General features: G+C 39.6%; 51 protein-coding genes (1 of these 51 running past the window's edge). All 51 read right to left on the reverse strand.

Features of this window, described 5'->3' with window-relative positions:
• Window positions 1–186 precede the first annotated feature (186 nt).
• Window positions 187–432: a DUF3243 domain-containing protein gene (locus BFU02S_RS00005; RefSeq protein ID WP_066364877.1), complete on the reverse strand. Its 246-nt coding sequence runs from the start codon at window positions 430–432 to the stop codon at window positions 187–189.
• Between the two features lie 78 nt (window positions 433–510).
• The gene (ymfI, locus tag BFU02S_RS00010) at window positions 511–1,233 is read right to left on the reverse strand and encodes an elongation factor P 5-aminopentanone reductase (protein ID WP_066364885.1); all 723 of its coding nucleotides are present in this window, start codon (window positions 1,231–1,233) and stop codon (window positions 511–513) included.
• Window positions 1,234–1,301: 68 nt separating this feature from the next.
• Window positions 1,302–2,591: an EF-P 5-aminopentanol modification-associated protein YfmH gene (yfmH, locus tag BFU02S_RS00015; RefSeq protein WP_066364886.1), complete on the reverse strand. Its 1,290-nt coding sequence runs from the start codon at window positions 2,589–2,591 to the stop codon at window positions 1,302–1,304.
• Window positions 2,591–3,871, reverse strand: a complete 1,281-nt coding sequence (yfmF, locus tag BFU02S_RS00020; RefSeq protein ID WP_066364887.1) for an EF-P 5-aminopentanol modification-associated protein YfmF — start codon at window positions 3,869–3,871, stop codon at window positions 2,591–2,593. The genes yfmH and yfmF overlap by 1 nt, the downstream gene beginning before the upstream one ends.
• A 167-nt stretch (window positions 3,872–4,038) precedes the next feature.
• Entirely contained in the window at window positions 4,039–4,998 is a 960-nt protein-coding gene (locus BFU02S_RS00025) for an ABC transporter permease (protein WP_066364888.1), read from the reverse strand.
• On the reverse strand, window positions 4,999–6,045 hold the full coding sequence (locus BFU02S_RS00030) for an ABC transporter permease (protein WP_066364896.1): 1,047 nt from the start codon (window positions 6,043–6,045) through the stop codon (window positions 4,999–5,001).
• Window positions 6,038–7,573, reverse strand: coding sequence for an ABC transporter ATP-binding protein (locus BFU02S_RS00035; protein ID WP_066364898.1), 1,536 nt, complete (start codon window positions 7,571–7,573; stop codon window positions 6,038–6,040). The genes BFU02S_RS00030 and BFU02S_RS00035 overlap by 8 nt, the downstream gene beginning before the upstream one ends.
• A 194-nt stretch (window positions 7,574–7,767) precedes the next feature.
• Window positions 7,768–8,871 (reverse strand): BMP family lipoprotein, encoded by a 1,104-nt coding sequence (locus tag BFU02S_RS00040; protein ID WP_066364900.1) that lies wholly within the window; start codon window positions 8,869–8,871, stop codon window positions 7,768–7,770.
• A 92-nt stretch (window positions 8,872–8,963) separates the two neighbouring features.
• On the reverse strand, window positions 8,964–9,689 hold the full coding sequence (locus BFU02S_RS00045; RefSeq protein ID WP_066364907.1) for a GntR family transcriptional regulator: 726 nt from the start codon (window positions 9,687–9,689) through the stop codon (window positions 8,964–8,966).
• A 297-nt stretch (window positions 9,690–9,986) separates the two neighbouring features.
• The gene (locus BFU02S_RS00055) at window positions 9,987–12,323 is read right to left on the reverse strand and encodes a DNA translocase FtsK (RefSeq protein ID WP_066364913.1); all 2,337 of its coding nucleotides are present in this window, start codon (window positions 12,321–12,323) and stop codon (window positions 9,987–9,989) included.
• Window positions 12,324–12,433: 110 nt separating this feature from the next.
• Complete coding sequence (locus BFU02S_RS00060; RefSeq protein WP_066364915.1) at window positions 12,434–12,670, reverse strand: YlzJ-like family protein; 237 nt, start codon at window positions 12,668–12,670, stop codon at window positions 12,434–12,436.
• Window positions 12,667–13,422, reverse strand: coding sequence for a ClpP family protease (locus BFU02S_RS00065; RefSeq protein ID WP_066364917.1), 756 nt, complete (start codon window positions 13,420–13,422; stop codon window positions 12,667–12,669). Before BFU02S_RS00065 ends, BFU02S_RS00060 begins: the two co-directional genes overlap by 4 nt.
• Before the next feature lie 250 nt (window positions 13,423–13,672).
• Window positions 13,673–15,340 carry a ribonuclease J gene (locus BFU02S_RS00070; RefSeq protein WP_066364919.1) on the reverse strand — a complete coding sequence of 556 codons (1,668 nt, stop codon included), beginning with the start codon at window positions 15,338–15,340 and terminating at the stop codon, window positions 13,673–13,675.
• Between the two features lie 241 nt (window positions 15,341–15,581).
• A complete protein-coding gene (dapA, locus tag BFU02S_RS00075; RefSeq protein ID WP_066364921.1) occupies window positions 15,582–16,451 on the reverse strand; it encodes a 4-hydroxy-tetrahydrodipicolinate synthase in 870 nt (289 codons plus the stop codon).
• A gap of 77 nt (window positions 16,452–16,528) precedes the next feature.
• Complete coding sequence (dapG, locus tag BFU02S_RS00080) at window positions 16,529–17,773, reverse strand: aspartate kinase (protein WP_066364922.1); 1,245 nt, start codon at window positions 17,771–17,773, stop codon at window positions 16,529–16,531.
• Window positions 17,774–17,804: 31 nt separating this feature from the next.
• Window positions 17,805–18,854, reverse strand: coding sequence for an aspartate-semialdehyde dehydrogenase (gene asd, locus BFU02S_RS00085; RefSeq protein ID WP_066364923.1), 1,050 nt, complete (start codon window positions 18,852–18,854; stop codon window positions 17,805–17,807).
• A gap of 205 nt (window positions 18,855–19,059) precedes the next feature.
• Window positions 19,060–19,659: a dipicolinate synthase subunit B gene (locus tag BFU02S_RS00090; RefSeq protein WP_066364924.1), complete on the reverse strand. Its 600-nt coding sequence runs from the start codon at window positions 19,657–19,659 to the stop codon at window positions 19,060–19,062.
• Window positions 19,656–20,558: a dipicolinic acid synthetase subunit A gene (dpaA, locus tag BFU02S_RS00095; RefSeq protein WP_066364926.1), complete on the reverse strand. Its 903-nt coding sequence runs from the start codon at window positions 20,556–20,558 to the stop codon at window positions 19,656–19,658. The genes BFU02S_RS00090 and dpaA overlap by 4 nt, the downstream gene beginning before the upstream one ends.
• A gap of 333 nt (window positions 20,559–20,891) precedes the next feature.
• The gene (locus tag BFU02S_RS00105; protein ID WP_066364931.1) at window positions 20,892–21,146 is read right to left on the reverse strand and encodes a YlmC/YmxH family sporulation protein; all 255 of its coding nucleotides are present in this window, start codon (window positions 21,144–21,146) and stop codon (window positions 20,892–20,894) included.
• Between the two features lie 93 nt (window positions 21,147–21,239).
• Window positions 21,240–22,478: a M16 family metallopeptidase gene (locus BFU02S_RS00110; protein ID WP_066364933.1), complete on the reverse strand. Its 1,239-nt coding sequence runs from the start codon at window positions 22,476–22,478 to the stop codon at window positions 21,240–21,242.
• 86 nt (window positions 22,479–22,564) lie between these two features.
• Complete coding sequence (locus BFU02S_RS00115; protein WP_066364935.1) at window positions 22,565–23,512, reverse strand: polysaccharide deacetylase family protein; 948 nt, start codon at window positions 23,510–23,512, stop codon at window positions 22,565–22,567.
• A 133-nt stretch (window positions 23,513–23,645) separates the two neighbouring features.
• Window positions 23,646–25,766: a polyribonucleotide nucleotidyltransferase gene (gene pnp / locus BFU02S_RS00120; protein WP_066364938.1), complete on the reverse strand. Its 2,121-nt coding sequence runs from the start codon at window positions 25,764–25,766 to the stop codon at window positions 23,646–23,648.
• Between the two features lie 246 nt (window positions 25,767–26,012).
• Window positions 26,013–26,282, reverse strand: a complete 270-nt coding sequence (rpsO, locus tag BFU02S_RS00125; RefSeq protein WP_066364939.1) for a 30S ribosomal protein S15 — start codon at window positions 26,280–26,282, stop codon at window positions 26,013–26,015.
• Window positions 26,283–26,443: 161 nt separating this feature from the next.
• The gene (gene ribF, locus BFU02S_RS00130) at window positions 26,444–27,400 is read right to left on the reverse strand and encodes a bifunctional riboflavin kinase/FAD synthetase (RefSeq protein ID WP_066364940.1); all 957 of its coding nucleotides are present in this window, start codon (window positions 27,398–27,400) and stop codon (window positions 26,444–26,446) included.
• Between the two features lie 29 nt (window positions 27,401–27,429).
• Window positions 27,430–28,350: a tRNA pseudouridine(55) synthase TruB gene (truB, locus tag BFU02S_RS00135; RefSeq protein WP_066364942.1), complete on the reverse strand. Its 921-nt coding sequence runs from the start codon at window positions 28,348–28,350 to the stop codon at window positions 27,430–27,432.
• A 99-nt stretch (window positions 28,351–28,449) separates the two neighbouring features.
• Window positions 28,450–28,812 (reverse strand): 30S ribosome-binding factor RbfA, encoded by a 363-nt coding sequence (gene rbfA / locus BFU02S_RS00140; protein ID WP_066364945.1) that lies wholly within the window; start codon window positions 28,810–28,812, stop codon window positions 28,450–28,452.
• Between the two features lie 17 nt (window positions 28,813–28,829).
• Window positions 28,830–29,111: a DUF503 domain-containing protein gene (locus tag BFU02S_RS00145; protein ID WP_157075825.1), complete on the reverse strand. Its 282-nt coding sequence runs from the start codon at window positions 29,109–29,111 to the stop codon at window positions 28,830–28,832.
• Window positions 29,108–31,462 (reverse strand): translation initiation factor IF-2, encoded by a 2,355-nt coding sequence (gene infB / locus BFU02S_RS00150; RefSeq protein ID WP_066364949.1) that lies wholly within the window; start codon window positions 31,460–31,462, stop codon window positions 29,108–29,110. Before infB ends, BFU02S_RS00145 begins: the two co-directional genes overlap by 4 nt.
• A gap of 20 nt (window positions 31,463–31,482) precedes the next feature.
• A complete protein-coding gene (locus BFU02S_RS00155) occupies window positions 31,483–31,785 on the reverse strand; it encodes a YlxQ family RNA-binding protein (protein WP_066364953.1) in 303 nt (100 codons plus the stop codon).
• A 7-nt stretch (window positions 31,786–31,792) separates the two neighbouring features.
• Window positions 31,793–32,065: an RNase P modulator RnpM gene (gene rnpM, locus BFU02S_RS00160; RefSeq protein WP_066365156.1), complete on the reverse strand. Its 273-nt coding sequence runs from the start codon at window positions 32,063–32,065 to the stop codon at window positions 31,793–31,795.
• Window positions 32,066–32,081: 16 nt separating this feature from the next.
• On the reverse strand, window positions 32,082–33,203 hold the full coding sequence (nusA, locus tag BFU02S_RS00165) for a transcription termination factor NusA (protein ID WP_066364956.1): 1,122 nt from the start codon (window positions 33,201–33,203) through the stop codon (window positions 32,082–32,084).
• Between the two features lie 49 nt (window positions 33,204–33,252).
• The gene (gene rimP, locus BFU02S_RS00170) at window positions 33,253–33,723 is read right to left on the reverse strand and encodes a ribosome maturation factor RimP (protein WP_066364959.1); all 471 of its coding nucleotides are present in this window, start codon (window positions 33,721–33,723) and stop codon (window positions 33,253–33,255) included.
• A 224-nt stretch (window positions 33,724–33,947) separates the two neighbouring features.
• Window positions 33,948–38,273: a PolC-type DNA polymerase III gene (locus BFU02S_RS00175; protein ID WP_066364963.1), complete on the reverse strand. Its 4,326-nt coding sequence runs from the start codon at window positions 38,271–38,273 to the stop codon at window positions 33,948–33,950.
• A gap of 144 nt (window positions 38,274–38,417) precedes the next feature.
• Window positions 38,418–39,680, reverse strand: a complete 1,263-nt coding sequence (gene rseP / locus BFU02S_RS00180) for an RIP metalloprotease RseP (protein ID WP_066364965.1) — start codon at window positions 39,678–39,680, stop codon at window positions 38,418–38,420.
• Between the two features lie 18 nt (window positions 39,681–39,698).
• Window positions 39,699–40,841, reverse strand: coding sequence for a 1-deoxy-D-xylulose-5-phosphate reductoisomerase (gene dxr, locus BFU02S_RS00185; protein ID WP_066364967.1), 1,143 nt, complete (start codon window positions 40,839–40,841; stop codon window positions 39,699–39,701).
• 28 nt (window positions 40,842–40,869) lie between these two features.
• Window positions 40,870–41,655, reverse strand: a complete 786-nt coding sequence (locus BFU02S_RS00190; protein ID WP_066364970.1) for a phosphatidate cytidylyltransferase — start codon at window positions 41,653–41,655, stop codon at window positions 40,870–40,872.
• 71 nt (window positions 41,656–41,726) lie between these two features.
• A complete protein-coding gene (gene uppS / locus BFU02S_RS00195) occupies window positions 41,727–42,503 on the reverse strand; it encodes an undecaprenyl pyrophosphate synthase (RefSeq protein ID WP_066364973.1) in 777 nt (258 codons plus the stop codon).
• 227 nt (window positions 42,504–42,730) lie between these two features.
• Window positions 42,731–43,288 (reverse strand): ribosome recycling factor, encoded by a 558-nt coding sequence (frr, locus tag BFU02S_RS00200; RefSeq protein WP_066364975.1) that lies wholly within the window; start codon window positions 43,286–43,288, stop codon window positions 42,731–42,733.
• Entirely contained in the window at window positions 43,288–44,013 is a 726-nt protein-coding gene (gene pyrH / locus BFU02S_RS00205) for a UMP kinase (RefSeq protein WP_066364983.1), read from the reverse strand. Before pyrH ends, frr begins: the two co-directional genes overlap by 1 nt.
• 111 nt (window positions 44,014–44,124) lie before the next feature.
• The gene (tsf, locus tag BFU02S_RS00210; protein WP_066364987.1) at window positions 44,125–45,009 is read right to left on the reverse strand and encodes a translation elongation factor Ts; all 885 of its coding nucleotides are present in this window, start codon (window positions 45,007–45,009) and stop codon (window positions 44,125–44,127) included.
• Window positions 45,010–45,165: 156 nt separating this feature from the next.
• Window positions 45,166–45,873, reverse strand: coding sequence for a 30S ribosomal protein S2 (gene rpsB, locus BFU02S_RS00215; protein WP_066364990.1), 708 nt, complete (start codon window positions 45,871–45,873; stop codon window positions 45,166–45,168).
• A 197-nt stretch (window positions 45,874–46,070) separates the two neighbouring features.
• Window positions 46,071–46,850, reverse strand: coding sequence for a GTP-sensing pleiotropic transcriptional regulator CodY (codY, locus tag BFU02S_RS00220; protein ID WP_066364993.1), 780 nt, complete (start codon window positions 46,848–46,850; stop codon window positions 46,071–46,073).
• 103 nt (window positions 46,851–46,953) lie between these two features.
• Window positions 46,954–48,357 (reverse strand): ATP-dependent protease ATPase subunit HslU, encoded by a 1,404-nt coding sequence (hslU, locus tag BFU02S_RS00225; RefSeq protein ID WP_066364996.1) that lies wholly within the window; start codon window positions 48,355–48,357, stop codon window positions 46,954–46,956.
• Between the two features lie 17 nt (window positions 48,358–48,374).
• The gene (gene hslV, locus BFU02S_RS00230; RefSeq protein WP_066364999.1) at window positions 48,375–48,917 is read right to left on the reverse strand and encodes an ATP-dependent protease subunit HslV; all 543 of its coding nucleotides are present in this window, start codon (window positions 48,915–48,917) and stop codon (window positions 48,375–48,377) included.
• Window positions 48,918–49,273: 356 nt separating this feature from the next.
• Entirely contained in the window at window positions 49,274–50,581 is a 1,308-nt protein-coding gene (gene trmFO, locus BFU02S_RS00235; RefSeq protein ID WP_066365002.1) for an FADH(2)-oxidizing methylenetetrahydrofolate--tRNA-(uracil(54)-C(5))-methyltransferase TrmFO, read from the reverse strand.
• Window positions 50,582–50,775: 194 nt separating this feature from the next.
• Complete coding sequence (gene topA / locus BFU02S_RS00240) at window positions 50,776–52,857, reverse strand: type I DNA topoisomerase (protein ID WP_066365003.1); 2,082 nt, start codon at window positions 52,855–52,857, stop codon at window positions 50,776–50,778.
• A 304-nt stretch (window positions 52,858–53,161) separates the two neighbouring features.
• On the reverse strand, window positions 53,162–54,055 hold the full coding sequence (gene dprA, locus BFU02S_RS00245; protein ID WP_066365005.1) for a DNA-processing protein DprA: 894 nt from the start codon (window positions 54,053–54,055) through the stop codon (window positions 53,162–53,164).
• Between the two features lie 98 nt (window positions 54,056–54,153).
• Window positions 54,154–55,056 (reverse strand): succinate--CoA ligase subunit alpha, encoded by a 903-nt coding sequence (sucD, locus tag BFU02S_RS00250; RefSeq protein WP_066365012.1) that lies wholly within the window; start codon window positions 55,054–55,056, stop codon window positions 54,154–54,156.
• Between the two features lie 22 nt (window positions 55,057–55,078).
• The gene (sucC, locus tag BFU02S_RS00255) at window positions 55,079–56,239 is read right to left on the reverse strand and encodes an ADP-forming succinate--CoA ligase subunit beta (RefSeq protein WP_066365014.1); all 1,161 of its coding nucleotides are present in this window, start codon (window positions 56,237–56,239) and stop codon (window positions 55,079–55,081) included.
• Between the two features lie 234 nt (window positions 56,240–56,473).
• On the reverse strand, window positions 56,474–57,238 hold the full coding sequence (gene rnhB / locus BFU02S_RS00260; protein WP_066365015.1) for a ribonuclease HII: 765 nt from the start codon (window positions 57,236–57,238) through the stop codon (window positions 56,474–56,476).
• Window positions 57,239–57,289: 51 nt separating this feature from the next.
• Window positions 57,290–57,671, reverse strand: partial view of a ribosome biogenesis GTPase YlqF gene (gene ylqF, locus BFU02S_RS00265; RefSeq protein WP_066365016.1) — the final stretch only. 491 nt of this gene lie beyond the right edge of the window; only the last 382 of its 873 coding nucleotides appear in the window; the start codon falls outside the window, past its right edge — the gene reads right to left on this strand; it ends in the stop codon at window positions 57,290–57,292.

Below are 57,671 nucleotides of genomic sequence, written 5' to 3' on the forward strand. Positions count from 1 at the left end.
ACACTACCGAAGTTTCGACAATTTTTTTACAGTTTTATTTCTAAAATTTATCATAAATGATTTTTGCGGAAGATGAAAGAAAAAACACGGAAAAACATTTATTGTTAATGTAATAGCGATTTTGGAATTAAATACCTATTATTATATACGAAAAAAGAGAGGAGAAAAGCCTCCTCTCTTTGCTTATTATTGTTTTACAAGCTTTACCATTATACTGGCAATGGCCTGTTGCTCCTGTGGTGATGCAACTGACCACATGTCAGCAAGTACGCGCTCCTGCTCATTTTTAGGATCGACGTTTTTAGCTAAATAGTCGCCAATTTGAACTGCAAGGCTGTTGATCGCACCTTCACTCATGCCTTGACTTTGTGCATGCTGGAGACGATCCCCCAAGAAATCTTGCCATTGATGCCAATTATCTAAAACAGACATATGATTACCTCCTTTAGAATTGTACATGAATTATTTTGCGATGAAAGCACAGGAATTATACAAAGACTTATGAATTTTTTAGGTGTACCAACCGCCATTTACAGCCAGTACTTGTCCAGTAATATAGCTGGAATCATCAGATAATAAAAAGGCAGCAGCCTTGGCGATTTCTTCAGGCATCGCCAGTCTGCCCATAGGAATTTCATAAGCAATCTGAGCTATTTCTTCCTTGGTAAACCCCTCCATCATCCTCGTTTCGACTGCACCGGGGGCAATCGCATTAACCCGGATTCCATTTAGCGCCACTTCTTTGCTGAGAGCTTTTACAAAGGCAATTTGCGCACCTTTGGCAGCCGAGTATGCAACTTCGCAGGCAGCACCGGTTTGTCCCCAAATGGATGAAATGATTATAATATTACCTGATTTCTTAGCAAAAAATTTAGGCAGCAGCTCTTTTGTCAGCATTAAAGGACTTAATACATGAAGCTGCATTAATTCTTCTGCTTCTTCTTGTTTAAGATCCATTAACAAACCATATTGACTATTTCCACTTGCATAAACAAGTGCGTCTAGTGATAAAATTTGTGTACTGATTGTTTTATACCCTTCTGGCTGTGCCAAGTCGGCTTTGATTGGTATGTACTCTCCGCCAAAAGGCATAAGTGTTTGCATTAATTTTTGAATAGATTGTTCATTTTTATTGTAATGTAAATATAAAGAATATCCTTTTTCCGCCAGGTAACACGCCACCGCTTGCCCGATTCCGCCGCTTGCTCCCGTTATTAAGATAAATTTCTCCATATCTTCACTCTTTCTAAAAAAATGGTAAAAAGCGCCGATTTTCTGCGGCGCATTTATCTTCTTTATTATTACTTTTTAGGAACTACTTGACAAACAGAAAAGCGCTCTTCTGAGATCACTTCTTTTGCCAATGTTTGTACATCCGTTAACGTGAGCTTCTCAAGCATAGGGACGACATCAAACAAACTCATTTCATTAAATGCATAACGGGTAAATTGGTTTGCAATATATTCCGGAGAATTTATCGCTCGCAAAAAGGCACCAATTTTCTTCTTCTTCGCTCGATTTAATTGTTCTTCTGTAAAGACATTTCCATTTTTAGCCACCATAAGCATCTTTAGAAGCCTTTCTGCCAACTGGTCAGGGTCGTTCGTGTCACCGCCGATCATTGCAAAGCCAAAACCCTGCTCCTGTGTATAGTCAAAGGAAAAGGTTTCATCCACCAAGCCGGCATTATATAGTTCGTCATAGTTTTTCGAACTTCTGCCAAACAATAAATCCAAAAGAACATTCATTGATAATTCATTTTTTAGCATTTCCTCTCCTGTTTGATCTACATGAAGGGCTTTTATGCCAAACAGACATTTGGATGTTTGAACGTTCATTTGCAGCACCTGTTTCTTTTTAGCTGCATGAGACGGTTCATCAGCAAATTGCCGTTTTATTTCCGGCATATCTTTGTAGTCTTTTTTTGCTTGGTTTTCCTTGACTTGACTCATGATTTTTTCAGGGTCAACAGGGCCGACAATAAACAGCAGCATATTGCTCGGATGATAGAAGGTATGGTAACACTCATAAAGTAAATCCTTTGTAATATGCGAGATGGACTCGATTGTTCCGGCGATATCAATTTTAACTGGATGATTTTGATATAAATTTTGAATTAAGCCGAAATAAAGCCGCCAATCAGGATTATCATCGTACATTGTAATTTCCTGGCCAATAATCCCTTTTTCTTTTTCCACTGTTTTTTCGGAAAAATAAGGATCTTGAACAAAGTCAATCAATGTTTCGAGATTTTTCTCTACATCTGAAGTACTTGAAAACAAATAAGCTGTTCTGGTAAACGAAGTAAAGGCGTTTGCAGAAGCTCCTTGCCTAGAGAACTGCTGAAAGACATCTCCGTCTTCTTTCTCAAATAATTTATGCTCCAAAAAGTGAGCAATGCCATCCGGCACTTTAACATATTCGTTTTTTCCAAGTGGAACAAAGGTATTATCGACCGAACCATATTTCGTCGTAAACGTGGCATATGTTTTATTAAAGCCCTTTTTCGGTAAAATATAGACATTAAGTCCATTGGGGAGTTTTTCATGATAAAGTTCTTCTTGAAGTTGGTCAAAAAGAATTCTCTCCATTATTTGCCCGCCTCCATTCCCGTTAAGAAATAAATCGTATCCAGTTCTATTTTTTTGGCAACGTCGACAATTTCTTCTTTTGTTGCTTTTTGCATTGCCGTCAGCCAGGTTTCCAATTTAACATCTGTATGCGCCACGACATTATGATAAAGAAGTTCAATTAGTCCTTTCGCCGTATCAAGTGTTTCGAGAATTTGATTTTGAATGACCGCTTTGGTTTGCTCCAATTCCTGTTCGGTAAAATCCCCTTTTTTCATTGCCTCCATTTGTTCATGAATAATTCCAACAGCTTTGTCATAATTTTTGCTGTCTATTCCTGACATTACCATCATTAGACCTTTATGGCTTTCAAGCCGGCTGGCTGCATAATATGCAAGACTTGCTTTTTCTCGAACACTAATGAACAGCTTGGAATGGGAGAAACCTCCAAATATGCCATTGAACACTTGTAATGTAAAATAATCAGCATCTCCATAACAGACATTTGTTCTGTAGCCGATATTTAATTTTCCTTGTTTAATATCCTGTTCTTCTTTTACTTCATTGACATTTGATCTTTTTTGCACATCGACTGTTTCAGCCTTTTTCGGTGTTCGAGCGTTAAAATGAAGTAAGTCATGCGCAAGTTTTTTTACCTCTTCTTCGTTTACATCACCAACCACGTAAAGGTCCATTTCATCTTCTCGAAAAGCCTTTTGATAATACTCATATAAATTCTGAGGTGTAATCTGATCAACTTCCGTTGCCACGCCGTTTACCTGCAAGGCATAAGGCTCGCCTTTACACATTTCTTCGATTAAGCGGACATTGGAATAACGCATTTTGTCATCATAAATAGACTGAATTCTCTGCTTTTGTGTCCGTTTCTCTTTCTCAACTGTTTCTTGATCAAATGCATTTTTCGATACATTTGGTTTTGTTAAAATTTCCGCTAATAGTTCAAATCCTTTTTTCAACAATGGACTTGGGTCATTTAAAAACTTTTCATTCGCAATTTCGAGTAAAAAGCTCATAATATGATATTCGCCTTTTTTCGCTAAATCAACATATAAAGTTGCACCATAGAGATCATCCAAGTAAGAGCGGAGTGCCGTTGTCGTTGGATGGGCTGCTGAACTTGCCTGAAGTACATGAGGAAGCAGTGCTCTTTTGGTAACATCCTCTTTCGTTAATGGTGCTTTCATTCTCCAAACAATTTGGTTCGTTTTGTATTTATCCGTTTCCACCAAATGGAGTTTATACCCTTGCATTTGTGTAATTTTTTCCTCTGGAGCGGTCATTATCGTTCCTCCTTAATAAAAAGACCTTTTCTTATCATATGTAAGTAATTTTCTATTTATTTTTTTCCTTTCTAAAATAAACCTATACTTATTACTATAATTTTCCTTGCAGTTATAAATCAAGAAAAAAAGAACCCCCAAATTTTCTTTGAGAGTTCTTCCGCTGTTTAACGGCTTCCCTTAATATAATGAACACCATCTGCCTTCGGTGCTTCGGCGCGGCCAATAAATCCCGCTAGTGCCAATATGGTCAATACATATGGTGCAATTAGCAAATATACGCTTGGAATAGACTTTAAGAACGGCAGACTTGAGCCAATGATACTCAAACTTTGAGCAAAACCAAAGAAAATCGCCGCTCCCATGGCGCCAAGCGGATGCCACTTCCCGAAGATCATCGCGGCTAGCGCCATAAAACCTTGTCCACTGATGGTGGCATGGCTGAAGTTAGAAGAGATCGCTTCTGCATATACACCGCCGCCGATTCCGCCTAATGCTCCTGATAAAATAACACCAATATAACGCATTTTTGTAACATTAATTCCCATCGTATCTGCTGCCATCGGATGTTCACCAACAGAACGAAGCCTTAAACCAAATGGGGTTTTATAAATAATATACCAAGCAATTATTGCTACGATAATCGCTAGAAAGGAAACCCAATAAGTGTTTTGAAAAAAGATCTTTCCGATAATTGGTATATCTTTTAAGACTGGGATATCAATTTTATTAAAGCCTTTTTGAATAATATCAGTTTCACCTTTATTGTAGATGAATTTTACTAAAAATAGTGTTAATCCCGTTGCTAATAAGTTAATCGCTACACCTGATACAGTATGATCCGCTCTGAAAGTAATAGCAGCAACGGCATGAAGAAGTGAAAATACTGCCCCGGCCAGCATCGCTACAAGCAAAGCAATCCATGGTGTGGCATTTCCAAATACATGAACAAATGTCAGATTAAAAACAATGGAAGTAAATGCACCAACCCACATCAAACCTTCAAGACCAATATTGATAACCCCGGATCGTTCTGAGAAAACTCCGCCTAAAGCAGTAAAAACAAGCGGAGCAGCCCAAAGCAATGTAGAAGGAACGATGATCATTAATATCTGCATGAAGCTCATTTACTTCGCCTCCTTTTTACTAATCCGTTCAAGAAATACTCTGATGATATAACTTGCTGCAACGAAGAATACAATTAGGGCGATGATAATATCCACAAGCTCATTTGGCACACCTGCCGCAAGAGGCATATTTAACGCTCCAACTTCTAATGCTCCAAATAGACATGCTGCGAAAAATACGCCTAACGCCGTATTACCACCTAATAGAGCAACTGCAATTCCATTAAAACCGACTCCGGTAAACGAGCTTTTCATTGCAATATAGCCAAAGGTGCCCAAACCTTCCATTGCTCCTGCTAACCCTGCAAAAATTCCAGAAATAACCATAGACAAAATAATATTTTTATTAACACTCATTCCGGCATAATGCGCTGCATCCTGGTTAAAGCCAACTGCTCGCAGTTCAAACCCTCTTGTTGTTTTCTCCAACAAAAACCACATAATAAAACAGCAAATAATGGCAATCACAATCCCCCAGTGAAGCCGGGAATTCTGAGTTAAACTTTGCAGCCAAGGAGAGGCAAGCGATGCAGAATCCGGAACATTGCCTGTCCTCTCTTTCCCATTTGTCAGGACGTTTTGAATAACATAATTGCATACATAAAGTGCAATATAGTTCATCATGATTGTGACAATCACTTCATGAACCCGAAAACGGGCTTTTAAAAGGCCTGGAATAAAGGCCCACAGTGCACCCGCAACCATCGCAGAGATGATGGCAAGCGGCAGGTGAATAAATTTCGGAAGGTGGAAAGCTAGTCCAACCCAAACGGAAGCGAGCCAGCCGACAAGAAATTGGCCCTCGACACCGATATTAAATAAGCCGACACGAAAAGCAAAGGCGACAGCAAGACCAGCTAAAATATATGGAGTGATCTGCCTGATTGTTTCACCTAAATAATATGGATTACCCAATGCTCCTTCCCATAATGCCGCATAAGCATCAAGGGGATTATAGCCGGTCACAATCATGATAATGGTTCCTACTATTATTCCCAGCAATAACGCAATAATTGGTGTTAATATATTTTTCAAGCGTTTAGACATGTGTTTCTTCCCCCGCTTCTTTGCGACTCGATCCTGCCATTAACAAACCTAATTCTTGCTCATTTGTTTCTTTCGGATCCACAATCGCTACGATTTTTCCTTCATAAATAACCGCAATTCGATCGCTGACATTCATGATTTCGTCTAATTCAAAAGAAACAAGCAAAACTGCTTTTCCGCGGTCGCGCTGTTCAATCAGCCGCTTGTGAATAAATTCAATCGCCCCAACATCCAAACCGCGTGTCGGCTGTGCAGCAATTAACAGATCAGGATCACGATCTACTTCTCGCCCGATAATCGCTTTTTGCTGGTTTCCTCCGGAAAGGGCACGGGCCAATGTATATTCGCTCGGTGTCCGTACATCGTATTCAGCAATTAACTTTTTCGCTTTACTATAAATCTCCTTGAAATTTAAAATACCATTTTTCGAAAACGGTTTTTTGTAATAAGTTTGCAGCACCATATTTTCCCCGATTGGATAGTTCAATACTAACCCATGCTTATGTCTGTCTTGCGGAATATGACCGACGCCAGATTCTGTAATTTTCCGCGGCGTGAGACCGGTTAATTCTTTGCCGTTTACTTTAATGCTGCCGCTTGTCGCCTTTCTCAAACCAGTTATGGCTTCAATAAATTCTGACTGGCCATTGCCATCAACCCCGGCAATCCCGACAATTTCGCCGGATCGGATCGTCAAATTCAATCCATTTACGGCAGTTACCCCTCGGGAATCTTTCACCACCAAATCTTTCACTTCTAGTACAGGCTGTTTGGGATCGGCTTTCCTTTTTTCCGTCTTAAATACTACTTCACGTCCAACCATAAGGCTCGCAAGCTCATTTGGATTGGTTTCACTGACGTTAACTGTACCGATACCTTTCCCTTTGCGAATAACAGTGCAGCGATCTGCCACTTCCATAATTTCTCTCAATTTATGAGTAATTAGAATAATGGACTTTCCTTCTTGAATAAGCGTTTTCAAGATTTGCATTAATTCTTCAATTTCTTGCGGGGTTAACACAGCCGTCGGTTCATCGAAAATTAAAATTTCTGCACCACGATACAATGTTTTTAAAATTTCAACCCGCTGCTGCATACCGACGGAAATATCAGAAATTTTCGCCTGAGGATCGACTGCCAGACCGTATCGCTCGGAAATTTCCCGAACTGCTTGTTCAGCTTTTTTCAGATTAATCCGTCCACCCGAGGTAATTTCTCTACCAAGGATAATATTCTCCGTTACAGTAAACTTTTCCACTAACATAAAGTGCTGATGAACCATTCCAATCCCAAGATCATTAGCAATATTGGGGTTGGAAATTTTCACAGGTTTCCCATTTACGCGAATTTCCCCTTGTTCTGGCTGATATAACCCAAACAATACATTCATTAAGGTAGATTTTCCTGCGCCATTTTCCCCAAGCAAAGCATGGATTTCTCCTTTTCTAACTTGGAGAGTAATATTATCATTTGCTACAAAGTTGCCAAATTCCTTGCGAATATTCAGCATTTCGATTACATATTCCATTTTCTCACTTCCTTTTAAAGGTATAAAAAGCAAGCAAATCAGTAGTAAGAGGTCAGACCTTTATAAATTTTAAAAAAAAAAACAATTTCTAAAACCCTAAGTGAAAAACAGAAAATCTTCTGCTTTTCAATTAAGGTTTTAGTTTTAAACTGAGGATAGGGCAGAAGCTGCCCCCCTCCTCATTCAAAACAGTACTATTGTTTTGGATTGAATTTCTGTAATTCTGCACGTGTTGCTGGAACTTTTACAGCACCAGACTTAATTTTAGCTGTCCAGTCACTAACTGCTTTTTCAATTGCGGCTTTTGCTGGATCATCCGGATTAATTGGTGCAAGTCCAACACCATCTTCAGCCAGACCATAAACTGTTGTTTTACCGCCAGGGAACTGACCGTTCATTGTTTTGGTTGAAAGGTCTTTTACAGCGTTATCTACGCGTTTCATTGCCGAGGTAATGATTACGTTTGTTTGTTTACCGCCCGCAGTAACAACCCCTTCTGCGCTTTGGTCAGAGTCTACGCCAATAGCCCAGATTTGCTGGTTCGGATTTTTCGCTTTGCGGTCACGGGCTTCTTTAAATAGACCATTACCAGTGGCACCGGCAGCAGCAAAGATTACATCATCACCGGATGAATACATTCTAGAAGCAATCGCCTGACCTTTTGCTGCATCAGTGAAGCTCGATGCATATTGAATGTCAACTGTAGCTTTTGGATTGGAGGCTTTTACACCAGCAACAAATCCTGATTCAAAGCGCTCAATTACTGCACTTTGCATACCGCCAATAAAGCCTATTTTATTTGATTTCGTTGTTAAACCTGCAGCTACCCCTGCCAAGAAGGAACCTTCATTTTCTTTGAAAAGAATGCTTGCAACATTCGGTTCTTTTACTTCATCGTCAACGATTGCGAATTTAGTGTTAGGGATTTGTTTGGCAATTTTATCAACGTCTTTTGACATCATAAAACCAATACCAAACACAAGATTAAAACCTTGGTGAGCTAAATTATTTAAGTTTGTGGCATAGTCAGCGTCTGATTGAGATTGAAGATAATCATATCCGCCTGTGCCTTTTTTCATATTGTGCTCTTTACCAAATTCTTGAAGTCCTTTCCAAGCAGATTGGTTAAAGGATTTGTCATCAATACCGCCAACGTCTGTTACCATACCAACAGAAAACGCTTTTTTATTGTCCTTATTTTTTGGAGCTGCGTTATCATTTGTCTTTCCACAAGCACCTAGAAGTGTTCCCGCAGCAAGGACAAATGATAATGCTAATCCCATTTTACGTTTTTTCATGGTTTGACCCCCTATTTGGTTTGTTTGATCTAGCAGAAATGTGTTAAGAAAAGGATTGGGATTGGTATCGGTTTCATTAGTAACAAGGAACGTTATACACGTTTCCTTAAAACATGAAAACTGAATTTATCCGCCTTAAAATAGTTTACCGAATAGAGGATTGATTTATCCATTTCATCGTAATGCATTTGTTTTAACACTAACAACGCTGTTTCCGGGTCACATTCCAAAATCGGGGAAATCTTTTCATGATAGCCGATTGGCTCAATTTGAGCAACCGCATATGTAATACGACGATTTGCCTCTTGATCCAAGATGTTAAATAGAGATTCACCTTTATGTGTGAAGGTTTCAGGCAAAAGTTGTTTAGGCATTTTGTCAATACAGAAAACAACAGGTTCTCCATTTGCGGTTCTTACCCGTTCTATCACAATAATTTCCTCGTTTGCGGAGCATGAAAACCGGCGAATATCCTCTTCGGTTGGTCTTTGAATTGATGACCTTAGGAAAATGGTTCCAGGTTTCATCCCGGCTTGTATAATCATGTCAGTGACACTTTTTAATTGCTCGATACCTGAGGTAAACAATGGTTTGGCATTCACGAAAGTTCCAACACCATGTCGGCGAATAATGACATTCTCTTCCTCTAAAATTCGGAGAGCCTCACGCAGGGTTGCCCTGCTCACACCAAGTTGTTTGGCAAGATCGAATTCGGAAGGCAATTTTTCTTTCTGTTTATACACCCCCTGTTCAATATCTTGCTTCAGACGATCAATTACTTGTAAATATAAATGCCGGTTATCTGACTTAATTGACATGCTGCTTCCTCCAGCCTTTTCCCTAAGACATCAGACCTCTGATATCATTCCTGCTAATCGAAATAATCTTAACATGTTTTACTTGATAAATAAATAGTAATTCTTGATTTTTGTCGAAAAAAGACCTAAGGATAAAAGTACCCATAGATATGGAGATTTTCGCTGAAACTAATTTCACTAGAATGGAACCTGTTTCTTTCAGCAAACCAAAATAAAAAGGATTGGCATCGATCATATTTCGATTGATAAACATACAATTATATACAAAAAAAGAGCCCGTCGGCTCTTTTTTATTTGTTAAGAACTCTTTTCTTCTTGCGGTTTTGTTATTAACACAGCCCTCGGTTTGCTGCCTTCATAAGGGCCTACTACTCCGCGTGCTTCCATTTCATCAATCAGCCTTGCTGCTCTTGTATAGCCGATCCGAAAGCGACGCTGAAGCATGGATACAGACGCTGTCTGCATTTCAACAATTAAGGCAACAGCTTCCTCGTATAATTCGTCATCCACAGCCCCCGTGACTTCCGGGGTATCATCAGGAATCATTTCCGCCTGATATTGTGCCTTCTGCTGGGATATGACAAATTCAACTGTATCCTCGACTTCTTGATCTGACAGAAACGCTCCCTGTACACGAACAGGCTTGGATGCACCAACAGGCAAAAAGAGCATATCCCCCCTGCCCAGCAGTTTTTCGGCACCGCCCATATCTAAAATCGTTCGCGAGTCAGTGGCACTGGAAACAGCGAAAGCAATCCTTGACGGAATATTTGCCTTTATGACACCTGTAATAACGTCAACAGAAGGTCTTTGCGTCGCAAGAATTAAATGAATTCCTGCTGCTCGGGCCATTTGTGCCAGGCGGGTAATCGAATCCTCCACATCTGAAGAGGCTACCATCATCAAATCAGCAAGTTCGTCGACAATGACAACGATATACGGCAGCAATGGCTGCTTTTCATTTTCCTCAAGATTAAGTTTTTTTATATACTCATTATAGCCTTCAATATTACGTGTTCCAGTATGAGAGAATAATTCGTACCTTCTTTCCATTTCATTAACAACTTTCTTTAGTGCTTGAGAAGCTTTCTTTGCATCCGTTACAACAGGTGCAAGCAAATGCGGAATGCCGTTATAGATATTTAATTCAACCATTTTGGGGTCTATCATCATTAATTTTACTTCATGAGGTTTTGCCCTCATCAAAAGGCTGATAATAATCCCATTAATGCATACACTTTTACCGCTCCCTGTTGCGCCGGCAACAAGAAGATGGGGCATTTTATTTAATTCGGCCACAACAGCTTCCCCGGTTATATCTCTACCCAATCCAATCAATAGTTTCGCATCAGGCTGATCACTTTGTGTAGCTTCCAGCACTTCTCTAAGTGAAACCATTGCTACCTCAGAATTCGGTACTTCAATTCCGATAGCTGATTTACCGGGGATCGGTGCTTCAATACGGATCCCTTTCGCAGCAAGTGCCAGTGCAATATCATCACTAAGGCTGACAATTTTACTTACTTTAACACCAACATCAGGGTGAACTTCATATTTTGTTACCGCAGGCCCTAAGTGGACTTGCGTAACCCGAGCTTTTACACCAAAACTTTGAAAAGTTCGCTCAAGCTTTGCTGCATTGGCATGAATGAGTTCATATTCGCTGCTTTGGTCTGTTTTCCTAGGCAGTTTTAATAATTTTAGCGGAGGTAATTCATAATCGACGTTTTCTACTTCTGTAAAAGTAATTGGTGGTGATTGATCATCCTCCTCTTCTTTATCATTGGACTTATGATCTTTGGTTTGTTCTGACTGTTGGCTTTCTGGATGTTTTTCTTCTTCGTAAACTCTATCTGTAAAACTGGAAATAATCGGCTCATGAAAACGAGTTTCCTCCGCCTCTGGATGTTGCTGGTTATTGACAACGGGCAGTTCATTTTCAGACGAGCTTTCCCGTGTTGCACGTTTTTGTAATTTCTTTTGCTGCTGCTTTCCCCTCCAGCTGGTTAGATCATTCTTGAAGGCCTCCCATTGGTCCTTTATAAAATCAAAAATTGTTATAATAATTTTACCAACAAAATCACCAAAAGATTTTCCGGAAATTAAGATGATGCCAATTAAAATAAAAATAAAGGCAATAATTTTAGCACCGGCTTCAGAAAATAAAAAATTGGTTACTGCAAATAAAACAGCCCCAATCATTCCTCCGCCTAAATCCGTTGTGCTTGTCCGATTGAATAATTCGTCTTTAAATAAATTGAATGTGCTGCCAATCACACTGGACGATTTAAATTGTCCATTTTTTGAAAGGGAATGAAATAATAAAATATGATTATACAAAAGAATGGATCCAACGATCGAATAAATCCCCAGTAATCTGCTATGAAAGAAAAAAGGCATTTCACGCATCCAGATTAAATAAATGCTCAATATCACTAACCCTAGTAAACTGATCATATACCATTCGCCCATCCAAAAACGAAAAAAGAAGACGGACGCATTGCCAACAGCTCCCAGTTTTGCTATAGAAATAATCGAAAGTGCTAAAATGGCTAACGCCGATAATTCATATTTGACTGTTCGTTTTAATTGATTATCTTTTCGTTTCGGTTTTCTTCGCTTTTTTTTCGTCATCTGATCACCTTGCATTTTAAAAGTTGTCTTGTTGTCAAAAACGGGATAAAGGAAGAAAGCAGCCTGATTGGCTGCTCTTGTCTGTTATCCTGATTATACCATAGTTCACTTTAGAATGAGGACATTCCATCCTGATTCATCAAAGAAATTTTCGCACCAGGATAAATTTGGTCATGAAGGTAATGCTGCGGGTCGCTGCTTAAAATTCGGAGCACATGAAAATTTTCCTCATCCACAACTTCTACAAGAAGAGGAATGCCTTGATAGGTGACCATCTTTTGTTTCCCGTAACAGTCTTCATCATATGGAAAAATAAGTTCATGGGGCATCATTGTGTATAATATCATTGAATCAGCCCCTCATTATTTCCCTTTTGTATTTCAATCATTTCATTTAATTTTTTCATTGCCTGTCCAATCCCGCCAACTTCATCAATTAAGCCATATTTGACTGCATCGGCACCAACGACATTGGTACCAATGTCCCTTGTTAAATTACCTTTAGCAAACATTAATTCTTTAAATGTTTCTTCAGGAATTTTCGAATGCTTCGTAACAAAATTAACAACCCGCTCCTGCATTTTATCCAAATATTCAAAGGTTTGTGGGACACCAATAACTAATCCGGTGAGCCTGATTGGATGAATGGTCATTGTTGCCGTTTCCGTAATAAAAGAATAATCACAAGAAACAGCAATCGGCACACCGATAGAGTGTCCGCCTCCTAAAACAATCGAAACTGTCGGCTTTGACAAGGTTGCAAGCATTTCTGAAATCGCAAGACCCGCTTCGACATCACCACCAACCGTGTTTAATATAATGAGAACACCTTCAATTTTGGGGTTCTGTTCAATTGCAACGAGTTGAGGGATAATATGTTCATATTTTGTCGTCTTATTTTGCGGGGGCAGTGCCATATGCCCTTCAATCTGGCCGACAATTGTTAAACAATGAATTCGTGAATCGGCTGCCATTTGTGGGACATTTGTCTGGCCAAGCTGCTGAATTTTGTCTATCAAATTAGAAGAAGGCTTTTCCTCTTTCTGCGGTTCGCTGCCTTCTTGATTTTCGGATTCATCGCTTAATAAATTGTACTCCATTGCCATTCTCCCTTCAAACATGATATAAAATAGTATTTACATTGGAAAAAAAAACATGCTAAGAAAAGAGCAAGCGTCTTGGTCAGCCTGCCTGCTTCTTTCGATTAATCCTCCTTGTAGGATGCGACGAGCTGAACATAAGCCTCTTCGAGTAAGCTATGGCGCAGGAGCACATAACGACTAGGCGCAGGAGCTGACAATAAAAGAAAAGTACTGGTTTTACGATCCAGTACTTTTTCTATAATTTAAGTTATACTTCCATAATAATCGGAAGAATCATTGGCCTTCTTTTCGTTTTTTCAAATAAGTATCGGTTTAATTCATCTCTAACTTCCTGTTTTAAACTTGACCATTCTAATGTATCCTTAGCGATATTTCTTTCAATTATATCCCTGACTAATTTTGTTGAATCGTCCATTAATTTTTCTGACTCGCGTACATAAACAAAGCCTCTTGAGATAATTTCCGGTCCGGCGGCAATTTTCTTTTCTTGCCTTCTTAATGTTACGACAACAATTAGAATCCCGTCCTGTGATAATAATTTCCGATCCCGTAATACAATATTTCCGACATCCCCAACACCAATGCCGTCGATCAGGACATTACCTGATGGCACTTTACCGCTTATTGATATTTTTTCATCCTTCCATTCTACAACATCGCCAAGATCCGGAATTAAAATCTGCTCATCAGTTAGACCACATTCAAGTGCAAGCTTTCGGTGTGCTTTTAACATTCTGTACTCACCATGTACAGGAATGAAAAACTTGGGCTGCATTAAATTGATCATGAATTTTAATTCTTCCTGGCTGCCATGGCTTGTACCATGAATCGTCCGTTTGCCAGAAACAACATTGGCTCCGGACTTTAACAACATATCGACAGTTTTTGACAGAAATAATTCACTTCCGCGAAGCGGTGATGCTGCAATCAATACTGTATCGCCAGGCTGTATATTTACAAGCTTATGTGTTTGCTTGGCCATTTTTTGCAATGCCTCAATTGGTTCACCCTGGCTTCCAGTCGCAAGCACAACAAGTTCATTATCTTGATATTCTTGTATTTCGTTTACAGAAATAATTAAATCATCCTTTACTTCCAGATATCCTAAATCAAGAGCAATATGATAAATTCGTTCAAGACTTCTTCCGACAACAGCCACTTTGCGATTATTTTCATATGCGGCATCAAATATATGCTGGATTCTGCTAAGGTCAGATGCAAAACAAGCTGCAATAATTCTGCCAGGAGAATTGTAAAAAGCATTTGATAATTCCCGTGCAACGATTGCTTCAGATGTTGTATAACCTGGTTTTTCCGCTTCTGTACTATCTGACAGCAGACATAATACACCTTCTTCACCGATTGCAGTCATTTTTCCGATTTCCGGTTTATAAAGCTTTGTTGCAGCCTGATCAAATTTAAAGTCCCCTGTATAGACAATGATTCCTTCAGATGTATGTACGCAGATGCCAACAGAATCCGGAATACTGTGATTCGTTCTAAAAAAACTGACATTTACAGAGTCTAATTCAACGATTGTATCCGAAGTTATTTCAACAAAGTTTGGTTTCCTGTTAAAATTTTGCTCCTTAAGGATAGCGCTGGCAAGGGCAAGGGTTAATTTAGTACCGTATACCGGGACATCCAAATTTCTTAATACATATGATAACGCTCCGATGTGATCTTCATGTCCATGTGAAAGAAAAATTGCTTTAACCCGGTCCTTATTTTCGATTATATAGGAAAAGTCGGGAATGACCATATCGATGCCAAGCATTTCTTCCTCGGGGAACATAAGCCCGGCATCTATAATCAATATACAATCATCTACTTCAACAAGATACATATTTTTTCCGATTTCTCCTATTCCACCAAGCGTTATAAACTTAATGGATTTATTTTTTTTCTTTATCACGTTTTGATTTCCTCCTATGCTTGAGCTTGACCCGACCGAAATCAGTTATGATTATTATACTTGAAACTTGAAAGGCTTTACAACAAGAAAAGCGCAATGCGCTCGAATGGGGGGATACTGGGGGAACTATTGACTGACAAGTGGAGCGAAGCCAGAAATAGTTTCCCTCGAGCCGTGAACGTCTGGAGCAAGTCAAAAAAAAGACAAGCCAACCGTCTCCGATTGGCTCGTCATTCGGTTACTATTTAATCAAAAGAGAACTTAATGCCAAACGTTCCTGTTCGGTTAATCCTACAAGCGGCAACCTTACTGAGCCGACATCAAGACCTTTTAACTGCAACGCCGTTTTCACAGGAGCCGGACTTGGCGCAGCAAACAGCCCTTGCATGATAGGCAATAGCTCTTGATGCCATTTTGCTGCCTTATGAATTTCACCGTCAAAAAATGCTTTGATCATTTCCTGCATTTCGTTTCCAATCACATGCGAAGCAACAGACACTATACCAGCCCCGCCAATAGCAAGGACAGGAAGGGTTAAACTGTCATCACCGCTATATAAAACAAAATCGTCATCGGTATTAGCAATGATTTGTGCCATTGCATTTAAATCACCGCTTGCTTCCTTGATCGCTGTAATATTCGGAATCTCAGAAAGGCGTATCACTGTTTCAGGATGAATGTTCACAACCGACCTTCCCGGAATGTTATAGATCATAACCGGTAATTCAGTGGCTTCTGCAACAGCTTTAAAATGCTGGTACAACCCTTCTTGATTGGGCTTATTATAGTACGGTGCAACGACCAAAATACCATCTACACCCAGCTGTTCTGCCTTTTTTGTTAAATCGATTGAGGCGTAAGTATTATTGCTGCCTGTACCGGCAATTACTGGAATTCTTTTTTTCACCACTTTGACAACATGATCGAATAATGCTAGCTTTTCTTCTTTCGATAATGTTGGAGACTCTCCTGTTGTACCAGCCACAACAAGCGATTCCGTTCCATTTTCTATCAAATAGTTCACTAATTTTGTGGTCTTCGCAAAATCAATATGCCCTTTCTTATCAAAAGGGGTTACCATTGCGGTGGATATCCGTCCGAACTGAACCATATTCATACTCCTTTCGCTAATGAAAAGCCCTTATGCATGCATCTCTAAGTTGTTTTCTTATACGAAAGTTATCACTTTTATAGATCCGCACTTTTAAATTCAAGAGATTCTTGTTCCAACTGAAAGGCGTCATGCAAAGCATTGACTGATTTAACTAAGTCCTCTTGCTTAACTAAAACCCAAATAGTTGTATGACTATCCGCAGACTGCAAAATACGTATACCTTGATCGGAAAGAGCCGTAACGATTTTAGACGTCACCCCTGGGACACCAGCAATCCCTGCCCCGACGACGGACACTTTGGCACAATGCCGCTCGACAACTGGGTCATAACCAAGTCCTTTCAAAAGCTCTACTGCACGATCTGTCATTTCGTCGGTAACGGTATAAACAACACCATTTAGCGAAATATTAATAAAATCAACACTGATTTTTTCATTCGCCATTGTTTTAAATACTTCTGCTTGAAGATTATAATGATCCTTTTTGGCAAAAACTTTAATCTGGGTCACATTGGAAACATGGGCAATTCCTGTTACAAGCCGCTCCTTAATATCGCTTCCCCGGTTATTTCTATTTAGCGATGTTACCAAAGTTCCAAGCGAATCAGAATATGTGGATCGAATCCGAATCGGTACTTTTGCCTGCATAGCAATTTCAACCGCTCTTGGATGAATTACTTTTGCTCCTTGGTATGCCATATTGCATACTTCCGTATAAGTTACGATAGAAAGTGGGCGAGCATTTTCTGCAATGCGCGGGTCTGCTGTCATAATTCCTTCTACATCGGTAAAGATATCAATATACTCAGCATTTAAAGCCGCACCAAGAGCGGCCGCAGAAGTATCACTACCTCCACGGCCAATCGTCGTTACATCGCCATTTTTTGCTGCACCCTGAAATCCGGCAACAACGACAACATCATGCGTTTCTAATTCTCTTAGCAACCTATCACATTTCATTTCATAGATTTTTGCATTTGTATGATCATTATTGGTTTTAAAACCTGCTTGGGCTCCGGTTAATGCAACGGCATGAATTCCGCTTTCCAGCAGCATATTCGTAAAAACAACACTGGAAATGACTTCTCCGCAGGATAATAATAGATCTTGTTCCCGCTTTGAAACTTTGCTTAAATTGCCGCCTATTAACGATAACAGTGTATCTGTAGCATAAGGATCCCCTTTGCGCCCCATTGCTGAGACTACTACTATAACCTTATAGCCTTTCGCTAATGCTTTTTCAATATGTCCTTGGGCACACTTTCTGCCGTTTTCATCCTTTACAGATGTACCGCCAAATTTCTGAACAATTATTTTCATGGTGATACCATTACCTGCCTTTTGCTGTTACTTATTTTACAAGACCTAATCGAACTAAACTTTCAGCAATTTGGACTGAGTTCCAGGCGGCGCCTTTTAGAAGGTTATCCGAAACTACCCACATATGAAAACCGCGGGGCTCATCGATATCATTACGGATGCGTCCGACAAACACTTCATTTTTCCCTACACAGTTTGCTGGCATCGGGTAGACTTGATTTTCAGGATCATCCTGCAAAATAACGCCAGGCGCATCTTTCAGCAATGCTTTAATGTCGTTTGCACTTACACCGTCAGATTCGATTTCGAAATAAACAGATTCGGAATGTCCCACAGCAACAGGCAACCGTACACAAGTTGCCGAAATATGGAGCTCTGGCAAATGCATAATTTTTTTCGTCTCATTGATCATTTTCATTTCTTCAAATGTATAGCCATTTTCTTGAAATTTATCAATTTGTGGAATGGCATTAAACGCGATTTGATAATGATTTTTATCAGATTTCACTGGCAAAATATTTGCTTTAACTGGTTCCCCATTTAAAACAGCCTTTGTTTGTTCCTTTAATTCTTCTATTGCGGCTGCACCTGCACCGGAAACAGCTTGATAAGTTGAAACAATGACTTTTCTTAGACCGTACTTTTGGCGGATTGGCTCTAGTGCCACTACCATTTGAATGGTTGAGCAGTTCGGATTGGCAATTATCCCATTATGCTTAGTTAAGTCATCTTCGTTCACCTCTGGAACGACGAGTGGTGTGTCAGGATCCATTCTGAATGCACTTGTATTATCTACAACAATCGCACCGCGCTTAACAGCTTCGGGGGCAAGTTCTTTTGAGACACTGCCGCCCGCACTGAATAAAGCAATATCTACCCCTTCAAAGCTTTCAGGTTTTGCTTCTTGAACCGTAACTTCTTCACCGCCAAAATTTACTTTCGTCCCAGCAGAACGTGCTGATGATAGTAGAGTTAGTTTTTTAATAGGAAATTTCTCTTTTACTAAAGTATTGATCATTTGTTGGCCAACCGCCCCTGTTGCTCCTACAACAGCAACGTGAAATCCATTTTGCTGATACATTGCAGTTCTCCTTTCCGATTCACAAGCTGGTTATTTCAGTTTAGATGATCATTTCCAGCATCTGTATTTAAATTTTGCCTTATCATTAGTATAAAACAAAGTACTGCTGAATGATTAATTTATTTTAACATATTCCTAAAAAGAAATAACCATTTTTGCTAAGAAGAAAGTATAAACTTCGCGGAAAGTTCATCCTTTTTTTGTCTTATTCCTCATCTTTGAATCTTTCAACAAGAACGGGCTGCAACTGTTTTCCGGTAAGTGCTGCCTCGACTGTTTCGCTTAACATGGACATTCTCGCAACTAAAGAATTAGGTTTCTTTATTGGGTCATCCTGGCCGTAAGGGATAAAATAAATATTTTTCGTCGCCATCAGTTTCATTAAGTTAACGCCATTTAAGCCAAGAGCATCATTGGTAGAGATTCCAAGCACAACAGGTTTTAAATTTCTTAAAGTGGCTTTGGCAGCCATTAGGACTGGACTGTCATTGATGGCATTGGCGAATTTACTCATCGATACTCCTGTAAGCGGAGCGATCACCATGCAGTCAAGCGGCATTTTCGGTCCGAGCGGCTCTGCATCAACAATCGTGTCAATGACTTTATTACCCGTTAAATCCTCAATTCTGGCTACCCAATCCTCCCCTTTGCCAAATCGGGTGTCTGTACTTTTTACCGTATAAGATACTACTGGAATTACTTCAGCGCCTGCTTGAACTAACTTTTCAATTTCTGGAAAAACAACATCATAGGTGCAATGTGAACCAGTTAAGCCAAAACCAATTCGTTTACTTTTTAAACTCATTTTTCTGTCTCCTTTCGATTTTTATAAGACTCCTGCAGCAATTGTGAAAGGACATTAGCCAGAATTTGACCGGCGGTTTTTGGCGCGACAATTCCGGGCAAGCTGGGAGCAAGCAATGCTTTGATTCCCCTTTTCTCAGCGTAACGGAAGTCGGTTCCCCCCGGCTTTGATGCGATATCAATAATAAGGGTGTGAGAGGGAAGCTTGGCGATGACAGCCGCACTGACGATTAAGTGGGGAATTGTATTGATTAAAATGTCTGTTCCTGCAACTGCCTTTTCGATATCGTCCAGATGAAACGGAGTTACACCCATTTCTGTAATTCGTGCTAGATGCTCACTTTTTCTTGCGCCCACTTTGACCTTTGCACCAAGAGCGTGAAAAGCTCTAGCAGTGCTCATTCCGCACCTGCCCAAACCGAGAACAGTAATATTAGAGCCGTGAATTGTAAAATCTGTATGCTGAATCGCCATCATGATGGTTCCTTCAACAGTAGGGATCGAATTATAGATGGCTACATCGTCTCTAGAAAACAGTTGAACAAGCGTACGTTTAGACTGTTTCACAATATGATTTAAATATGGGTTGCTAATTCCAGAATAAATGATGCAATGTTCAGGCGTTTTAAAGAGAATATCCTCTGACAGGATGACTTTTTCATTAGAGAAAATGGTCTCTACTTGCCCTTCTAAATTAGCACCCGTAACTGGCAAAATAATGGAATCTATATTCGTAAAGTCAACCTCTTCCAATTTTTCCTTGACTGCTCCTGTAAAGGCATGATCAAGCTGTTCAAAACCAATTAAAGATATTTTGGCATCTAATTCGGTTAACTTTCGGATAATTTCCAGCTGTCTGGCATCACCGCCAATCACGGCTATCTGCATCCCTGTCAGCATGAAATCATTCACCTTCTTTTTTTAAAATCCAACTAGGAAATTCATTGCCTTTATCACTTCACCATCTTATGTAGGAACAAGAGAATCTGTGAGTTTTCCAACTTTGATAAATGAAAACTCGCCGATCGAACGATTCTTGGGGTAGTTGAATGCTTTCTTAAAAGTAAAGAAAGCAATTTTGACTTCGAAAATTGTCCAGCTCCAGGTCACAAGCCGATTCGTCAAGAAGGCTAAAGGTGCGCCTTCTCGCTGGTTCGTCTTGTGCTTCCCTCCGCTAGGCGGGATCCTTGCGCTTTTCTTATTAGTTAAACGATAAAAAGCCCAAGCAAACATTCATTTGCTTGGGCTTTCCTCATCATTAATATCAATGATAATCATATCGGAACCGATTTTCTTAATGTGCTGCCATGGGACTCTGATTTCCTGTCCTTGTTTTCTAAGGCCAAACCATTTTAATGAAGGGATTAACAGTGCTTGTATTTGTCCGTTTGTTTCATTAATTTCCAAGTCGGTTTGACCCAGCACTCCCATCCGTTCAGCTTTTTTTACATCCACGATTTCCTTACCGCTTAATTCGCTAAGCCTCATTTATACTCCCCTCTTTTCATTGTTTCTAATATTTTATAGAGGTGCTTTAATAAATAGAATAATAAAAAAACAGTTCAATTTATGAACTGTTTTTTAGCTTAATTTATCAGGCAATTCTCCATCAGGGCTTATTAATGAAACGGAAAATTGATTCGTAAAGATCGAACGTGCCATTTCATCAACACTTTGTTTTGTCACTGCATCAATTTGTTCAATGATTTCATCAAGGGTACGGTGCCGCTTTAGAAGGAGTTCGTTTTTTCCGTTACGGCTCATGCGGCTATTGGTGCTCTCTAAACTTAACATCAAACTTCCTTTCAGCTGCTCTTTGCTGTTCGTTAACTCTTTTTCTGTAATTCCATTTTGTTTTAATTTATCTAATGTTTCTTGTATCGTTTCGTATAATACATTCAGTTGCTTTGCACCTGTTCCACCGTAGATAGTGACAATTCCTGAGTCCTGATAAGCAGAATGGTATGAAAATACAGAGTAAGCTAAACCCCTCTGCTCTCGAACCTCCTGGAACAACCTTGAGCTCATGCTGCCGCCCAAAATATTATTTAGTGTGACTAAGCTGTAAATATCATCATGTCCTACTTTTAATCCTTCAAAACCAATACATAGGTGAGCCTGTTCTGTTTCCTTTTTCCGTGAAATCCGATTTGCATGAAAAACAGGAGAATCTTCCTGAATTTCTCTATTTTCACCTTGGTAGAAACCAAAATATTTTTCCACTTCATGGATAAAGGTTTCCGGGACATTCCCGGCAATTGAAATGACAACACTTTCCGGATTATATCTTTCATTAATATATTGTTTGAGCGAAGCACCTGTAAAAGTATTCAATGTTTCCTCTGTTCCAAGAATCGGGTATCCTAGCGGATGGTCTTCATAAACCGCTCTGCTGAGTAAATCATGGACAATATCGTCCGGTGTATCTTCATACATTTTGATCTCTTCTAAAACGACATTTTTTTCTTTCTTTAATTCTTCCTCTACAAAAGTGGAATTAAAGAACATATCCGCTAGAACATCCAATGCAAATTGGGAATGAGTATCAAGAACCTTTGCATAATAGCAAGTATATTCTTTAGAAGTGAATGCATTTACCTGTCCGCCAATACTGTCAAAGGATTCAGCAATATCTTTAGCACTTCTCGTTGTTGTCCCTTTGAAAAACATATGCTCCAAAAAATGGGAGATGCCATTTGTCTTCGGATTTTCATTTCTCGATCCAGTCCCAATCCAAATGCCGATGGCAACTGACCTGACGGTGGGTATTTGTTCTAATATAATTCTTACGCCATTTTGACATATATATTTATTGATCATTGACTTCCTCCTGTCTCTTATCACCCGATACTATTCCAATGTCTAATTATAATTGTTAGGTCTATTTTCTCCAACTTTTAGAGAGATTAATTTAATATTCTTTCTTCATTTAATAATTCAGAAACCGGACCTATTTTTAAATGCTTTTGTTCGATTAAGGTAATTAATCGATCAAGTGATTTTGCTGTTGCTTCTGTAGGATGCATCAATACCATTGAACCATTATCAATTTTGCTGATCACACGGTTAATGAGTGTTTCCGGTGAAGGCTTTTGCCAGTCGATTGTGTCAACCGTCCACATAATCGTCTTCATATGAAGTTCATAAGCAACTTTTACAGTTTCATCACGAAAGCTTCCGCTTGGCGGTGCGAACAATGTACATTCTTTCCCTGTTGCCGCCTCAATTACTTCATTTGTTTTTATTAATTGCTCCCTTGCTTCCGCGGCAGGAAGCCGTGCCATATCAGGATGGGAATAGGAATGATTGCCTACCTCATGACCGGCACTTACAATCATTTTTGCCAGTTCGGGATTTTTTTTCACCCAATTCCCTTCTAAAAAGAAACTCGCCTTTATATGATGTTTTTTCAAAGTAGCAAGTATATCAGACAGATATTCATTCCCCCAGGCAACATTAATAATAAACGAGACCATTGGTTTATCAGGATTGCCCCGGTAAATGGGGGATGGGGGCAAATCATTCAAATGCACTTTTGGCTTGATTTGCTTATAAACTAATTTCGTACTGTCAAAAACACCTTTTGTTTTCATGTTTTTATAGGATGCATTTATATCAACTTTCAGGCCATTATAGCCCGGAATTGCCTTCCATATTGGATCCACCTTCGCATCAATAGGCGGTTTTTCATAGGAATCCTTATGATTCAAGATGCTTTGATATAAAGAATCTGTCTGTTTACTTACAGAAAGGTTATTCACTATTAACAAATCTACATAATTACTTACGGTTGGGTTGAACACCAAGAGAAATCCTGCCAAACTAAGAAAAATAAAAATACTGGCCTTTTTCATTCTTTCTTTCCCCCTTCTATACAGATTATGAAGGAGGAGGACAAGGTAGAACGCAACTTGGCGATGTGGTCATGGAAAAAGTCAGGGTATTGGCCCTGACTTGCGTTATCTGATTAGCTTTTTAAGCCTTAACTTACGAACGCGCTTCTTCTGCCTTTTCCCGGTTCTCTTTTAATACAACTTTACGAGAAAGATTCACACGTCCTTGCTTATCAATTTCCGTTACTTTTACTAAAAGTTCATCGCCGATTTTCACAACATCTTCTACTTTTCCTACACGCTCTTCGGCAAGTTCGGAAATATGGACAAGTCCATCTTTGCCAGGGAATAGTTCCACAAATGCACCAAACTTTTCAATACGTTTTACTTTGCCAAGATAATATTGTCCTACTTCTACCTCACGGACGATGTCTTCGATAATTTTCTTCGCTTTCTGGTTCATTTCTGGATCGGCTGATGCGATAAAAATGGTACCATCTTGCTCAATATCTATTTTAACCCCGGTTTCTTCGATGATCTTATTGATTTGTTTTCCACTAGGACCGATGACATCACGAATTTTATCCGGGTTAATGGTCATCGTCAAAATTTTAGGAGCAAATTTAGACAGCTGTGGTCTTGGAGCAGCAAGAGTGGCAAGCATTGATTCCAAGATTTGCATTCTTCCCACTTTTGCCTGTTGAAGAGCCTCTTCAAGAATCTCACGAGAGAGCCCTTTAATTTTAATATCCATTTGCAGCGCGGTAACCCCTTTTGCTGTCCCGGCAACCTTGAAATCCATGTCTCCAAGGTGGTCTTCCATTCCTTGAATATCGGTAAGGACCGTATAATGTTCACCTGATTTTACAAGCCCCATTGCAATACCTGCAACCGGCGCTTTAATCGGAACCCCTGCATCCATCATCGCTAATGTGCTGGCGCAAATACTTGCCTGTGAAGTGGAGCCATTAGATTCAAGCACTTCAGAAACAAGACGAATCGTATAAGGAAATTCTTTCTCAGATGGGACAACAGGCTCCAATGCCCGTTCACCAAGTGCACCATGTCCAATTTCGCGGCGGCCAGGCCCTCGAATTGGACCCGTTTCTCCGACACTAAAGGAAGGAAAGTTATAATGATGCATAAAGCGCTTCTCTTCTTCAATTCCAAGACCATCAAGAATTTGCACATCACCCAGTGCACCAAGCGTACAGATCGATAACGCCTGCGTCTGTCCGCGAGTAAACAACCCGGATCCATGTGTACGCGGCAGAATCCCTACTTGAGAGGATAACGGACGAATTTCATCAATTTTGCGGCCGTCCGGACGGATCTTTTCAACGGTAATTAAACGACGGACTTCACCTTTGACAATCTTGTCCAAAATTTCTTTAACCTGCTTCAGGTCTTCCTCTGTAGCTTCTTGTTCCTCATATTTTGCCAAAACTTGATTTTTTACTGCGTTAATTGCATCCTCACGAGCATGCTTTTCTTGAACTTGGATTGCTTTCACCATGTCAGCTTCACATAGTTCTCTTACCTCAGCCTCAAGTTCCGGGTCAATTTCGTATAAAGTGACCTGCATTTTCTCTTTGCCGATTTCAGCAACAATTTTCTCCTGAAAAGCAATCAGCTTTTTAATTTCTTCATGGCCAAACATGATAGCTTCAAGCATTACTTCTTCCGGAACTTCATTTGCACCGGCTTCTACCATGTTAATCGCGTCTTTTGTTCCCGCCACAGTTAAATGGATATCGCTCTTTTCAGCTTGGTCTACGGTCGGGTTGATCACAAACTCATTATTTACACGTCCTACAATGACTCCGGCAATTGGTCCTTCAAACGGAATATCAGAATAAGAAAGTGCCAAAGATGACCCGAACATGGCAGCCATTTCTGTTGAACAATCCTGATCCACACTCATTACGATGCTGATAACTTGAACGTCATTGCGAAATCCCTCTGCAAACATCGGCCGTATTGGACGGTCAATTAATCTGCTTGCTAAAATAGCTTTTTCACTAGGGCGTCCTTCACGTTTAATAAAACCTCCGGGAATTTTCCCAACTGCATAAAGGCGTTCCTCATAATTAACCGTTAAAGGAAAAAAATCCAGATTTTTTGGTTCCTTAGAAGCGGTTGCTGTGCTTAAAACGGCTGAGTCACCGTAACGAACCAGGACGGCGCCATTGGCCTGTTTTGCCAGCTGGCCGATTTCAACTGTTAACTTGCGTCCAGCCCAATCCATGGAATACACATGTTTCTGTTGCTCCATATTTTTACCCCTCTCTATTTCAATCACTCTGGAGGATGATGCGAAAATGGTTTCGCTTGTATCATCATTCTAAAGAAAAATCATATAAAAAAAGCTTTAAAAAGCTCATTATTTCATCCAAATTAATTATAGTATGCACCAAATAGCCTTAAGTTAAAATATGTATAAAAAATTCTTTATTTTTGTTTAACTTCAGCTTATTAATTTTAAACTAACAAAAAAGCGGGAAAAATCCCGCTTCTGTAACTAACGACGTAAACCAAGCTTATTGATTAACTCACGGTAACGTTGAACGTCTTTATTACGAAGGTAAGTTAAAAGATTACGACGCTTACCAACCATTTTCAAAAGACCGCGGCGTGAGTGATGATCCTTTTTGTGAATGCGTAAGTGATCATTCAAAATGTTGATTTGTTCAGTAAGGACAGCAATTTGAACTTCTGCAGATCCTGTGTCGTTTTCATGCGTTTTAAACTCATTGATGATTTCGTTTTTACGTTCTTGTGATAGTGCCATCCATGTTCACCTCCTATTATACAAATCCCCTGTTGCCGAGCAAGCGCCGGTGATTCGACATGCCAAGCAAAGGTTATTTTTAATACGTATTTAAGAATACAATGTTTTAACTCAAAATGCAAGTTAAAACATGTATAAAGTAAATAAATTTGGATCTATTGTCATCGGAATGTTTGCTGTTTATCTGAAAAATATTGAATAGCTGTCTCTTTGTCCTTTTCGATCTGTGTGACCAGTTCTTGTATTCCGGAAAACTTTTGTTCCTTTCGTATAAATTGATGCCATTCAATCACAACCTTTTCGTCATAAATATCTTGGGAAAAGTCAAATAAATGAACTTCAATGGACAACTCCGAAGCGTCCTTATGAAAAGTTGGTTTATATCCCACATTACAAACCCCATTATACCATCTTTGGTGTACCTTCATTCTTACAGCATAAACACCTGTCAGTGGAATGATATAGTCATCATTTAAACTAACATTTGCTGTTGGAAACCCTATCGTTCTGCCGCGCTTGTCTCCATGAATGACAACTCCTGCCGTCGTATAAAACCGGCCAAGTAAATCTGGAAGTTCTGCTGTTCTTCCAGATTTAATCAGACTGCGGATTCTTGTTGAGCTAATCTTTTCATTGCCTTTCGTTAATTTTGGAACAACAGAGTACGTAAACTTTTCTCTTGAATGGAATGGCAAAGTTTCCATTGTTCCTTTTCCCATTCTGCCATATGTAAAGTCAAAACCAGCAACAACATGTTTGACATTTAGACCAATAATAAATTGATCAACAAATTCCTGTGGCAATAGATTAGCGAAATCGGTTGTAAAATGAACAATAAACAGATAATCAATACCTTCTGCTTTTAAAATTTCAATCTTATCAGGCAGAGGAGTAATATATTGAATATGCTGTTCTTTTCTTCCCAAAACTACTGATGGATGGGGATGAAATGTCATGACCGCACTTTGCAGTCCCTTTTCCGCTGCCTCACTTTTTGCTTTTGCAATGACTTCGGCATGTCCTCGATGTACCCCGTCAAAATAACCGAGAGCCATTGCTAATGGAGGAAATTCATCTTTCTCTATGTTTAATGGAAATGTCAGCCTTCTTACTTCCAATTGAAACTCACCTTTTCTAATTCTCGAGTTTAATTCACATCATTTCTTAATACCTTGGCAGGCTTAAGAAGTTCCGGGTTCTTTGGATGTTTTACATAGATGGCAAGAGCCAGCCCATCCGTATTTTTAATCACAATTGGTTCGTCACTGCATTTTAAATGGTCAGGTATTTTCAGTAATGCACCATTTTTCACTTTCTCTGCTACTTTATCACTTATCTTCCATTTCGGCAAATGGGAAAGGGCTTCTTCCAATGGTTTTAAATACTTCTCCAGTATTCCTTCGTCCATAAGGCTTTGAACTTCTTCAAATGTCAAACAGTCTTTTAATGTAAAGGAGGCAGATTGGATGCGTGTTAATTGTGACATATGAGCTGGATACCCTAAATGTTCCCCAATCATGACTGCTAAGGTACGAATATAAGTTCCTTTGCTGCAGCTGACTCTAAAACGAAATGAAAACGTCTCTCCAGAAAATTCGTTTCGGTCATCCATCAAGTCAATCGAATAAATTTTCACCTTTCGTGAGGGGCGCTCTACTTCGATTCCCTTTCGGGCATATTCATACAAACGGATGCCACCTACTTTCACAGCTGAATACATCGGCGGAATTTGGACAATTTCACCAGTTAATGAATCCAGCACATGTTGAATTTCGTCCCTTGAAATGACCCGCTTTACCGCTTTTTTCTCCACTATCTCTCCAGAAGCATCATCTGTTGTTGTGGAAAATCCAATCGTCACTTCTCCTTCATAGGCTTTTCCTGCATCTGTAATGTATTCTGCCACCTTTGTCGCTTTTCCAATACAAATAGGAAGAACTCCTGTAACATCAGGATCAAGTGTTCCAGTATGGCCGATTTTTTTCGTTTTTAAAATTTTTCTAAGCTTAAAAACACAATCATGGCTTGTTAACCCTGCAGGCTTATATAATGGTAAAATTCCTTCCACTTAAAACTCTCCATTCCTTTCCTTTGGTCCTTCTAGGCTTGCCCGAACAAAAATGGATAGACAAATTGTCTATCCATCATAATCTATTCTGCTATTGGCTCATTCTTCTGGTGATTCATTTTCATCCGTATGAAGCTGGTGCAGCAGTGTTTCAATTCGGTTTCCATAATCGATAGATTCATCGAATTCAAAAATAATTTCCGGTGTTTTTCGCAGTCGAATGCGATGGCCAATTTCTGTTCTGATAAACCCTTTCGCTTTTGCAAGCCCTTTTAACGTATTTTCTTTTTGTTCATCGTCACCTAGTACAGAGATGAATACTTTTGCTTGCTGAAGATCGCCGGTTACTTGTACATCGGTTACAGTTACAAAGCCAATCCGGGGGTCTTTCAATTTACGGCCAATTATGTCACTTAATTCTTTTTTCATTTGTTCTCCAACACGATTTGCTCTTAGGCTCATTACATTCACCCCATACGTTAAAGCCATTCAATCTCGGTGATCGTTCTTTCAATTTCCGGGAACGAATCAATAAATTTTAACGCGTTTTGCAACTCCTGTTCTGTGGCTGATCGTGCAGCAGTCACGGCTGCAATGGCAATACTAGTACGCTGCCATACATCCAAATAGCCCACCTCAGCTACAGAAACATTAAACTTTTGTTTTAAACGGGTTATAATCCGCTGAAGGACAGCCCGTTTTTCTTTTAAAGAATGAGCATCATAAATGATGCATTCAACTACGGCAGCGCCGATGATCACTTGCGCTCCACTTCTTCCATTACATACGCTTCAATGATGTCGCCTTCTTTAATATCATTAAAGTTCTTAATGGTGATCCCGCATTCATAGCCTTGAGAAACTTCTTTGGCATCATCTTTAAATCGTTTTAAGGCATCAATTTCACCTTCAAAAATGACAACACCGTTACGAATGACACGAATACCGCTATCACGTGTAATTTTACCATCCGTTACATAGGAACCGGCAATCGTTCCAACCTTGGAAACTTTAAAAGTCTGGCGAACTTCAGCTTGACCGATAATTTTCTCTTGAAATTCCGGATCAAGTAATCCTTTCATAGCCGCTTCCATTTCTTCAATGACTTTATAAATAATACGATGCAGACGGACATCTACATTTTCTGCTTCGGCAGCACGTTTGGCGTTTGCATCCGGACGGACATTAAAGCCAATTACGATGGCATTGGATGCAGAAGCAAGTGTGATATCCGATTCATTAATCGCACCTGTACCACTGTGAATAATTTTAATGTTCACACCCTCAACATCGATTTTCTGCAATGAAGCAGCAAGGGCCTCAGCTGAGCCTTGAACATCGGCTTTAATGATAATATTTAAGTCTTTCATTTCTCCTTGCTTCAATTGTTCAAAAAGATTATCAAGACTTACACGCGATTTTTCACCACGGTGTGCTGCAAGTGCATGCTGAGCACGGGCTTCACCAATTTGACGTGCTGTTTTTTCATCATCAAATACGACAAATCGATCGCCTGCCTGAGGAACTTCATTTAAACCGGTAATTTCAACAGGTGTTGATGGACCTGCTTCCTTTACACGCCGGCCATTATCATTTACCATTGCGCGGACGCGGCCGTAGGTATTGCCTACTACAATCGGATCGCCGATTTTTAATGTACCATTTTGAACAAGTAAAGTAGCGACAGAACCTCTGCCTTTATCCAATCTTGCCTCTATTACTGTTCCAACAGCATTTCGATTAGGATTTGCTTTATATTCTTCTACTTCACTTACTAACAAAATCATTTCTAATAGATTGTCTATGCCTTCACCAGTTTTTGCAGAAAGATTCACAAAGATGGTGTCGCCGCCCCAAGCCTCTGCTACAAGACCGTGTTCTGTCAATTCCTGCATAACGCGATCCGGATTTGCTGCAGGTTTATCAATTTTATTAACGGCAACAATAATCGGAACTTTTGCTGCTTTAGCATGGTTAATAGCCTCAATGGTTTGTGGCATAACACCGTCATCTGCCGCAACAACAAGAACTGTAATATCGGTGATTTGTGCACCACGGGCACGCATTGTTGTAAACGCGGCATGTCCCGGTGTATCAAGGAATGTAATTTTCTTTCCGTTTTCAATTACCTGATAAGCTCCAATATGCTGGGTAATCCCGCCTGCTTCTCCTTCGGTAACTTTTGTATTCCGAATGGAATCAAGCAATGTCGTTTTCCCATGGTCAACGTGACCCATAATAGTTACAACAGCAGGACGCTCTACTAAATCTTCCGGAGCATCTTCTGTAAAGTAAATCTCTAAATCTGTTGTATCAACCTTGATTTCTTCCTCAACTTCAACACCATATTCGCTAGCAATGAGTTCAATGGCATCTTTATCGATTACTTGATTAATCGTTGCCATAACACCGAGTAGAAATAGCTTCTTAATGATTTCAGAAGGTTCACGGTGCAATTTTTTTGCAAGTTCAGCAACCGTTAAAGACTCACTAAAAGTAATTTTTGCCGGCAATTCTTTTTCTTTTTTCTTTTGCGGCGCTTGCTGATGAGTATGCTGCTGATTTTTCTTCTTGTTTTGATTGCGATTTTGATTTGAAAAAGATTTATTTTTCCCTTTTCCGGATTGAAAAGCTTTATTTTCTTTCGATTGGTATTCCTGATCGTGCTTCTTACCCTCTTTATTCTTGGGCGGTACTGGCACTTTTACCTTAGTTGGAACAACAATATGATCATCATCATCCTCAAAAGCTTTTGCTACCATTTTCGGCTGTACATTCGGTTTTTTATGCTGTTGTTGCTGTTCTGAAGTGACATTTTGACGTTTAGCATGAGGGTTGTTTCCTTGTTTTTGCTGCGGATTTTTCCCCTGCTTTTGCTGTCTTTTTTGCTGGGTTTGCCCCGCTTTTTTCTCCTGTGAATGATTTATCTGCTTTTGTTTTCCCGCGTTTGCTTCTTGATGATTGTAAGCAGCATCAAGTTTCTTGATGTCTCCTTCTTCTAATGTTGCCATATGGTTAGAAACCTCTATATTCATTTCTTTTAATTTCGTGATAATTTCTTTACTTGAAATATTGTGTTTTTTTGCATACTCATAAACACGTATTTTACTCATTGTTTTCACCCCCGCTAGATTTAATCGAGCAACGTTACCAGTTTATTAGCAAATCCATCATCCATAACAGCTGCAACAACGCGGGCTTCTTTACCAATCGCTTGACCAAGAAGATGACGGTTTTCCACAATTTTCAATGGAACCTCATACGAATTACATTTATCTGTAATTTTTTTTGCCGTATTTCGAGATGCATCTGCGGATAATAAAATGAGTTTTACATTTCCGCGGCGGATTTGCTTTACGGTCAACTCCTCACCCGAAATGACTTTCCCTGCTCGATTGGCTATGCCAAGCAATGACATCCATTGATGATCTGACATTGGATGGTCAGTTCTCCTTCTCAATTAGTTCAAGTAATTCATCATATAACGAGTCATTTATATTCACTTCTAAATGGCTAGCTAGTATATTTTTTTTCTTGGCCTGTAAAATAGCTTCTTTATTTTTTGAAAGGTATGCGCCCCTTCCTGACTTCTTCCCCGTCAAATCAATTGATACTTCTCCTTCTTTCGTGCGAACGATGCGAACGAGTTCTTTTTTCGGCCTCATTTCCCCTGTTGCTACACATTTACGCATAGGAACTTTTCTTGGTCTGTTCATCATCATTCACCTCTCCTTATTCGATCTCTTCATCATATTCAGGTTCATGTTCATCCTGATTATCAAAAAGCCGAATATTTTCTTCGCGCGGATAGATTCCTAAATCACGTGCTTCTGTTTCTGACTTGATATCGATTTTCCAGCCTGTCAACTTAGCAGCCAACCGGGCATTTTGTCCGCGTTTGCCGATCGCAAGTGACAGTTGATAGTCAGGAACAATAACAGTCGTAGCCTTTTCTTGCTCATTTACCAAAACATCGAGAACTTTGGAAGGGCTAAGGGCATTTGCAACAAAAACAACGGGATCATTCGACCATTTGACGATATCGATTTTTTCTCCCTTAAGTTCGTTAACAACCGCTTGAACTCTGGCCCCCTTCGGTCCGACACAGGCTCCTACTGGATCTACTTCAGGGTTATCAGAGTGTACAGATATTTTGGATCTATCCCCTGCTTCCCGGGCAACGGATTTTATTTCAACTGTTCCATCATAAATTTCTGGGACCTCGATTTCAAATAAACGTTTTAAAAGCCCTGGATGGGTTCGGGAAACAAAAATTTGCGGCCCCTTTGTTGTTTTTTCTACTTTTGTGATAAAAACTTTAATTCGATCGTGGGGCTGGTATCTTTCATTTGGCATTTGTTCACTTTGAGGAAGCAATGCTTCGATTTTTCCAAGACTTACATAAATAAATTTCGAATCTAGACGCTGCACGATCCCAGTCATGATATCTTCTTCTCGATCAATAAATTCCGAGTAAATGATTCCCCGCTCTGCTTCTCTTACTCTTTGAGTAACAACTTGCTTAGCCGTTTGAGCAGCGATTCTGCCAAAATCTTTCGGAGTTACTTCCAATTCTACAACATCTTCAACTTGATAGTTTGGATTAATGCGTCTTGCATCTTCAAGAGAAATTTCTAAACGAGGATCAAATACTTCATCCACTACTTCTTTGCGGGCAAATACCCGCATCGAACCTGTTTCCAAATTGAAATCAATTCGAACATTTTGCGCTTGATTAAAATTACGACGATACGCTGATATCAGCGCTGCTTCGATTGCATCAATAATAATATCCTTGGAAATACCTTTTTCTTTTTCCAATAATGTAAGAGCATCCAATAATTCGCTGCTCATTTAGTTGTATCCCCCTAATCTTTTTTAAAATTTCTAAATCTGTGTACATTTAGGAAAACGTAACAGCCAATCTTGCATTTGCCACTTTTTCGTAAGGAATTTCTATGTTCTTCTTGCGCCCTTTTACTTTCACATCTAGACCAATGGTCTGGCCATCAAATGCCGACAAGACTCCCTCAAAGATCTTTTCACCGTCTATCGGTTCATAGGTTTTGAGTAACACATTTTTGCCAATGGCCATTTCGAAATCCTTTGCTTTCTTAAGAGGACGTTCAGCACCCGGTGAAGATACTTCAAGAAAATAGCTATGTGGAATCGGGTCCACCTCATCAAGCTTTTCACTGAGACGCTCACTTACTAAACCGCAATCCTCAATATCCACGCCAGATTCTTTATCGATATACACACGAAGAAACCAGCTTTTTCCTTCTTTTACATACTCTATATCAACTAACTCCAAACCGAGCTCCTGCAAAATTGGTCCAGCAAGTTCACTTACTACTTCTGTTACCTTGCTCATGCTATACCCCCTTTTCCCAATCACTTTTACCTATATTCTATGTAGTCAAAGTCGGTTATCTGGCTAAGCTAATCCATTACAAGACGAAAGAGTGGGAAAGGCCCCACTCTTGAACTTGAGAGTAATCTTTAGTATTTCCAATAAAACTATACCATAACCATGTTTTTTATGCAAATTCCATAGTTCTCCTAAAGCCGAACATCGGTACGTTCTGGTGTTTAAATTTAAAATAATGAAAGTTGATTTTGTTCCGGCAGAGCTTTCAAGCAGCCTTGCTTGTCTAAATATTCGAGAATGGTTTTTGATACTTTACCACGCTGCTGAAGATCTTCTTTCGATAAAAATTCGCCTTCCTCTCTCGCTTTTACAATATTAATCGCCGCATTCGTTCCGAGACCCGGAATCGAGTTAAATGGAGGAATTAATGTATTTCCGTCAATAATAAACTCTGTTGCAGCCGATTTGTATAGATCATAATTTTGGAAAGAGAAACCTCGCTGAGTCATTTCAAGTGCGAGCTCCAGAACAGTCAATAAGTTTTTTTCTTTATTCGAAGCATCTAATCCTTTTGCATTGATCTCTTCTATTTTAGCACGAATGGCTTCAGAACCACGTGTCATCGTTTCAATATCAAAATCTTCCGCCCGAACCGTAAAATAAGCACAATAATATAACAGCGGCAAATGGACTTTAAAGTAAGCAATCCTTACCGCCATTAATACGTAAGCAGCAGCATGAGCTTTTGGGAACATGTATTTAATCTTTTTACAGGATTCAATATACCATTCCGGGACTTCATTTTTCCGCATTTCCTCTTCCATTTCTTCAGTTAGTCCCTTCCCTTTTCGAACTGACTCCATAATTTTGAATGCAAATGAAGGTTCAAGGCCCTGATAGATCAGATAAACCATGATGTCATCCCGGCAGCCAATTACCTCACTCAATGTACAGATTTGATTTTGAATCAATTCTTGAGCATTGCCAAGCCATACATCTGTGCCATGAGACAGACCTGAAATTTGTACTAGTTCAGAAAAAGTCGTCGGTTTCGTATCTTCAAGCATCTGTCTGACAAACCGAGTTCCAAATTCTGGTATACCCAAAGTTCCCGTCTTACACATAATCTGCTCTTCTGTTACTCCGAGAGATTCTGTACTGCTAAAAATTTTCATCACTTCAGGATCATCAGTAGGGATCGTTTTCGGATCAATACCGCTCAAGTCCTGCAGCATTCTTATAACAGTCGGATCATCATGTCCGAGAATGTCGAGTTTTAGGACATTATCGTGGATGGAATGGAAATCAAAATGCGTCGTCCGCCATTCGGATGTCCTATCATCGGCCGGAAACTGGATCGGTGTAAAATCAAACACATCCATATAATCCGGAATAACAATGATTCCTCCCGGGTGCTGACCTGTAGTCCGTTTTACCCCGGTACAGCCGGAAGCAAGTCTTTCCACTTCGGCATTTCGTATGTGCAGATTATTTTCCTGCTGATAGGCCCTTACATAACCAAATGCTGTTTTGTCAGCGACTGTACCGATTGTTCCTGCTCGATAGACATTATCTTCGCCAAACAAAACCTTTGTATAGTCGTGTGCACGCGGCTGATATTCGCCAGAGAAGTTTAAATCGATATCAGGTACCTTATCCCCTTTAAAACCAAGAAATGTTTCAAATGGGATATCGTGACCATCCTTGCGATATTTGGCACCGCAATTCGGACAGTCTTTATCAGGCAAATCAAACCCAGAGCCAACCGATCCGTCATTAAAAAACTCCGAATGCTTACAATCAGGACAGACATAATGTGGCGGCAATGGATTCACCTCGGTTATTTCCGTCATTGTTGCTACCAGTGATGAACCGACAGAACCCCGTGAACCGACGAGATACCCATCATTAAGCGATTTTTTTACAAGTTTGTGTGCAATTAGGTAAATAACGGCAAATCCGTGGCCGATGATGCTTTTCAGCTCTTTCTCAAGCCTGGCCTCGACAATCTCCGGCAGAGGCTCACCGTAAATTTTATGAGCCATCGTATAGCTCATTTGCCTCATTTCTTCTTCTGCACCTTCAATCTTTGGTGTATACAAATCATCTTTAATTGGCTTAATGGCTTCAATCATATCCGCAATTTTATTCGTATTCGTGACAACAATTTCTTTTGCTTTTTCTTCCCCCAGAAAACGAAAAGCATCAAGCATTTCATTTGTTGTCCGAAAATGAACATCAGGAAGTTCATGGCGGTTAAGCGGATTTGCCCCTCCCTGTGAACTAATTAGGATTTTTCGGTAAATTTTATCATTTTCATTTAAATAATGTACATTTCCTGTTGCCACAACTGGAATTCCTAATTTATCACCAAGCTTCACTATTTTACTAATAATATCTTCCAGGTCTTTCTCATTTCGGATCAGTTCCATTTCAATTAACGGAGCATACACCGGTTTCGGCATTACTTCCAAATAGTCGTAAAACCTTGCCGCTGACTCTACTTCTTCAGGAGATTTTTGCATCATTCCTTCAAATACTTCGCCTTTATCGCAGGCAGAGCCGACAAGAATTCCTTCCCGATATTTTTGCAAAATAGACCTTGGGATTCGCGGCACACGATAAAAATAATCAATATGCGCAAACGAAATAAGCTTAAATAAGTTCTTTAACCCAGTTTCCGTCTGGGCTAACAATGTACAGTGAAAGGGGCGCGCCCTTTGATAAGCATTTCCTTTTCCTGAATAATCGTTTAATTGGTCATGATATTCAATTCCTTTTTCATTGGCATCTTTTAACATTTTCATTAGCAGATACCCGGTTGCTTCTGCATCATAAATCGCACGATGGTGCTGGGTTAGCTCGATATCAAATTTTTTCGCCAATGTATTTAAACGGTGGTTTTTCAACTCAGGATAGAGAAACCGTCCCAATTCTAATGTATCAATTACCGGGTTATTTGCTTTTTCCAAACCAGCTTTTTTAAATCCGACATTGAGAAACCCCATATCAAAGGAAGCGTTATGTGCAACTAAGACACTATCTTCAATCCAACCATGAAACTGTCTTAAAACGTCAACATCATCCGGAGCATTTTGTACCATATCATCTGTAATGCCTGTCAAGTTAATAGTCGTTGCTGACAGCCGATGGTGCGGGTTGGCAAATGACTCAAACCGGTCGACAATTTCGCCGCCTCTAATCTTAACAGCTGCAAGTTCAATGATCGTGTCATATACAGCTGAAAGCCCTGTTGTTTCAACGTCAAAAACAACAAAAGTATCTTCAGCAAGTAAACGGTGAGCATCATTATAAGCAATTGGTACACCGTCATCAATTAAATTTGCTTCTACACCGTAAATAATTTTAATATCATGCTTTTTGCCGGCACTGAATGCTTCCGGGAATGACTGGGCAACAGCGTGGTCTGTGACCGCAATAGCTTTATGGCCCCATTTCTTTGCTTGGGCAATAAGAGTGCTTACCGGCGTCACTGCATCCATTTGGCTCATCGGGGTATGAAGATGGAGCTCAACACGCTTTTCATTTTCCGGTGCTGTGTCTTTTCGCTCGACTGGCTTTACTTCATTTATATCATTACAAATCATCACTAAATCACGGACAAAGGTATCGTTTTGAATGCTTCCTCTTACTTTTACCCACATTCCTTTTTTCACATGATGGAAATTAGCAGCATCCTCTTTATCACGGGAAAACATTTTCACCATAATGGAGCTTGTATAATCGGTAATCTTAATGGTTAATAGGGAACGGCCGCTCCTCAATTCTCGAATGTCCGCATCAAAAATATACCCTTGAACAACAACTCTTCTTTCTTCATCCACTATTTCACTTAAACTGCGAAGCTCACTATCATCTTTTATCGTGAGACCAATCGTAAGTGGACCAGATGGGGCATCTTGAGGGATTTGTTCCTTTTCAGCTTCCTGTTTCTGCATTTCTGACATCGCCAAAAAGGCACGTTCTTCATCTTCCTTTTGTTTAGCGAGTAAAAATTGCTCATACTCTTCATTCTTTTCTTCGCTTTTCATCTCTGTTTCAATCGAAACAATCGGGAAACCGAAAGATTGATAAATTCGTTCAAGAATGGACCCATATTTTCGTTTAAGTGTCAGTCCTTGTGCCTCGTTTCTTACTGTCACTTTGAGTCTCGAGCCGCTGATTTCTGGAATTTGCTCATTTAATAGTTTTAAGAGAGGCGGGGATATACCATCTATTTGCTGAATACAATATCGCCAATAATCTTGAATCAATTCCGGCGTAAATGTTTGATCCATGGCATTAATGTCCACTCTAACAGCAGCAATATTCGAAAAGGTTCTTTCCAGTTGAGTGATCAATCGAAGATAAACATCGAAAGGGAGGATTTTTTCAAGTGAAAAATAAAAATGCCAGCTCTTCGCTTTTTTCTCAACTAATAACTTTTCAATCTGAGCATTGCGAAAGTGTGCAACCACCGCATCCTCTGTCAAATTCAACTGCTGGAGCAAGAGTTGAAATCGCTCTTTTTTGCTTAAAGCACGTTCGCTCAAAGCTTTTCTCTCCCCTCAAAAAAAAATCTCTATTTATACCTAAAAATTATATCATAGGATTCGAACTGTTTCGCGCATCTACGACATAAAGCTTTATCCATTTAAGAAAAATGAGGAACCGCTATTTGGCGATTCCTCACTCGCTTATTTCAAGAAAAATCTTTGAATATCATTCCACGTTACGACGAGCATTAACAGCATGAGAAGTGCAAATCCGATGAAATGAACCATTCCTTCCTTCTGCCTGTCAATTGGTTTGCCTCTTAATGCTTCAACAACAAAGAACATCAGCCGGCCGCCATCAAGTGCAGGGATTGGAAGCAAATTCATGATCCCTAAGTTGATGCTTAAAATACCTGCCCATTTCATTAAATAATAAATACCGGATTTGGCTACTTCATCCGTAGACACATAAATGCCTACCGGCCCTGAAAGAGCATTAATGGAAAATTGTCCTGTTACAAGTTTCCCCAGCATGCTAAAAATTTGCGTTGTCCAAAAATAAGTATCCTTTGCTCCGCTTGCTACAGCTTGAACCGGTGATTTTTCTACTGGGCTATAAACTCCAATAATCCCTATTTTCTGCCCATCTACCACATTTTCTTTCGGTGTTACTTCAATATCTTTTTCTTTTCCGTCGCGTACAATCAAAAAGTCAAGTTTTTTATTCGGATTTTTGCGAATGATCTCTACAACATCAGACCAACTGGAAATTTCTAATCCATTAATACTTTGGATTATATCTCCTTGTTTCAGTCCTGCTGCTTTGGCTGCACCATCAGGTGTTAACTCACCTAATTTGGGCTCATTGGTTGGCACTCCTTGCAAGAGTGCAATGACTACAAACAAAATAAAAGCGAGGACGAAATTCATCATGGGACCGGCAAAAATAGCCATAAATCTTTGACCCAAGGTTTTAGAACCAAATTGGCGATCAATTGGGGCAATTTGTGTTTCCACCCCATTTTCCACAAGAACTGCCTGCGGATGAATAGAAAAAGTTTTTAGGCTTTCCGCATCATCATCCGGGTATCCTTTAAGAATTAATTCCTTTTCAATATCCGCATATTCTACTTCAACGATACGACTGTTCGGGAATTTCTCTTTTTTATTTAAAATAATTTTGGTTACTTTTTCATCTTGATTAAATAAGAGTCCAACCCGATAGCCCGGCTTGATTTCTACCATTTCCGGGTCTTCGCCTGCCATGCGGACAAAGCCCCCAATCGGTAATAATCTTATGGTATAGGTTGTTTCATCTCTTTTATAGGAGAAGACCTTCGGACCCATTCCTATTGCGAATTCTCGGCAGAGGACACCTGCCCTTTTGGCAAAAATGAAATGACCAAACTCATGAAAGAAGACGAGAGCGCCAAAAATCACAATAAAGGCAATAACTGTTGTCAAAAATAAAACCACCTTTTTTTATAAAAGTGAACGTACATATTCTCTTGTTTCCTTGTCCGCCTCTTGAATTACTTTTAAACTCGGGTGATCAATTGCTTTATGGGAGCTTAATGCCTTTTCAATTAAATCTTCAATCTGCAAAAACCGAATTTTCCCTTCCAGGAAAAGAGCAACTGCTGTTTCATTTGCAGCATTCAATACTGTCGGCATTGTGCCGCCGATCTTTCCTGCTGTATAGGCATATTCCAAACAACGGAACCTCTCAAAATCCATTTCCTGAAAATGAAGCTCTCCAACTTTCGCCAAGTTCAAGCGGTTCGCTGAAGGAAGCGGGAGCCGGTCAGGGTAGGCAAGTGCATATTGAATTGGCACTCTCATGTCTGGCGTTCCTAATTGTGCAATAATACTCGAATCATGAAATTCAACCATTGAGTGTATGATGCTTTCTCGATGGAGCAGCACATTAATTTTTTCATAAGGCATATTAAACAACCAGTGAGCTTCAATGACTTCCAGCCCTTTATTCATCATCGTTGCAGAGTCAATCGTAATTTTTGCACCCATTGACCAATTTGGATGATGAAGTGCTTCTTCAACCGTCACATTTTCCAATTCTTCTCGGGTACGGTCACGGAAACTGCCGCCGGATGCTGTTAATATAATGCGTTCAATATTCTTTTCCTGTTCACCCTGAAGTGCTTGAAATATTGCAGAATGTTCACTGTCCACCGGCAAGAGGGCAACTTGATTTCTTCTGGCCGCCTCCATGACTAAATGTCCGGCGGTCACCAATGTTTCTTTATTAGCAAGTGCAATTGTTTTTCCACTTTCAATCGCCTGAAGTGTCGGGTCTAAACCTACACTCCCCAGAACAGCGTTGACTAGAAGATCTGCCTTTTGAAAAACAGCAATTTCTATTAATCCAGCATCGCCATAAGTGAACTTTATATGAGGAAACTCTGCCTTTAATGTATTACAATCCTCTTTATTTTGTACAGAAACTAGCTCTGGTTGAAATTCCACAATGATTTTGCGGGCTATATCAATATTTTTACCGGCAGAAAAGGCGGCTAATTTAAATTCTTCCGGATGCTCGCGAATAATTGCCAATGTTTGGGTTCCGATCGAGCCTGTTGCTCCCATTAAACTTATTGTTTTCAATCATGTCAACTCCTAAACAAAACGCTTATTACCAAAGATGAAAAAAATGCAATAAAGGCAGCACAAACAAAAGACTATCAAAGCGATCAAGTATTCCTCCATGACCAGGCAAAATATTCCCAGAATCTTTCACATTAAAGTGTCGCTTAAAGGCGGATTGGACAAGATCGCCAATTTGTCCAAAAACAGACAAAACGGCAGTGATACCTATTATTGTGACTATCGCTGCATGTATATCCGTAAATAAGGCAAATAACACACCAACTATAATGGCACAAATAACACCGCCAATAGATCCTTCAACGGTTTTATTCGGGCTGATGTCCGGCCATAGCTTTTTCTTTCCCATTGTCTTGCCAATAAAATATGCACCGGAGTCGGTCGCCCAAATCATAAATAAAGAATAAAAGATATAAACCAGTCCTGCATCACGAGTTTCGATAAAGAAGTAAAAGCCAATTCCAACATAAAGAGCGGAAAAAATAGAAAAAGCTGCATCTTCAAAATTAAAGCGATTTTTAGTGATCACCGTAAAGGTAAGCAGCAATAAAATAAAGGCAATTGCCAGCTCCGTCTTAGAATAAAAAAAGTTCGCCGCCCGTTCGTATTTTTCTGGAAAAATAACGACCCAGAGAAATAATAAGGAAAGAAAGCCATTTATAGAAAAGATATTCAGATTCTTCATTTTTAATAATTCATATAAGCCAATACTGGCTAATAAATACGTTAATATAACAAATGGAAGTCCGCCGTAAAAGACGATTGGCAAAAATAATGCCGCTGCAGCAACAGCAGTTATGATCCTTTGCTTCATTTAAAGTTCAACATCCTTTTTTGTTGTCAATCAGGAAGACATGGTTTTAAGATTAAACGGAATATCCAGCATTAAAGTCCTCCGAACCTCCGCTGACGTTTTTGAAACGCTTCAATTGCTTTCAGAAAATGTTCTTCATCAAAATCAGGCCATAAAACATCTGTAAACCAAAACTCCGAATAAGCAAGCTGCCACAGCATAAAATTACTAAGGCGAATCTCGCCGCTCGTTCGAATTAATAAATCAGGGTCTGGCAGACTTGATGTCATTAAATAGGAGGAAAATCTTTCTTCATCAAGATCTTCTTCTTTAAGTATACCACGCTGATAATCATTTAAGACCTTCTTAACAGCATCAATAATTTCTGCCCTGCTTCCGTAATTTAATGCAAAGTTTAATATTAAACCATTATTATTTTTTGTTTGTTCAATGGCCTTTTCGATGGCCTTTAACGTATGTAAAGGCAGTTGATCTTTATACCCTATCATCTTAACTTGGACATTATTTTCAATTAACTCTGGGAGAAACGTTCCTAGAAATTCCTCTGGCAGTTTCATGATATATTCTACTTCATTCTTCGGCCGTTTCCAGTTTTCAGTCGAAAAAGCATACAATGTTAAATTTTTAATACCGAGGTCATTAGCCAGCATGGTTGTCTTGCGGACAACCTTCATGCCTTCATGATGACCAGCGATACGGGGTAAAGCCCGTTTCTTTGCCCATCGGCCATTTCCATCCATAATAATCGCAACATGATCAGGTACAGGCAATTCTTTTATTTTTTCTATCTTATCTCGGAGTGTGGAAGAGTTATTTTGGTTCTTCCAAAGCCGTATTTTATTTAACATACACTCTCCTCCATCCAAATTATCATTTCCTCCGAAATGAAATTAGCCCAGTAAATCTATTGTACTAATATGTAAAGAAAAATAATAGCGTAAAAACATGTTTTTATCATACCAAAAAAACGGCAAGATATCTCTATTCATAAACTATGTACACGAAAAACTGTTTTTCCTGCCAATTTATAGTCCTAATATAGTGAAAAAACCCCCTAAAAAGAGGGTCTGTACATTTAGACTTCCATAATTTCTTTTTCTTTGTCTTTTGTAATTTGATCAATTTTATTGATATGATCATCTGTGATTTTTTGAATGTCATCAGAATAACCGCGTAGTGCATCCTCCGTGATTTCGCCGTTCTTTTCCAGCTTCTTTAGTTCATCGTTCGCATCACGGCGAATGTTGCGAACGGCAACTTTTGCTTCCTCTGATTCTTTCTTAACAACCTTAACAAGTTCACGACGGCGCTCTTCTGTCAATTGCGGGATGGCGATCCGGATAATGGAACCATCGTTTGATGGATTTAGGCCGAGATCCGACTTTAGAATCGCTTTTTCAATTTCTCCAAGAATAGATTTGTCATATGGCTGAATAACTAACAGTCTTGGTTCCGGTGTTGTAATTCCGGCAAGCTGGTTAACTGGAGTTGGTGCACCATAGTAATCTACTGTAATTCTGTCCAGCATGGACGCATTCGCTCTCCCAGCACGAATGCTGGCAAGTTCCCTTGTAAAGGCTTGAATCGCTTTTGTCATTCTTTCCTTGGCCGAATTAATGACTTGTTGTGGCATTAGTTTTTCCCCCTTACGATTGTTCCGATTTTTTCACCCATGATAGCTTTTTTAATGTTTCCTTGTTCCATGATGGAGAACACAATTAACGGAATATCATTGTCCATACATAATGAAGATGCAGTGGAATCCATGACTGCTAATCCTTCTTTCAACACATCAAGGAATGATAAATCTTCATATTTTGTTGCAGAAGCATCTACCCTAGGGTCTGCTGAATATACACCATCGACATTGTTCTTCGCCATAAGAATCACTTCTGCGTCTATTTCGGCTGCTCTTAAGGCAGCAGTCGTATCTGTCGAGAAGTACGGATTTCCTGTTCCAGCAGCAAAAATGACAACACGTTTCTTTTCTAAATGCCTAATTGCCCTGCGTCTGATGTATGGTTCAGCAACCTGACGCATTTCAATTGAAGTTTGAACACGTGATTCAATCCCTAATTGTTCAAGGCTGTCTTGCAGTGCTAGGGAATTCATAACTGTGGCAAGCATCCCCATATAATCGGCAGTTGCACGGTCCATTCCCATTTCACTGCCGATTTTCCCGCGCCAAATATTTCCGCCGCCTACGACAACAGCTACCTCAACGCCCAAATCGGCAATTTCCTTTACTTGAACGGCAATGGATTTAATAACAGAAGGTTTAATGCCAAAGTCGGAATCCCCGGCAAGTGCCTCTCCGCTCAATTTCAAAACAACGCGTTTATACTTAGGATTGCTCATATAAACCTCCATAATTATAACTTTGACCTTTAAAAATAGGGAACACAACGTGTCCCCTATTCAATATGCTTTACTAGCATCCCGTTACCTGTGTTTAACTGGAATGGTTTACTATTTTTTATTGATTTGATTCATAACTTCTTCTGCGAAGTTATCTTCACGCTTTTCAATGCCTTCTCCTACTTCGTAACGGATAAATTCACGGATTTTGGCACCTTTAGATTCAACAAATTGGCGAACCTTTTGGTCAGGGTTCTTAACGAATGCCTGATCAAGTACACATACTTCTTCAAAGTATTTGCCAAGACGGCCTTCCACCATTTTTTGAACGATATTTTCCGGCTTACCTTCGTTAAGAGCCTGCTGAGTTAGGATTTGGCGCTCATGCTCCACTTCTTCTTGAGAAACTTGGTCGCGGGAAACATATTTCGGATTTAAAGCAGCGATATGCATTGCTACATCTTTTGCTGCATCAGCATCTGTTGTACCTTCAAGAACTGTTAATACAGAAATGCGTCCACCCATATGCAGGTAAGCACCAAATGCATCATTGTCAGTCTTGGATACTACTTTGAAGCGGCGAAGGGTCAGTTTTTCACCTATTTTAGCAATTGCAGCATTAATATGGTCCTCAACAGTTGCTCCATTGTCCATTGTTTGTTTCAAAGCATCTTCAACTGTTACTGGTTTGTTTTTCAGAAGATGTTCGCCAAGTTCTTTAACAAGGGTTTGGAAGCCTTCATTTTTTGCAACGAAGTCTGTTTCAGAGTTAACTTCAAGAATAACAGCATCGTTCCCATTTGTTAAAATGGAAGTTAAACCTTCTGCTGCAATCCGGTCTGCTTTTTTTGCTGCTTTAGCAATGCCTTTTTCACGTAAAAAGTCAATTGCTTTTTCCATATCACCATTTGTTTCAGTTAATGCTTTTTTGCAATCCATCATCCCTGCGCCTGTTTTTTCGCGAAGTTCTTTTACCATTTGAGCAGTAATTGCCATTATAAGATCCTCCTTAAAATACTATGTATTTCTAGCTTAGCCATTGCAAGCTTTAATAAACCTTCTTTGTGTTTAGAGAGTTTAGCAAGTTGTCTTTAAAAAAAGGTGATAAAGGGTGCTCCCTCTTATCACCTTTTTATTAGTACATCATATCAATTAAGCTTCTACAACTGCAGCTTCTTCACCTTGTTTTGCTTCAAGGATAGCATCTGCCATTTTGCCAGTTAGCAGCTTAACCGCACGAATTGCATCGTCATTTGCAGGAATCACAACATCAATTTCATCCGGGTCACAGTTTGTATCAACAATACCTACGATCGGAATATTTAACTTTTTAGCTTCAGCAACTGCAATGCGCTCTTTACGAGGGTCGATAATAAATAAAGCATCTGGAAGCTGCTTCATGTCTTTGATTCCGCCAAGGAATTTTTCAAGACGTTCTTGTTCTTTCTTAATTTGAACAACTTCTTTTTTCGGCAGGACATCAAAAGTACCGTCTTCAGCCATTTTTTCAATTTCCTTTAAACGTGCAATACGCTTTTGAATGGTTTCAAAGTTTGTTAATGTTCCGCCTAACCAACGATGGTTAACATAATACATGCCGGAACGGATTGCTTCTTCTTTAACAGAATCTTGAGCTTGTTTTTTTGTGCCGACAAATAGGATCGTACCGCCGTTTGCAGCAAGATCTTTTACCCAATTGTAAGCTTCTTCTACCTTCTTCACTGTTTTTTGAAGGTCGATAATGTAAATGCCGTTACGCTCAGTGAAGATATATTTCTTCATCTTAGGATTCCAGCGGCGTGTTTGGTGTCCAAAATGTACACCAGCTTCAAGCAATTGTTTCATTGAAATAACTGACATAATGATCCTCCTAAATGGTTTTATTTTCCTCCGTCCATTTCATTTTTAAACAGAGACTTAATCTTAAGCACCATCTGTTCAAATCCATGAACGTGTGTATTAACACCATGAATTAATATAGCATATCACTACTTAAGAAATCAAGATTTCATTTCAGAAAAAAATCCCCAGCATGTGCTGGGAATTGTCACATTAAATTAACTTGTCTTTAGTTTTTCAAGTTCAACTAAAAATTTATCGTTTAGAACTTTAATATAGGTCCCTTTCATCCCAAGGGATCTGGACTCAATAACACCGGCACTTTCCAATTTCCTTAAAGCATTCACAATAACAGAGCGGGTGATTCCAACACGGTCGGCAATCTTTGAAGCGACTAATAAACCTTCATGTCCATTAAGCTCTTCAAAAATATGCTCAATTGCCTCAAGTTCACTATAGGATAATGAACTGATTGCCATTTGGACAACGGCTTTGCTTCTAGCCTCTTCTTCAATTTCTTCTGATTTTTCACGTAAAATCTCCATGCCGACTACGGTCGCCCCATATTCGGCAAGGATTAGATCGTCATCATGAAACTTTTCATGCAGTCTTGCCAGAATTAAGGTTCCCAAGCGTTCCCCTCCGCCAATAATTGGAACAATCGTGGTTAGTCCTTCACGGAATAAGTCTCTATTTTCTACAGGGAAAGCTGTATACTCACTTTCGATATCAAGATTTGATGAAGTTTCCCGAATGTTGAATAAGCTTTCGGTGTATTCTTCCGGAAATCGGCGTTCCTCAAACATCTTCTTCATTCTTTCATTTTCAATCTGTTGATATATGGAAAAACCAAGCAATTTCCCGCGGCGACTTACGATATATATATTGGCTTCAATCGTTTCGCTTAATGTATCCGCCATTTCTTTGAAATTTACCGGCCTTCCAGCTGCCTTTTGCAATAAAACATTAATTCTTCTTGTTTTTGTAAGTAAGTCCATTTGTTCTTCCTCCTAAAACTACTACCATTATTAAGTTTTTTTATTACCATAATCTTTATGAAAATTAGATAAGTGAAACGGGGAAAAATCACCGATTCTTTTTTTATAAAATATATTGACTTAAGTCTTTATTTTTCGAAATGGCACCAAGTTTTTCATCCACATATTGTGGAGTAATAGTCACTTTTCCCATAGAAATATCTGGCGCTTCAAACGAAAGATCTTCTAATAGCTTTTCCAATATCGTATGCAACCGTCTTGCTCCAATATTATCTGTATTTTGATTCACCTCGAACGCTATTTCTGCAATTCTACGAATAGCATCGTCAGAAAATTCAATTTCTATACCTTCTGTTTCTAATAATGCTTGATATTGTTTTATTAAAGCATTATTAGGTTCAATTAAGATTTTTAGAAAATCGTCAACAGTCAGTTTAGATAACTCAACACGAATTGGGAAGCGCCCTTGAAGTTCCGGAATTAAATCTGATGGTTTTGCCATATGAAATGCACCGGCAGCAATAAATAGTATATGATCGGTTTTGATCGGGCCATATTTGGTTACAACGGTCGATCCTTCCACAACAGGCAAAATATCCCTTTGGACCCCTTCCCTTGATACATCAGCAGATGAACCACCGGAATTACGGCTTGCAATCTTATCGATTTCATCAATAAAAATAATCCCGGTTTGCTCAGCACGAAAAATTGCTTCAGATGTCACTTCATCCATATCAATCAATTTTGATGCTTCTTCATTTGTTAATACTTTTCTTGCTTCACGGACCGTTAATTTTCTTTTTTTCCGCTTTTTCGGGATCAAGCTATTAAGAGCATCCTGCATGTTCATTCCCATTTGCTCTATGCCGGAACCTTGAAGCAAATCAAACATGGACGGAGTTTGTTCCTCAACTTCTACCGTTACAATTTCATCTTCTAATTGGCCAAGAGCCAGCTTTTCTTTGACAATCTTGCGCTTTTCCTGAACAGAACAGTCTTCTTGGTGCGTCTCTTGTTCTGAAGAGGCGGTTCCGCCGCCAAATAACATTTCTAATGGATTTTTATAATTTGTATTTTTTTTGGCTGATGGAACTAACAGCTCAACAATCCTGCTGTTGGCATTCTCTTCTGCCCGTTCCTTTACACTTTGCATCCGCTCTTCTTTTACTAAACGCACCGCTGTTTCAGCAAGATCGCGAACCATTGATTCAACATCGCGGCCGACATAGCCTACTTCTGTAAACTTTGTCGCTTCGACTTTTACAAAAGGCGCACCAACAAGTTTGGCAATTCTTCTGGCAATTTCTGTTTTCCCTACTCCGGTTGGACCGATCATCAAAATATTTTTAGGGATAATTTCGTCCCTCATTTTTTCATTTAACAGGCCTCTGCGGTAGCGATTCCTGAGAGCAACTGCAACAGCTTTCTTAGCATCCTTTTGGCCGATAATATACTGGTCAAGTTTCTCCACAATTTGCCGGGGAGTTAAATTGGTTGTTTTGCCCATTTCTATTCTCCTTCCCGTTATAGCTCTTCCACAATAATATTGTGGTTCGTGTAGACACAAATTTCTGCAGCCATTTCCAAAGAAGCTTTCGCAATTTCATTTGCAGTTAGGTGGTCTCCCGCGTATCGCTTTAAGGAGCGGCCAGCCGCCAAAGCATAATTTCCACCTGAACCAATTGCAAGAATTCCATCATCCGGTTCGATTACTTCACCGGTACCCGAAACAAGCAATAAATTTTCTTTATCCATTACAATTAGCATGGCCTCCAGCTTACGTAAAACTTTATCGCTGCGCCATTCTTTTGCAAGTTCAACAGCAGCTCTTTGCAGATTTCCGTTGAATTCTTCAAGCTTTCCCTCGAACAATTCAAAAAGTGTAAATGCATCTGCAACAGATCCAGCAAAACCAGCTAATACTTTCCCATTAAAGATCTTTCTTACTTTTCTTGCCGTGTGCTTCATGACAACCGCATTGCCAAATGTTACTTGGCCGTCACCCGCCATTGCGCATTCACCTTTATGTTGAACAGCAAATATTGTTGTTGCATGAAATTGATTCAATTGGCTCTCCTCCTTTTGGAGTATTCTCATGATTAAAGGCCTGGATTACTGTATGTAACGAGGAAGTTTCCGTTACTAAAACCATTTCTAATTACTCTTCAAATATCCGATATACAATTCCTTCATTCTGACTTCTCTATATATGTCGTGAGCAACGAAAATATGCCGGATGTATAAAGATGTTTAAAAAAGAAATGTCTTATTTTCGAAATGAACAAGACTCCAGCTTTATATTGTGCATAAAATGGGCGGCTTTTGTAAATACCCTTTTATTTAAATTTAAGAAAATATTTAAATTGATTTCATCTGCAAGGGCTACTAAATCGTATCACACTTCTTATACCCTTGCAACATATTCACAAAACCTTCACAAAGTTCTGAATTGTTTGCAATGCCCGCTCAGCATATTGTAAATTTCTTTCCTGTTTTCCTTTAATTCTTGTAGGCAGCTCAGGAAACAGCCCAAAATTCGCATTCATGGGCTGGAAATGGTCTGGGCTTGTTGTCGTAATATACCGAGCCATACTTCCTATTGCTGTTTCTTGAGGAAATTCAACAGGCTGCTGTCCTCGAACAAGACGGGCAGCATTAATTCCGGCAATCAGGCCGCTTGCAGCGGATTCTACATAGCCTTCTACGCCAGTCATCTGACCAGCAAAAAATAAATCTTCACGTCCTCGGAATTGATAGGTAGCTTTAAGAACCTTCGGCGAATTAATAAACGTATTGCGATGCATCACACCATACCGCACAATTTCAGCATTTTCAAGTCCTGGAATCATTCGAAAAACTTCCTTTTGAGCACCCCACTTTAAATGTGTCTGGAATCCCACCATATTAAAAAGTTTTCCTGCCGCATCATCCTGACGAAGCTGAACAACAGCAAAGGGACGTTTTCCCGTTCTTGGATCCTCTAAACCTACAGGTTTTAATGGACCGAATAGCATCGTTTTTTTACCTCTTGCCGCCATAACTTCAATCGGCATACAACCTTCAAAAAATATTTCTTTTTCAAATTCTTTCAATGGAGCTGTTTCTGCCGAGATAAGTGCATCGTAAAAACGATTAAACTCCTCCTCAGTCATAGGGCAGTTTAAGTAGGCTGCCTCTCCCTTATCATAGCGGGATTTTAAATATACTTTTTCCATGTTAATGCTGTCTTTTTCAATAATTGGGGCTGCAGCATCATAAAAATAAAGATATTCCTCGCCTGTTAAATTTTTTAATTTTGCTGAAAGCTCCGGACTAGTCAACGGGCCGGTCGCAATAACAGTAGGACCTTCGGGAATTTCCGTTACCTCTTCGTGTATCACTGTTACATTTTCATGATTCTTCACCATTTTGGTTACTTTGGCGGCAAACTCATGGCGATCAACCGCAAGCGCCCCACCAGCAGGTACTGAACAGGCATCCGCAGCAGCAATAATAACAGAATCCAGTTTTCTCATTTCTTCCTTTAATACACCAACTGCATTTGTTAAAGTATTTGCCCGAAGAGAATTACTGCAAACAAGCTCAGCAAATTTATCTGTATGGTGGGCTGGTGTTTGTTTGACAGGACGCATCTCATAAAGTTTCACCTTCACACCGCGCCTAGCGATCTGCCAAGCAGCTTCACTTCCTGCAAGACCAGCCCCCACCACATTTATTGTCATCATATCCATATTCGGCCTCCTGACGCTTCCTTATAAAATCTATCACAACAAGAATATAATTTGAAAAGACAGTTGAATTTAGCTTTCCCTCGCTAAAAGTCCATCTTGCATTGTACTACATGAAGCAAAAAGAAAAAAGTTTTTAGTCTTTTTTGAAGTTACAAGCTAAAAACATAAATGAAAGAGTGGAGAAATCCCCACTCTTAGCTTTGCGGTTCTTCTTTGTAGTCACAATTGGTACATTGTACCTGAACTCCTTTTTTCAATTTTTTCTCTACGAGGAGTCCTTCACATTTAGGACAGCTTCTTGGAAGCGGTTTATCCCAAGAAATAAAGTCACATTCAGGGAAACGGCTACACCCGTAAAATAAGCGTTTTTTCTTGCTCTTTCTCTCAACAATGGTTCCTTCTTTACATTTCGGACAGGTGACGCCAATTTCTTTAACAATTGGTTTTGTATTGCGGCAATCTGGAAAATTACTGCAAGCCATAAACTTTCCATATCGGCCCATTTTAAATACCATTGGGCTGCCGCAAAGGTCACAGTCCTCCCCAGCAGGTTCATCTTTTATCTCAATTGATTGCATTTCTTCTTCTGCTTTTTTTAAGTGAGTTTCAAACTCTTTATAAAATTCGTCAATAACTTGAACCCAAGGAATCTTTCCTTCTTCAATATTATCCAAGTCCTGTTCCATTTTTGCGGTAAATTCCACATCAAGAATATCTGGAAAAAATTCAAGGATCAGGTCATTGATAATTTCACCAAGTTCAGTAGGAACGAAACGTTTATTATCAAGCGCAACATAACCGCGGTTTTGGATAGTATCCAAAGTCGGTGCATATGTGGACGGTCGGCCGATTCCAAGTTCTTCTAATGTTCTGACGAGTCTTGCCTCTGTATACCTTGGAGGCGGCTGGGTAAAATGCTGTTTCGGTTCAATATCCTTCTTAAATACCTCATCGCCAACCTTTAACTCTGGAAGCAATTTATCTTTCTTCTCTTCTGTCTGGTCATCGGAACCTTCTACATAAATTTTCATAAATCCCGGAAATTTAATCTTCGAACCTGTGGCACGAAACAGAACATTGCCATTTTGTAAATCAACACTCATGGTATCCATTACTGCCTGCGCCATTTGGCTTGCTAAAAAACGGTCCCAAATTAATTTATATAGTCTAAATTGGTCTCTTGAAAGAAATTCCTTCATACTTTCAGGAGTTCGAAATGTACTTGTCGGACGGATTGCTTCATGGGCATCTTGGGTATTTGTCTGTTTCTTCTCTTTACGAGTCTCTTCCTTTAAATAATTTTCGCCGAATTCCTGTCTGATATAATCTGCCGCTTCCTTTTGTGCGATCTCCGATATACGAGTTGAATCCGTTCTCATATATGTAATAAGACCGACCGTCCCCTCTTTGCCAAGTTCAATACCTTCATAAAGCTGCTGAGCCAGCATCATCGTCTTCTTGGCACGGAAATTTAATTTTCTTGCAGCTTCCTGCTGCAGAGAAGACGTAATAAACGGTGGTGCCGGGTTTCGTTTTCTCTCTCTTTTCGTGACCGCAGTTACCGTAAATTTATTTCCATCCAATCCTTGCAAAACATTATTGACATCTTGTTCGGATTTCAACTCAGTTTTATCCTTGCCCTCTAAAGTATAAAAATCTGCGCTGAATTGGTCTTTTCCCTTTAGGAACTCTCCTTCAATTGTCCAATATTCTTCCGGGATAAAAGCTTTGATCTCTTTTTCCCGGTCAATAATCAGCTTGACCGCTACGGACTGAACACGCCCTGCGCTAAGGCCCTTTTTTACTTTTTTCCATAGAAGTGGACTGATATTATATCCGACAAGACGGTCCAAAATCCTTCGTGCCTGCTGGGCGTCAACCAAATCCATATTGATGGGACGAGGATGCTTAAAAGATTCCTTAATTGCATCCTTGGTGATTTCATTAAATACAACTCGGCAGTCTGAATGGATATCGATTTCCAAACTGTGAGCCAAATGCCAGGCAATAGCTTCTCCCTCACGGTCAGGGTCGGCTGCGAGATATACTTGTTTTGCTTTTTTGGCTGCTGTTTTTAATTCTTTCAATACAGGTCCCTTGCCCCGGATGGTAATATACTTTGGTTCAAAATTATGTTCAACATCAACCCCCATTTGACTACGCGGCAAATCACGGACATGGCCCATTGATGCTTTTACTTTATATTTTTTTCCCAGATATCGTTCGATCGTTTTCGCTTTTGCTGGCGATTCTACGATTACAAGAAAATCTGCCATTAATCAATATCCTCCTTAGAGGGAAAGTGTAGTCTCAAGAATCCGGCAAAAGCCATTCATAGATGCTTGCCATTCGAAAAAATTTTCTTACATCCCGCTTCATAAGAATCGGATAAAATACTTCTGCAAAACCGCACATCCCAAATTTATATGTTCATTGCCGTTTAAAATTACTCAAGTTAATTCTTTTTTAAACATCTGTTGGAAAATGTATAACAGATTAGAAATAATTTCAACCTTTTTATGCTATTTTTTCTTCATTTATACCAAAAAAACCTTCAAATTTGAAAATTTTAATGGTTTTTTATGTTTTTAAATAAATCTTATCCATAATCTCTTCTAAAATATCCTCGGCACTAATTACTAATTTTGCACCCTGTTGAATTAATTCATTTGCTCCAATAGAATACGGATTAAAGATGCTTCCCGGCAGCGAAAAAACTTCTCTTCCTTCATGTACAGCATAATTTGCCGTAATGAGGGAGCCGCTTTTTCTTTTTGCTTCTACGATCAAAGTTCCACGGCTCATACCGCTGATAATTCGATTCCGAGCTGGAAAATGCCATTTTAGGGGTTTAGTATCAGGAGGGTATTCTGAAAGAATCAGCCCGCTTTTCATCATTTCTAATGCTAGCTTCAAATTTTCTTTCGGATAAATATGATACAATCCTCCGGCAATTACTGCAATGGTTTTGCCACCATTTTTCATCGCATATTCATGAGCGAGGGCATCAATTCCTTTTGCCAGACCGCTGACAATAAGAACACCGCTTTTAATTAACTCGGGAAACAACATCCGAATTGCATTTTTTCCATATTGAGTGGCTTGCCGCGAACCAACTACAGCCAGTTTCGGTTCCACCTCAAGCAGGGATACATCCCCTTTCGCAAATAGCACCCATGGCGGCTGATAAATTTCCTTTAAGTACTGGGGATATACTTTATCAAAGATCGTAATGACAGCAATACCATTCTTATCATATTCTTGGATTTTCTTGCGAATTTTTTCGGGATTAAATGCTTTTCCAGAAGTGTTTTGGGCGAAGGATTGGAAAAACTCTTGTTGGGGATTACTAAGGGAGCTAAACGAGTAAAAATATTCGAGCATTGGGTCTCTTTTTAAGATTTGAAAAATTGTATTCCATGAATAATTTGGCTCATGCAACAGAGCAATTAACTTTTCTCTAAATGCATCCATTCAATGTAAAACCTCCCGGTAATAAATTATAATGATAATGAAATAGCCCCTCATTTTATCGAGGGACTATCTGCTACCATCTTGAAGATTATGTTAAATTAATGGGTTTTGCATTTTTCGTATAGACCTTTTTCTTTAAGCACTTCGATTAATGTTTCACCCATAACAGACGGTGTATCTGCAACTTTAATTCCGCATTCGTTCATCACGCGGATTTTTTCATCAGCTGTACCTTTACCACCGGAGATAATCGCTCCTGCATGGCCCATACGTTTCCCTGGAGGTGCAGTACGTCCGCCGATAAAGCCGACGACAGGCTTGGTCATGTTTTCTTTTACCCATCTTGCTGCTTCTTCTTCAGCTGTTCCTCCGATTTCACCGATCATAATGACAGCATATGTTTCAGGATCTTCATTAAATGCTTTTAATACATCGATAAAGTTTGTTCCGTTAACAGGGTCGCCACCAATCCCAACAGCCGTTGTCTGACCAATACCAGCTTGGGTTAATTGATGAACAGCCTCATATGTTAATGTACCAGAGCGGGAAACAACACCAACATGGCCTTTTGTATGAATGTAGCCAGGCATAATACCGATTTTACATTCATCTGCTGTAATAACTCCAGGGCAGTTAGGGCCGACAAGACGAGTCTTCTTGCCTTCCATGTAACGTTTAACCTTCACCATATCTAGAACCGGAATATGTTCAGTTATGCAGATCACAAGATCTAATTCTGCATCTACAGCTTCAATAATGGAATCCGCAGCAAACGGTGCCGGTACATAGATAACCGATGCTGTTGCACCAGTTGCTTCAACAGCCTCTTTCACTGTATTAAAAACAGGAACACCCTCTACTTCTTGACCGCCTTTACCAGGAGAAGTCCCTCCGACAATTTTTGTACCATATTCAAGCATTTGCTTTGTATGGAAACGGGCAGTTCCGCCTGTAATCCCTTGCACAATAACTTTTGTATCCTTATTAATAAATACGCTCACAATAATTCCCCTTTCTTCGATCCTATTTCACCAATGAAACGATTTTTTGGGCGCCGTCTGCCATAGATTCAGCAGCAGTAATGTTCAGACCTGACTCAGAAAGAATTTTCTTTCCTAAGTCAACATTTGTGCCTTCTAAGCGGACTACTAACGGAATGGAAAGTCCAACTTGTTTAGCTGCTTCTACTACACCCTCAGCAATAACATCACACTTCATGATTCCGCCAAAGATATTGACAAAGATACCTTTTACGTTTGGATCAGAAAGGATAATTTTAAATGCTTCTGTTACTTTTTCAGCTGTCGCACCGCCGCCGACATCAAGGAAGTTTGCCGGTTCTCCGCCGTAGTATTTAACGATATCCATCGTAGCCATTGCCAAGCCGGCACCGTTTACCATACAGCCGATATTACCATCTAAAGCAATATAACTTAAATCATATTTAGATGCTTCGATTTCCTTTGGATCTTCCTCTTCAAGGTCACGATATTCTAATACATCTTTTTGACGATATAGTGCATTGGAGTCAAAGTTTAATTTTGCATCCAAAGCCATTACTTTACCGTCTCCGGTAACAACTAACGGGTTAATTTCAGCAATTGAGCAATCCTTATCAACGAACGCATTGTAAAGGCCAGTCATAAATTTAACTGCTTGATTGACTAGTTCTTTCGGGATATTGATATTAAAGGCAAGTCTGCGAGCTTGGTATGGCATTAACCCGAGTACAGGGTCGATCTCTTCTTTGAAAATTTTCTCAGGTGTTTTCGCTGCAACTTCTTCGATTTCAGTACCGCCTTCTTCAGAACCCATTAGCACAACGCGAGAAGTAGAACGGTCCAAAACTAAACCGACATAATATTCTTTCTTAATATCACAGCCTTCTTCGATCAAGAGGCGTTTTACTTCTTTACCTTCAGGACCTGTCTGGTGTGTAACCAACGTTTTCCCAAGGATTTCGCTTGCATATGTACGAACCTCATCAAGGTTTTTAGCAACCTTAACACCGCCGGCTTTTCCTCTACCGCCTGCATGAATTTGTGCTTTGACCACACATACTTGTGTGCCTAATTCTTTTGCAGCTTCAACAGCCTCTTCAACTGTGAAGGCTACTTTTCCATTTGGCACTGTTACCCCATATTTTCTGAGGATTTCTTTCCCCTGGTACTCATGGATATTCATGTTCCATCCTCCTAAATCATACTGTTTGCAAATTTGACTCCGTTTACATTGTATATAATGTCGCAAACCTTGTCCACCAATTAGTAATTAATTATATTATTTTTCAGTTTGGTAAAATAAAACAGCGGTAAAAATGATACTATGCTATCGTAAGCAGCTGAAAATTACTTTATAGAAAAAATAGTTAAGCAGGCAAATAATGCCTGCTTAACTATTTTTTTGAAAGAGGTTTGGCTACAGTAATTCTTTAACCGGAGAAAAAGTTTTTCTGTGAAAAGGGGTAACGCCATATTTCTCAAGAGCACGCAGATGGTCCTTCGTGCCATATCCCATATTTTTTTGGAATCCATATTCAGGATACTCTTGAGCAATTTCTTTCATGAATCGATCTCTGGCAACTTTGGCCACGATTGAGGCAGCTGCAATGGAAACACTTTTGGCGTCACCTTTTATAATCGATTCCGATCGAAAGGGGATTTCCAATTCAACTGCATCAATTAGTACGGCTTCCGGTTTTGGATCTAGTGAAGCAATAGCAGTTTTCATTGCTTTTTTTGTCGCCTGATAAATATTGATTTTATCAATTTCATCTGCATCGATAACTGCAATACTGACTGCCAATGCATCTCTTCTGATCACTTCATCATATTCTTCACGTTTTTTTTCTGTAAGTTTTTTCGAATCGTCAATTCCTGCCAAGAAAAATGTTTCTGGCAGAATAACAGCAGCGGCGACAACAGGACCGGCAAGTGGACCTCTTCCTACTTCATCTACTCCTGCGATCAACTTGAACCCCTGATACCGCAAATTTTGTTCATATTTTGTCATCGCCAGAAATTTATCCTTTAAAAGCTTTTCTTGTTCCTTTTGTTTTTTCCACTTGACAAGCAATGCCTGCACACCTTTTCGCTTATCTTGTTCCAACTCGTGAATAAGGGAGCCGGCTTCTTCCTCCCTTGCAAGCAGCTCGGCAATTTGGGATATCGCTAATTGTTTCATACTCCTCCACCCACATTATAAAAGCTCCCTTAAAAGGGGAGCCTTATTTTCTTATCGATTCATTTCCTTCGTTTGTAGGTCTATTGGCCTTTCAAAGGAAAGCCGTCCAAATTTTTGTGAACGTATTTCTCTTATCACCAATTCTGCTACTTTATCGTAGTCAACCATCGCACCGCCAGTTAAACAGCCCCTTAATGTCCCGATATGGTCGAATAAAGCTACTAAATCATCCGGTATTTCAGAAAACTTGTATCTTTCCTTTAAACGCTCGGGATACTCCCGTTCCAAAAATTTCAATGCATAAACGGCTAAATCTTGTAAATTCAAAAGCGTGTCTTTAATCGCTCCAGTAATGGCCAGTTTCATTCCAACTTCCTGATCTTCAAATTTCGGCCACAATATCCCCGGAGTATCAAGTAACTCCATTTCCTTG

This window comes from Neobacillus fumarioli NBRC 102428, assembly GCF_001591485.1.
GTDB lineage: Bacteria > Bacillota > Bacilli > Bacillales > Cytobacillaceae > Neobacillus > Neobacillus fumarioli.

Coding starts and splice junctions, on each gene's coding strand:
- BFU02S_RS00005 (WP_066364877.1), bottom strand. CDS start 432: ATGTCTGTTTTAGATAATTGGCATCAATGGCAAGATTTCTTGGGGGAT.
- ymfI (WP_066364885.1), bottom strand. CDS start 1,233: ATGGAGAAATTTATCTTAATAACGGGAGCAAGCGGCGGAATCGGGCAA.
- yfmH (WP_066364886.1), bottom strand. CDS start 2,591: ATGGAGAGAATTCTTTTTGACCAACTTCAAGAAGAACTTTATCATGAA.
- yfmF (WP_066364887.1), bottom strand. CDS start 3,871: ATGACCGCTCCAGAGGAAAAAATTACACAAATGCAAGGGTATAAACTC.
- BFU02S_RS00025 (WP_066364888.1), bottom strand. CDS start 4,998: ATGAGCTTCATGCAGATATTAATGATCATCGTTCCTTCTACATTGCTT.
- BFU02S_RS00030 (WP_066364896.1), bottom strand. CDS start 6,045: ATGTCTAAACGCTTGAAAAATATATTAACACCAATTATTGCGTTATTG.
- BFU02S_RS00035 (WP_066364898.1), bottom strand. CDS start 7,573: ATGGAATATGTAATCGAAATGCTGAATATTCGCAAGGAATTTGGCAAC.
- BFU02S_RS00040 (WP_066364900.1), bottom strand. CDS start 8,871: ATGAAAAAACGTAAAATGGGATTAGCATTATCATTTGTCCTTGCTGCG.
- BFU02S_RS00045 (WP_066364907.1), bottom strand. CDS start 9,689: ATGTCAATTAAGTCAGATAACCGGCATTTATATTTACAAGTAATTGAT.
- BFU02S_RS00055 (WP_066364913.1), bottom strand. CDS start 12,323: ATGACGAAAAAAAAGCGAAGAAAACCGAAACGAAAAGATAATCAATTA.
- BFU02S_RS00060 (WP_066364915.1), bottom strand. CDS start 12,670: ATGATATTATACACAATGATGCCCCATGAACTTATTTTTCCATATGAT.
- BFU02S_RS00065 (WP_066364917.1), bottom strand. CDS start 13,422: ATGGAGTACAATTTATTAAGCGATGAATCCGAAAATCAAGAAGGCAGC.
- dapA (WP_066364921.1), bottom strand. CDS start 16,451: ATGGTTCAGTTCGGACGGATATCCACCGCAATGGTAACCCCTTTTGAT.
- dapG (WP_066364922.1), bottom strand. CDS start 17,773: ATGAAAATAATTGTTCAGAAATTTGGCGGTACATCTGTAAAGGATGAA.
- asd (WP_066364923.1), bottom strand. CDS start 18,854: ATGTATCAGCAAAATGGATTTCACGTTGCTGTTGTAGGAGCAACAGGG.
- BFU02S_RS00090 (WP_066364924.1), bottom strand. CDS start 19,659: ATGAGTTTAAAAAGTAAACGAATTGGTTTTGGCTTAACTGGTTCACAT.
- dpaA (WP_066364926.1), bottom strand. CDS start 20,558: ATGCTGACAGGGATGCAGATAGCCGTGATTGGCGGTGATGCCAGACAG.
- BFU02S_RS00105 (WP_066364931.1), bottom strand. CDS start 21,146: ATGAGGCTTAGCGAATTAAGCGGTAAGGAAATCGTGGATGTAAAAAAA.
- BFU02S_RS00110 (WP_066364933.1), bottom strand. CDS start 22,478: ATGATCAATAAATATATATGTCAAAATGGCGTAAGAATTATATTAGAA.
- BFU02S_RS00115 (WP_066364935.1), bottom strand. CDS start 23,512: ATGAAAAAGGCCAGTATTTTTATTTTTCTTAGTTTGGCAGGATTTCTC.
- pnp (WP_066364938.1), bottom strand. CDS start 25,766: ATGGAGCAACAGAAACATGTGTATTCCATGGATTGGGCTGGACGCAAG.
- rpsO (WP_066364939.1), bottom strand. CDS start 26,282: ATGGCACTATCACAAGAACGTAAAAACGAAATCATCAATGAGTTTAAA.
- rbfA (WP_066364945.1), bottom strand. CDS start 28,812: ATGAGCCTAAGAGCAAATCGTGTTGGAGAACAAATGAAAAAAGAATTA.
- infB (WP_066364949.1), bottom strand. CDS start 31,462: ATGAGTAAAATACGTGTTTATGAGTATGCAAAAAAACACAATATTTCA.
- BFU02S_RS00155 (WP_066364953.1), bottom strand. CDS start 31,785: ATGTCAGATCATCAATGGATGTCATTGCTTGGCATAGCCAATCGAGCA.
- rnpM (WP_066365156.1), bottom strand. CDS start 32,065: ATGAACAGACCAAGAAAAGTTCCTATGCGTAAATGTGTAGCAACAGGG.
- nusA (WP_066364956.1), bottom strand. CDS start 33,203: ATGAGCAGCGAATTATTGGATGCTCTTACATTATTGGAAAAAGAAAAA.
- rimP (WP_066364959.1), bottom strand. CDS start 33,723: ATGAGCAAGGTAACAGAAGTAGTAAGTGAACTTGCTGGACCAATTTTG.
- BFU02S_RS00190 (WP_066364970.1), bottom strand. CDS start 41,655: ATGAAGCAAAGGATCATAACTGCTGTTGCTGCAGCGGCATTATTTTTG.
- uppS (WP_066364973.1), bottom strand. CDS start 42,503: ATGTTAAATAAAATACGGCTTTGGAAGAACCAAAATAACTCTTCCACA.
- frr (WP_066364975.1), bottom strand. CDS start 43,288: ATGCCACAACAAGTCATTAATTCGGCCAAGGAAAGAATGACAAAAGCG.
- pyrH (WP_066364983.1), bottom strand. CDS start 44,013: ATGAGCAATCCTAAGTATAAACGCGTTGTTTTGAAATTGAGCGGAGAG.
- tsf (WP_066364987.1), bottom strand. CDS start 45,009: ATGGCAATTACTGCTCAAATGGTAAAAGAACTTCGCGAAAAAACAGGC.
- rpsB (WP_066364990.1), bottom strand. CDS start 45,873: ATGTCAGTTATTTCAATGAAACAATTGCTTGAAGCTGGTGTACATTTT.
- codY (WP_066364993.1), bottom strand. CDS start 46,850: ATGGACTTACTTACAAAAACAAGAAGAATTAATGTTTTATTGCAAAAG.
- hslU (WP_066364996.1), bottom strand. CDS start 48,357: ATGGGCAAAACAACCAATTTAACTCCCCGGCAAATTGTGGAGAAACTT.
- trmFO (WP_066365002.1), bottom strand. CDS start 50,581: ATGGATATGATGACAATAAATGTGGTGGGGGCTGGTCTTGCAGGAAGT.
- topA (WP_066365003.1), bottom strand. CDS start 52,857: ATGGCAGATTTTCTTGTAATCGTAGAATCGCCAGCAAAAGCGAAAACG.
- dprA (WP_066365005.1), bottom strand. CDS start 54,055: ATGGATGCATTTAGAGAAAAGTTAATTGCTCTGTTGCATGAGCCAAAT.
- sucC (WP_066365014.1), bottom strand. CDS start 56,239: ATGAATATCCATGAGTACCAGGGGAAAGAAATCCTCAGAAAATATGGG.
- rnhB (WP_066365015.1), bottom strand. CDS start 57,238: ATGAAACAATTAGCGATATCCCAAATTGCCGAGCTGCTTGCAAGGGAG.